This is a genomic window from Pseudomonas sp. AF03-9, from assembly GCF_020515815.1.
In the GTDB taxonomy this organism is placed as follows: Bacteria; Pseudomonadota; Gammaproteobacteria; order Pseudomonadales; family Pseudomonadaceae; genus Aquipseudomonas.
Genome location: NZ_JAHPJF010000023.1, coordinates 1 through 55,769, shown reverse-complemented (window position 1 = coordinate 55,769; position 55,769 = coordinate 1). Strand labels below are relative to the sequence as shown.

56 protein-coding genes (1 of these 56 running past the window's edge) are annotated in these 55,769 nt (G+C 62.0%); 33 read left to right on the top strand and 23 right to left on the bottom strand.

The genetic code is table 11. The features are described from left to right. The 5 genes from LIY36_RS24275 to moaE form a co-directional block, all read left to right on the top strand. Positions 1 to 857, top strand: partial view of a polysaccharide deacetylase family protein gene (locus tag LIY36_RS24275; RefSeq protein ID WP_226457451.1) — the 3' portion only. 268 nt of this gene lie to the left of the window's left edge; 857 of the gene's 1,125 nt are visible here — the last part of the coding sequence; its start codon lies off the left edge, out of view; it ends in the stop codon at positions 855 to 857. A gap of 339 nt (positions 858 to 1,196) precedes the next feature. Further along, positions 1,197 to 2,591, top strand: coding sequence for a PhoH family protein (locus tag LIY36_RS24270; RefSeq protein WP_192297545.1), 1,395 nt, complete (start codon positions 1,197 to 1,199; stop codon positions 2,589 to 2,591). Positions 2,592 to 2,759: 168 nt separating this feature from the next. Next, positions 2,760 to 3,233 carry a cyclic pyranopterin monophosphate synthase MoaC gene (gene moaC, locus LIY36_RS24265; RefSeq protein ID WP_017736740.1) on the top strand — a complete coding sequence of 158 codons (474 nt, stop codon included), beginning with the start codon at positions 2,760 to 2,762 and terminating at the stop codon, positions 3,231 to 3,233. After that, entirely contained in the window at positions 3,230 to 3,472 is a 243-nt protein-coding gene (locus tag LIY36_RS24260) for a MoaD/ThiS family protein (protein ID WP_192297542.1), read from the top strand. The genes moaC and LIY36_RS24260 overlap by 4 nt, the downstream gene beginning before the upstream one ends. A gap of 2 nt (positions 3,473 to 3,474) precedes the next feature. Then, the gene (gene moaE / locus LIY36_RS24255) at positions 3,475 to 3,927 is read left to right on the top strand and encodes a molybdopterin synthase catalytic subunit MoaE (RefSeq protein WP_226457450.1); all 453 of its coding nucleotides are present in this window, start codon (positions 3,475 to 3,477) and stop codon (positions 3,925 to 3,927) included. 127 nt (positions 3,928 to 4,054) lie between these two features. Here the strand turns inward: moaE and rhlB are convergent, their stop codons facing one another. After that, positions 4,055 to 5,506: an ATP-dependent RNA helicase RhlB gene (gene rhlB, locus LIY36_RS24250; protein ID WP_192297538.1), complete on the bottom strand. Its 1,452-nt coding sequence runs from the start codon at positions 5,504 to 5,506 to the stop codon at positions 4,055 to 4,057. A 102-nt stretch (positions 5,507 to 5,608) separates the two neighbouring features. Then, the gene (locus tag LIY36_RS24245) at positions 5,609 to 6,265 is read right to left on the bottom strand and encodes an alpha/beta hydrolase (RefSeq protein WP_226457449.1); all 657 of its coding nucleotides are present in this window, start codon (positions 6,263 to 6,265) and stop codon (positions 5,609 to 5,611) included. A 345-nt stretch (positions 6,266 to 6,610) separates the two neighbouring features. Between LIY36_RS24245 and LIY36_RS24240 the strand changes: the two genes are divergently transcribed. The 5 genes from LIY36_RS24240 to LIY36_RS24220 all read left to right on the top strand — a co-directional run bounded on the left by LIY36_RS24240 (position 6,611) and on the right by LIY36_RS24220 (position 12,286). Continuing rightward, a complete protein-coding gene (locus LIY36_RS24240; RefSeq protein ID WP_004371891.1) occupies positions 6,611 to 7,642 on the top strand; it encodes an amino acid ABC transporter substrate-binding protein in 1,032 nt (343 codons plus the stop codon). A gap of 72 nt (positions 7,643 to 7,714) precedes the next feature. Beyond that, positions 7,715 to 8,896: an amino acid ABC transporter permease gene (locus LIY36_RS24235; RefSeq protein WP_192297534.1), complete on the top strand. Its 1,182-nt coding sequence runs from the start codon at positions 7,715 to 7,717 to the stop codon at positions 8,894 to 8,896. A gap of 10 nt (positions 8,897 to 8,906) precedes the next feature. Beyond that, positions 8,907 to 10,004: an amino acid ABC transporter permease gene (locus LIY36_RS24230; protein WP_226457448.1), complete on the top strand. Its 1,098-nt coding sequence runs from the start codon at positions 8,907 to 8,909 to the stop codon at positions 10,002 to 10,004. 11 nt (positions 10,005 to 10,015) lie between these two features. Beyond that, a complete protein-coding gene (locus LIY36_RS24225) occupies positions 10,016 to 10,780 on the top strand; it encodes an amino acid ABC transporter ATP-binding protein (protein ID WP_003171943.1) in 765 nt (254 codons plus the stop codon). Between the two features lie 252 nt (positions 10,781 to 11,032). Continuing rightward, a complete protein-coding gene (locus LIY36_RS24220) occupies positions 11,033 to 12,286 on the top strand; it encodes a CynX/NimT family MFS transporter (protein ID WP_226457447.1) in 1,254 nt (417 codons plus the stop codon). Here the strand turns inward: LIY36_RS24220 and LIY36_RS24215 are convergent, their stop codons facing one another. From LIY36_RS24215 to LIY36_RS24175, 9 genes are all read right to left on the bottom strand, one after another. Then, positions 12,287 to 12,928, bottom strand: a complete 642-nt coding sequence (locus LIY36_RS24215; protein WP_226457446.1) for a DUF1120 domain-containing protein — start codon at positions 12,926 to 12,928, stop codon at positions 12,287 to 12,289. Positions 12,929 to 12,938: 10 nt separating this feature from the next. Further along, complete coding sequence (locus LIY36_RS24210) at positions 12,939 to 13,556, bottom strand: DUF1120 domain-containing protein (protein WP_226457445.1); 618 nt, start codon at positions 13,554 to 13,556, stop codon at positions 12,939 to 12,941. Between the two features lie 9 nt (positions 13,557 to 13,565). Beyond that, positions 13,566 to 14,693: a DUF1120 domain-containing protein gene (locus tag LIY36_RS24205; protein WP_226457444.1), complete on the bottom strand. Its 1,128-nt coding sequence runs from the start codon at positions 14,691 to 14,693 to the stop codon at positions 13,566 to 13,568. An 11-nt stretch (positions 14,694 to 14,704) separates the two neighbouring features. Then, positions 14,705 to 17,155: a fimbria/pilus outer membrane usher protein gene (locus LIY36_RS24200; protein ID WP_226457443.1), complete on the bottom strand. Its 2,451-nt coding sequence runs from the start codon at positions 17,153 to 17,155 to the stop codon at positions 14,705 to 14,707. A 92-nt stretch (positions 17,156 to 17,247) separates the two neighbouring features. Beyond that, on the bottom strand, positions 17,248 to 17,985 hold the full coding sequence (locus LIY36_RS24195) for a fimbria/pilus chaperone family protein (RefSeq protein ID WP_226457442.1): 738 nt from the start codon (positions 17,983 to 17,985) through the stop codon (positions 17,248 to 17,250). A gap of 2 nt (positions 17,986 to 17,987) precedes the next feature. Continuing rightward, the gene (locus tag LIY36_RS24190) at positions 17,988 to 18,617 is read right to left on the bottom strand and encodes a DUF1120 domain-containing protein (RefSeq protein WP_226457441.1); all 630 of its coding nucleotides are present in this window, start codon (positions 18,615 to 18,617) and stop codon (positions 17,988 to 17,990) included. 81 nt (positions 18,618 to 18,698) lie between these two features. Beyond that, a complete protein-coding gene (locus LIY36_RS24185) occupies positions 18,699 to 19,322 on the bottom strand; it encodes a DUF1120 domain-containing protein (protein WP_226457440.1) in 624 nt (207 codons plus the stop codon). Between the two features lie 33 nt (positions 19,323 to 19,355). Further along, complete coding sequence (locus LIY36_RS24180; RefSeq protein ID WP_226457439.1) at positions 19,356 to 19,979, bottom strand: DUF1120 domain-containing protein; 624 nt, start codon at positions 19,977 to 19,979, stop codon at positions 19,356 to 19,358. A gap of 37 nt (positions 19,980 to 20,016) precedes the next feature. After that, positions 20,017 to 20,658, bottom strand: a complete 642-nt coding sequence (locus tag LIY36_RS24175; protein WP_226457438.1) for a DUF1120 domain-containing protein — start codon at positions 20,656 to 20,658, stop codon at positions 20,017 to 20,019. Between the two features lie 490 nt (positions 20,659 to 21,148). Between LIY36_RS24175 and LIY36_RS24170 the strand changes: the two genes are divergently transcribed. From LIY36_RS24170 to dacB, 8 genes are all read left to right on the top strand, one after another. Beyond that, positions 21,149 to 21,892, top strand: a complete 744-nt coding sequence (locus LIY36_RS24170; protein WP_329959630.1) for a response regulator — start codon at positions 21,149 to 21,151, stop codon at positions 21,890 to 21,892. A 198-nt stretch (positions 21,893 to 22,090) separates the two neighbouring features. Then, the gene (locus tag LIY36_RS24165; protein WP_226457466.1) at positions 22,091 to 22,729 is read left to right on the top strand and encodes a response regulator transcription factor; all 639 of its coding nucleotides are present in this window, start codon (positions 22,091 to 22,093) and stop codon (positions 22,727 to 22,729) included. A 195-nt stretch (positions 22,730 to 22,924) separates the two neighbouring features. Continuing rightward, positions 22,925 to 23,563: a DUF1120 domain-containing protein gene (locus LIY36_RS24160; RefSeq protein ID WP_226457437.1), complete on the top strand. Its 639-nt coding sequence runs from the start codon at positions 22,925 to 22,927 to the stop codon at positions 23,561 to 23,563. Between the two features lie 100 nt (positions 23,564 to 23,663). Beyond that, positions 23,664 to 24,134: a nuclear transport factor 2 family protein gene (locus tag LIY36_RS24155; protein WP_226457436.1), complete on the top strand. Its 471-nt coding sequence runs from the start codon at positions 23,664 to 23,666 to the stop codon at positions 24,132 to 24,134. Positions 24,135 to 24,170: 36 nt separating this feature from the next. Next, positions 24,171 to 24,443 carry a GIY-YIG nuclease family protein gene (locus tag LIY36_RS24150; protein ID WP_226457435.1) on the top strand — a complete coding sequence of 91 codons (273 nt, stop codon included), beginning with the start codon at positions 24,171 to 24,173 and terminating at the stop codon, positions 24,441 to 24,443. A gap of 75 nt (positions 24,444 to 24,518) precedes the next feature. After that, entirely contained in the window at positions 24,519 to 25,454 is a 936-nt protein-coding gene (locus LIY36_RS24145; RefSeq protein ID WP_226457434.1) for a glutathione S-transferase family protein, read from the top strand. A 109-nt stretch (positions 25,455 to 25,563) separates the two neighbouring features. Then, the gene (locus tag LIY36_RS24140; RefSeq protein WP_226457433.1) at positions 25,564 to 27,984 is read left to right on the top strand and encodes a TonB-dependent siderophore receptor; all 2,421 of its coding nucleotides are present in this window, start codon (positions 25,564 to 25,566) and stop codon (positions 27,982 to 27,984) included. Between the two features lie 159 nt (positions 27,985 to 28,143). Further along, a complete protein-coding gene (gene dacB, locus LIY36_RS24135) occupies positions 28,144 to 29,574 on the top strand; it encodes a D-alanyl-D-alanine carboxypeptidase/D-alanyl-D-alanine endopeptidase (protein ID WP_226457432.1) in 1,431 nt (476 codons plus the stop codon). A gap of 1 nt (position 29,575) precedes the next feature. Here the strand turns inward: dacB and LIY36_RS24130 are convergent, their stop codons facing one another. Continuing rightward, positions 29,576 to 30,355: an IclR family transcriptional regulator gene (locus LIY36_RS24130; protein WP_192297498.1), complete on the bottom strand. Its 780-nt coding sequence runs from the start codon at positions 30,353 to 30,355 to the stop codon at positions 29,576 to 29,578. 120 nt (positions 30,356 to 30,475) lie between these two features. Here LIY36_RS24130 and hmgA point away from each other — a divergent pair, with 120 nt between their 5' ends. The 4 genes from hmgA (at position 30,476) to LIY36_RS24110 (ending at position 35,207) form a co-directional block, all read left to right on the top strand. Then, positions 30,476 to 31,759, top strand: a complete 1,284-nt coding sequence (gene hmgA / locus LIY36_RS24125; RefSeq protein ID WP_226457431.1) for a homogentisate 1,2-dioxygenase — start codon at positions 30,476 to 30,478, stop codon at positions 31,757 to 31,759. 3 nt (positions 31,760 to 31,762) lie between these two features. Then, positions 31,763 to 33,049 (top strand): fumarylacetoacetase, encoded by a 1,287-nt coding sequence (gene fahA / locus LIY36_RS24120; RefSeq protein WP_226457430.1) that lies wholly within the window; start codon positions 31,763 to 31,765, stop codon positions 33,047 to 33,049. Between the two features lie 12 nt (positions 33,050 to 33,061). After that, positions 33,062 to 33,697 (top strand): maleylacetoacetate isomerase, encoded by a 636-nt coding sequence (gene maiA / locus LIY36_RS24115; protein ID WP_192297493.1) that lies wholly within the window; start codon positions 33,062 to 33,064, stop codon positions 33,695 to 33,697. 139 nt (positions 33,698 to 33,836) lie between these two features. Next, positions 33,837 to 35,207: an MFS transporter gene (locus LIY36_RS24110; protein ID WP_226457429.1), complete on the top strand. Its 1,371-nt coding sequence runs from the start codon at positions 33,837 to 33,839 to the stop codon at positions 35,205 to 35,207. Positions 35,208 to 35,234: 27 nt separating this feature from the next. On the opposite strand, the gene LIY36_RS24105 is transcribed toward LIY36_RS24110, so the two are convergent. Beyond that, a complete protein-coding gene (locus tag LIY36_RS24105) occupies positions 35,235 to 36,038 on the bottom strand; it encodes a SirB1 family protein (RefSeq protein WP_226457428.1) in 804 nt (267 codons plus the stop codon). Positions 36,039 to 36,225: 187 nt separating this feature from the next. Between LIY36_RS24105 and LIY36_RS24100 the strand changes: the two genes are divergently transcribed. After that, positions 36,226 to 37,245 (top strand): Glu/Leu/Phe/Val dehydrogenase family protein, encoded by a 1,020-nt coding sequence (locus LIY36_RS24100; RefSeq protein ID WP_192297487.1) that lies wholly within the window; start codon positions 36,226 to 36,228, stop codon positions 37,243 to 37,245. Positions 37,246 to 37,299: 54 nt separating this feature from the next. On the opposite strand, the gene LIY36_RS24095 is transcribed toward LIY36_RS24100, so the two are convergent. After that, positions 37,300 to 37,560 carry a YebG family protein gene (locus tag LIY36_RS24095; RefSeq protein WP_003188807.1) on the bottom strand — a complete coding sequence of 87 codons (261 nt, stop codon included), beginning with the start codon at positions 37,558 to 37,560 and terminating at the stop codon, positions 37,300 to 37,302. Positions 37,561 to 37,808: 248 nt separating this feature from the next. On the opposite strand from LIY36_RS24095, the gene LIY36_RS24090 reads away from it, so the two are divergent. Continuing rightward, positions 37,809 to 38,297 carry a phosphate-starvation-inducible protein PsiE gene (locus LIY36_RS24090; protein WP_192297485.1) on the top strand — a complete coding sequence of 163 codons (489 nt, stop codon included), beginning with the start codon at positions 37,809 to 37,811 and terminating at the stop codon, positions 38,295 to 38,297. Here the strand turns inward: LIY36_RS24090 and LIY36_RS24085 are convergent. The 3 genes from LIY36_RS24085 to LIY36_RS24075 form a co-directional block, all read right to left on the bottom strand. Further along, positions 38,294 to 38,608, bottom strand: coding sequence for a DUF3509 domain-containing protein (locus LIY36_RS24085; protein WP_192297484.1), 315 nt, complete (start codon positions 38,606 to 38,608; stop codon positions 38,294 to 38,296). The genes LIY36_RS24090 and LIY36_RS24085 overlap by 4 nt on opposite strands. 260 nt (positions 38,609 to 38,868) lie before the next feature. Then, a complete protein-coding gene (locus LIY36_RS24080) occupies positions 38,869 to 40,155 on the bottom strand; it encodes a serine/threonine transporter (protein WP_226457427.1) in 1,287 nt (428 codons plus the stop codon). A 60-nt stretch (positions 40,156 to 40,215) separates the two neighbouring features. Beyond that, a complete protein-coding gene (locus LIY36_RS24075) occupies positions 40,216 to 41,592 on the bottom strand; it encodes an L-serine ammonia-lyase (protein ID WP_226457426.1) in 1,377 nt (458 codons plus the stop codon). Positions 41,593 to 41,728: 136 nt separating this feature from the next. Between LIY36_RS24075 and LIY36_RS24070 the strand changes: the two genes are divergently transcribed. Beyond that, complete coding sequence (locus tag LIY36_RS24070) at positions 41,729 to 42,676, top strand: LysR substrate-binding domain-containing protein (RefSeq protein WP_192297479.1); 948 nt, start codon at positions 41,729 to 41,731, stop codon at positions 42,674 to 42,676. Between the two features lie 212 nt (positions 42,677 to 42,888). Then, positions 42,889 to 43,299: an HPF/RaiA family ribosome-associated protein gene (locus tag LIY36_RS24065; RefSeq protein WP_012722380.1), complete on the top strand. Its 411-nt coding sequence runs from the start codon at positions 42,889 to 42,891 to the stop codon at positions 43,297 to 43,299. A 61-nt stretch (positions 43,300 to 43,360) separates the two neighbouring features. Here the strand turns inward: LIY36_RS24065 and LIY36_RS24060 are convergent, their stop codons facing one another. After that, positions 43,361 to 44,872, bottom strand: a complete 1,512-nt coding sequence (locus LIY36_RS24060; protein WP_226457425.1) for an MFS transporter — start codon at positions 44,870 to 44,872, stop codon at positions 43,361 to 43,363. Between the two features lie 106 nt (positions 44,873 to 44,978). Here LIY36_RS24060 and LIY36_RS24055 point away from each other — a divergent pair, with 106 nt between their 5' ends. Continuing rightward, positions 44,979 to 45,851, top strand: a complete 873-nt coding sequence (locus LIY36_RS24055) for a LysR family transcriptional regulator (RefSeq protein WP_226457424.1) — start codon at positions 44,979 to 44,981, stop codon at positions 45,849 to 45,851. Positions 45,852 to 45,862: 11 nt separating this feature from the next. Here LIY36_RS24055 and fecA read toward each other — a convergent pair whose 3' ends face one another. The 3 genes from fecA to LIY36_RS24040 all read right to left on the bottom strand — a co-directional run bounded on the left by fecA (position 45,863) and on the right by LIY36_RS24040 (position 49,717). After that, entirely contained in the window at positions 45,863 to 48,199 is a 2,337-nt protein-coding gene (gene fecA, locus LIY36_RS24050; protein ID WP_226457423.1) for a TonB-dependent Fe(3+) dicitrate receptor FecA, read from the bottom strand. A 91-nt stretch (positions 48,200 to 48,290) separates the two neighbouring features. Beyond that, positions 48,291 to 49,232 carry a FecR domain-containing protein gene (locus LIY36_RS24045; protein WP_192297471.1) on the bottom strand — a complete coding sequence of 314 codons (942 nt, stop codon included), beginning with the start codon at positions 49,230 to 49,232 and terminating at the stop codon, positions 48,291 to 48,293. After that, entirely contained in the window at positions 49,229 to 49,717 is a 489-nt protein-coding gene (locus LIY36_RS24040; RefSeq protein WP_226457422.1) for a sigma-70 family RNA polymerase sigma factor, read from the bottom strand. The genes LIY36_RS24045 and LIY36_RS24040 overlap by 4 nt, the downstream gene beginning before the upstream one ends. Positions 49,718 to 49,901: 184 nt before the next feature. Here LIY36_RS24040 and LIY36_RS24035 point away from each other — a divergent pair, with 184 nt between their 5' ends. Genes LIY36_RS24035 through LIY36_RS24015 form a run of 5 tightly spaced genes read left to right on the top strand, consistent with a single transcriptional unit; the run spans position 49,902 to position 53,664 of the window. After that, positions 49,902 to 50,204: a DUF3649 domain-containing protein gene (locus LIY36_RS24035; RefSeq protein ID WP_192297467.1), complete on the top strand. Its 303-nt coding sequence runs from the start codon at positions 49,902 to 49,904 to the stop codon at positions 50,202 to 50,204. Further along, positions 50,201 to 51,775 carry a PepSY-associated TM helix domain-containing protein gene (locus LIY36_RS24030; protein WP_226457421.1) on the top strand — a complete coding sequence of 525 codons (1,575 nt, stop codon included), beginning with the start codon at positions 50,201 to 50,203 and terminating at the stop codon, positions 51,773 to 51,775. The genes LIY36_RS24035 and LIY36_RS24030 overlap by 4 nt, the downstream gene beginning before the upstream one ends. Continuing rightward, complete coding sequence (locus tag LIY36_RS24025) at positions 51,776 to 52,102, top strand: DUF3325 domain-containing protein (RefSeq protein WP_192297463.1); 327 nt, start codon at positions 51,776 to 51,778, stop codon at positions 52,100 to 52,102. A gap of 9 nt (positions 52,103 to 52,111) precedes the next feature. Then, positions 52,112 to 52,690: an RNA polymerase sigma factor gene (locus LIY36_RS24020; RefSeq protein WP_192297461.1), complete on the top strand. Its 579-nt coding sequence runs from the start codon at positions 52,112 to 52,114 to the stop codon at positions 52,688 to 52,690. After that, the gene (locus tag LIY36_RS24015; protein ID WP_226457420.1) at positions 52,687 to 53,664 is read left to right on the top strand and encodes a FecR family protein; all 978 of its coding nucleotides are present in this window, start codon (positions 52,687 to 52,689) and stop codon (positions 53,662 to 53,664) included. The genes LIY36_RS24020 and LIY36_RS24015 overlap by 4 nt, the downstream gene beginning before the upstream one ends. Here the strand turns inward: LIY36_RS24015 and LIY36_RS24010 are convergent, their stop codons facing one another. Continuing rightward, entirely contained in the window at positions 53,665 to 54,015 is a 351-nt protein-coding gene (locus LIY36_RS24010; RefSeq protein ID WP_192297457.1) for a glutaredoxin family protein, read from the bottom strand. After that, positions 54,015 to 55,019: a nucleoid-associated protein YejK gene (yejK, locus tag LIY36_RS24005; protein ID WP_003171997.1), complete on the bottom strand. Its 1,005-nt coding sequence runs from the start codon at positions 55,017 to 55,019 to the stop codon at positions 54,015 to 54,017. The genes LIY36_RS24010 and yejK overlap by 1 nt, the downstream gene beginning before the upstream one ends. Before the next feature lie 395 nt (positions 55,020 to 55,414). Between yejK and LIY36_RS24000 the strand changes: the two genes are divergently transcribed. Beyond that, on the top strand, positions 55,415 to 55,696 hold the full coding sequence (locus LIY36_RS24000; protein WP_003188840.1) for an HU family DNA-binding protein: 282 nt from the start codon (positions 55,415 to 55,417) through the stop codon (positions 55,694 to 55,696). The last annotated feature ends 73 nt before the right edge of the window (positions 55,697 to 55,769 follow it).

Sequence of the window (55,769 nt, the reverse complement as noted above, 5' to 3'; positions counted from 1 at the left end):
AGCGCCTGTTGGAGAACTACCTGGTCGCCCAGAAAAGCTGCGAAGAGGACGCCTCGTTTTGCTACTTGGTAGAGAACATGGACGATCTGCGCGAGCAGGCGGGCAAGCTTGAGGTCAGTGAAAACTCCTTCTATATAGGCTGGGCGAACCCCAGCCACGTTTTCCACGAACGCTACTTGGACGAGCTGCTGCGCAAGGCTGCGCTGTTCCCGCAGATCAGCAGTGAAGTCGCGCGGTTTGGCGATCACGAGCGCAATGGCGATGAATTCAACGACCGCCTGTTTCTGCTGACCTTCGACGGCGGCCCCGCGCCCGTCAGCGGCAATACCGACTGGCTTACCGACTACCTGCGCAAGCAGAAGCTGAACGCCACCTTCTTCGTCCTTGGCAGCAGCCTGCAAACCCGCGTGGAGCGCAGTTCTGCCAGTGATGTGCAGACGTTGTACCAGGGCCAGTGCGTGGGCACCCAGGGCTGGCAGTACCGCTCCCACAGCCACTGGGTCGACTGGCAAAGCTCGATCACCCGCAGCGCGTCGCTGGCGCAGAACCTGATGCCGGAAAACTATGTGCCGCTGTTCCGTCCGCCGTACGGCCAGCGCCGCGCCGACAGCCAGGGTTTCTTCCAGTCCCAGGGCTTGCAGGTGGCGTTGTGGGACATCGATTCCCAGGACGAACCGGGCAAGCTCAAGGCCGAAGAGTCGGCGCAGCGTGTGCTGACGTTGATGTTGCTATGGCGCAAAGGGGTGATTGTGTTTCACGACACCCAGGACAAGGCGCGGGTCGCATTGCCGCAGTTGATGCAGGCGACGGCACAGAGTGGCTTGGGTTGGCAGGACTGCCGCGAGGCGTTTCGCTGAAGTGCCCGGCCCTGTTGGGTGCGGGGCATTTTCGGGGTGATTTTGTGCGACAAATCGATGCAGGCGGACTTCCGACTTTAACGGGGTGCATGGCACTCGGCTAGTGCTATTCGTCATCCTGAAAAATAAACTTCAAAAAAACGTCAAAGTGCTTTTTCCTGTCATAGGTTTTGCGGTATTACGAAGTCAGATCGCCGAAACCTGCAGCACAGGTGGCGTCTTTCAAGACTCCTCATGTGGGCATGCACTTGACGTCCCTCAGGTGCATTCGGTGGTCGAATCGAGGCGCAGCACCGCTTAGGTATTGCGTCGACTGGCTCCCACAAAAGGTGACCGAGTATGGATGATCACGGACGCACCCCTTCTTCCGACCAGCCAATCCTTTATGTGCTTGATACCAACGTATTGATCCACGATCCAAACGCACTGCTCAACTTTGAAGAACACCACGTCGCCATCCCGATGATCGTGCTTGAGGAACTCGACAAACTCAAAAGCGGGCACCACAGCGTTGCGGCCGAATGCCGCCAGGCCATTCGCCTGATCGACAAGACCTTGGGCGAGGCCTCTCCTGAGGACGTTGAAGTCGGCGTGCCGATCCAGCGCGGCAAGAGCGGGCCCAAGGGCTTGCTGTCGATCCTGATGAGCAAGGGCCGCGAACCCAACAGCCTGCTGCCGGAAAACCTCAACGACAACAAGATCATCAACCAATTGATCGACCTGCACGCGCGTGACAAGGACCTGCGCGTGGTGCTGGTGACCAAAGACATCAACATGCGCCTCAAGGCCCGTGCGTGTGGGATCGCGGCCGAGGACTACAGCACCGACCAACTGGTCGATGACGTATCGATGCTGTCCCGTGGTTATCACATGATGACCGGCTCGTTCTGGGACCGCGTCAGCAAGGTTGAAACCCGCCAGGACCATGGCCGCACCTGGCACCAGGTGCAACTGATCGACAACCTGCCGGCCGTGCATATCAATGAATTCATCGTCGACGAACAGGGCTTTGTGGGCTGGATCAAAGAGATCCAGGTCGACAAGCTGCTGATTCTCGACCTGCATCAGGAACCCCTGTTGCACCAGGAAGCCTGGGGCCTGAAACCGCGTGACATCTACCAGAGCCTGGCGCTGTACGCGCTGCTCGACCCGGACATCCACCTGGTCAACCTGACGGGCGCCGCCGGTTCCGGCAAAACCATTCTCGCCCTGGCCGCCGCCATCGAGCAGACCATGGTGACCAAGCGCTATCGCCGCATCATCGCCACCCGCAGCGTGCAGGGCCTGGATCAGGAAATCGGTTTCCTGCCCGGCACCGAAGCGGAAAAAATGGAGCCGTGGCTGGGGGCGATCACCGACAACCTCGAAGCCTTGCACATGGATGACGAAAACACCCATGGCAGCGTCGACTACATCCTCAGCAAAGTGCCGTTGCAGTTCAAATCCCTCAACTACATCCGGGGTCGCAGCTTCCAGCAAAGCCTGATCTTGATCGATGAATGCCAGAACCTCACGCCGCACCAGATGAAAACCATCATCACCCGTGCCGGCGCCGGTTCCAAAGTGGTGTGCCTGGGCAACCTGGCACAGATCGACACTCCTTACCTGTCCGCGACCAGCTCCGGGCTGACGTATCTGACGGAACGCTTCAAGGACTTCCCGAACGGCGTGCATATTGCGCTGCAGGGTGTTCCACGCTCGATCTTGGCTGAATACGCCGAGTCGCACCTCTAAACGCGGTCAAAATGTGGGAGCGGGCTTGCTCGCGAATACGGAGTGTCAGTCGCCGAATATATTGACTGACACACCGTATTCGCGAGCAAGTCCGCTCCCACACAAGCGCTCTCCACATATTGATCAGTGTTGGGTTTACAATCGCTGCTCCTGATCAGGAGTATCCCTGTGCTGACTCATCTCGATTCCCAAGGTCGCGCCCACATGGTCGACGTTACCGACAAGTCCGTGACTTTCCGTGAAGCGGTGGCCGAAGCCCGGGTGCGCATGCTGCCCGAGACCCTGCAAATGATTGTCGACGGCGCCCATCCCAAGGGCGACGTGTTTGCCGTGGCCCGCATCGCCGGGATCCAGGCGGCGAAAAAAACCAGTGATCTGATCCCGTTGTGCCACCCGCTGATGTTGACGGGCGTCAAGGTCGAACTGAGCGCCGACGGCGCAGACTCGGTGCACATCCTGGCGCGCTGCAAACTCTCCGGCCAGACCGGCGTGGAGATGGAAGCCCTCACCGCCGCCAGCGTCGCGGCCCTGACCATCTACGACATGTGCAAGGCCGTGGACCGGGGCATGACCATCGAAAGCATTCGCCTGCTGGAAAAGCTGGGCGGCAAGAGCGGGCATTTCAAGGCGGACCAGGCATGAGCATCAACGTATTGTTTTTTGCGCGTTACAGCGAAGTGATTGGCTTGGACTCGCTGGAAATGGAAGGCGAGTTCGCCACTGTCGACGCGGTGCGTTTGGCGTTGGCCGCCGATCCAGGTTTTGACGTGCTCAACGAAACCAGCCTGATGTGTGCGCGCAACGAGGAGCTGTGTGGCCTCGACGAGCCGTTGAAGGCTGGCGATGAGGTTGCGTTCTTTCCGCCGGTGACCGGAGGCTGACCATGGCCATTCGAGTGCAGGTCCAGGCGTTCGATCCGGGCGCCGAGGTCAACGCCATGCATGCGGCCAACGTGGGCGTAGGTGCGGTGGTGAGTTTTGTCGGCTACGTGCGCGACTTCAACGACGGCCTGGAGGTGGCGGGGATGTTCCTGGAGCACTACCCCGGCATGACCGAGAAAGCCCTGGCCAAGATTGCCGTGGAGGCCGAGCAGCGCTGGCCGTTGCTCAAGCTGGAAGTGCTGCACCGCGTCGGCGCGTTGGAGCCGGGAGAGCCGATTGTGTTCGTGGCAGCCGCGAGCGCTCATCGCCAGGCGGCGTTTGATGCCTGTGCGTTCGTGATGGATTACTTGAAGACGCGGGCGCCGTTCTGGAAGAAGGAAAATACCAGTGAGGGGCCGCGCTGGGTGGAAGGGCGCAGTAGCGACTACGCCGCCGCAGACCGCTGGAAATCTTAAGCCAAACACAAAACCCAATGTGGGAGCGGGCTTGCTCGCGAATGCGGAGTGTCAGTCGATACATGCATGACTGATACACCGCATTCGCGAGCAAGCCCGCTCCCACATTTTTTTACTGCATTTCAGCTTAAGCAGGGCGTTTGCGTTCTACCGGGCGCAGCAAATGCGTCGGCGGCGTCTCACAACTGATCTTGCGCCCCAGCAACGTCTCGATCGACGGCAACTGGTACGAATCATCTTCCCCGGCAAAGCTGATCGACACACCCGCAGCCCCGGCACGGCCAGTACGACCAATACGGTGCACATAGTCATCCGGCACTTCCGGCAGGGTGAAGTTGATCACGTGGCTGATGCCATCGATGTGAATCCCGCGGCCTGCCACGTCGGTGGCCACCAGCACGCGGATCTTGCCTTCGCGGAAACCTTCCAGGGTCTTGATGCGCTTGTGCTGTGGCACGTCACCGGACAGTTGCGCGGCGTTGACGCCATCACGCACCAGGCGCTCTTCGATGCGGCGCACTTCATCCTTGCGGTTGGCAAACACCATCACACGCTCCCAACCGTTGTCGTTGACCAGGTTGTAGAGCAGCTTGTACTTGTCGGCACCGGCCACGGCGTAGATGTGTTGCTCGACGTTTTCGCTGGCGACGTTTTCCGCTTCGATCTCGACGATGGACGGCTCGGTGGTCCACTGCTTGGCGAGGTTCATCACGTCTTCGGTGAAGGTCGCGGAGAACAGCAGGGTCTGGCGCTCGGATTTCGGCGGGGTCTGGCGAATGATCTGGCGTACTTGCGGGATAAAGCCCATGTCGAGCATGCGGTCGGCTTCGTCCAGCACCATCACTTCGACCATGTCCAGGTGCACGTCGCCGCGCTGGTTGAAGTCCAGCAGGCGGCCGGGGGTGGCAACCAGGATGTCGCAGTGACGGGCTTCGAGGTGCTTGAGCTGCTTGTCGAAGTCCATGCCACCGACGAACGTCATGACGTTGAGACCGGTGTACTTGGTCAGGTCGGCGGCGTCCTTGGCGATCTGCACCACCAGCTCGCGGGTCGGGGCGATGATCAGCGCGCGCGGTTCACCCATGTAGCGCTCTTTCGGCGGCGGCGTCTGCAGCAGCTGGGTGATGATCGAGATCAGGAACGCGGCGGTCTTGCCGGTGCCGGTCTGGGCGCGGCCGATGGCGTCTTTGCCCGCCAGGGTGAAGCCCAGCACCTGTGCCTGGATCGGCGTGCAGTACGGGAAACCCAGGTCCTGGATGGCGTGCATCAGTTCCGGGGCGAGTTTGAAGTCGTGGAAGCGGGTCTTGCCTTCCTGGGGTTCTACGACGAAGTCTTCGAGTTTCCAGGGAATGACCGGCGGCTTGGGCGCGCGTTCGCGGCGAGGCTTGGGGGCCGGTGCCGCTTCTTTAGCCGGTTCAGGCGTGGTCACCGTAGGCGTCGTCGGCTGGGCGACAGGCGCAGGCCGCTCTGGCTGTTTACCGTCATTGCGGCTGCCGGCAGTCGGGACAGGAGCACTGGGAACAGGCGCGAGCGGCTCGGCCTCGCTTTTGCCGAACATCTTCTTGAGTGCTTCGAGCACGGTGATCTCATTAATTGGTTAAGGAATGTACGCCGGCCAGTGTAATGCAAGAAACGGGCGCGGCGTAGTGCGTCTGTCATACGGCTACATAAACGCCGGGTTTCAACCCAGGCGGGCGGTCAGCCAGGTGCCGATGTCACGGATCTCTTCGGGTAACACTTCGTGGCCCATTGGGTATTCCTGCCATGTCACGGTGACACCACGGGTCTTCAAATGCTCGTAAGCGCTACGGCCCATGGCGTTCTGTACCACGTCGTCGTACTGGCCGTGCAGGCACAGGGCTGGAATACGTTGCTGGCTGGCGGACAATTCCAGCTCGTCGCTGAAGGTCGGCGCATACGTGGAGAGGGCGATCACACCACCCAAGGCTCCCTGCCATTTGGTAAACGCGGTGTGGAAAACCACTGCGCCGCCCTGGGAAAAACCGGCGAGGAAAATCCGCGAGGCGTCTATTCCGCTGCTTTTTTGCTCCTTGATCAAATCCGTGACCATCCGGGCCGACTCTTCCAGTTCTTCCAGGCTGATCGAACGGGCCGGGCTCATGGCCTTGATGTCGTACCAACTGGGCATCTCGTAGCCACCGTTGATAGTGACAGGGCGGGTCGGCGCCTGGGGCAAAACGAAACGGGTGGTCGGCAGGTTTTCTTGCAGTGCTTCGGCCACCGGCAGGAAGTCGTAGCGATCGGCACCCAGGCCATGCAACCAGATTACGCAGGCGTCTGCGGGCTTGGCGGGCTGAAGAATCAAGGGGTCGGTCATGTCTGCTCCATATATGTGCGCGCGCTCCGATTGGGTGCGACGGAACGGTGCGCGACAGGTTGATCTGTTAAGAGAATGTCGCAAGGTTGAATCTTTTTCTATTGACCGTGGGCTGAAACGACTCAGCGCGCAGTCTGGTACGGCGCTTGCTATGGAGAAGCCGATGTCAGGTCTCTCCCCTGGCGGTAACACTATCAGTGACAACCGCCTCTGGGATAGCAACTGGACTTACAGCGACAGCCTCATGCCGTTTGACCCCAAAAAAAGCCAACACGGGTCGATGTCGCCTCAAAAGGGTGCGGTGGGGTTCGAGCTCCGACACAACAAGAGCAACTGGAGGTTTGAATGAAGGTATTGAAATCCACCCTGGCCATCGTGACAGCGGCGGCCGTATTGGGTGTCAGTGGTTTCGCCCAAGCCGGCGCCACCCTGGATGCCGTGCAGAAGAAAGGCTTTGTGCAATGTGGCGTGAGTGACGGCCTGCCGGGTTTCTCGGTGCCGGATGCCAGCGGCAAGATCCTCGGGATCGACGCTGACGTGTGCCGCGCTGTTGCCGCTGCCGTGTTCGGCGATGCGACCAAGGTCAAATTCAGCCAGTTGAACGCCAAGGAGCGTTTCACCGCGCTTCAGTCCGGCGAAGTCGACATTCTGTCCCGCAACACCACCATGACCAGCTCCCGTGACGCCGGTATGGGCCTGAAATTCCCGGGCTTCATCACCTACTACGATGGCATCGGCTTCCTGGTAAACAACAAGCTGGGCGTGAAGAGCGCCAAGGAACTGGACGGTGCAACCATCTGCATCCAGGCCGGTACCACCACCGAGCTGAACGTTTCCGACTACTTCCGTGGCAACGGCCTGAAATACACCCCGATCACCTTCGACACCTCCGATGAAAGCGCCAAGTCGCTGGAATCCGGGCGTTGCGACGTGCTGACCTCGGACAAGTCCCAACTGTTCGCCCAGCGCAGCAAGCTGGCCTCGCCGAAGGACTACGTGGTTCTGCCGGAAACCATTTCCAAAGAACCGCTGGGCCCGGTCGTGCGTAACGGCGACGACGAGTGGCTGGCCATCGTGCGCTGGGTTGGCTACGCCATGCTCAACGCTGAAGAAGCCGGTATCACTTCGAAAAACGTTGAAGCTGAAGCCAAGTCCACCAAGAACCCGGACGTTGCGCGTCTGCTCGGTGCTGACGGCGAATACGGCAAAGACCTGAAAGTGAAGAAAGACTGGGTTGTACAGATCGTCAAGCAGGTCGGTAACTACGGTGAAGTGTTCGAGCGCAACCTGGGCAAGAGCACCCCGCTGGAAATCGACCGTGGCCTGAACGCGCTGTGGAACAACGGCGGCATTCAATACGCACCACCTGTGCGCTGATCGCTGATGGTTCTGTCACCCGGTGGGCCAACCGCCGGGTGATGTTCTGTTCCATTATTTCCGGGGCACTTCATGCAAAATCAAATCGGCGCACCAAAGCAGAAGCTCAGCTTCAGCGATCCCAAAGTGCGTGCGTGGCTCTTCCAGATCATCACGATTGTGGCGGTGGTCTCGCTGGGCTGGTACCTCTTCAACAATACCCAGACCAACCTTCAGCACCGGGGCATTACCTCGGGTTTCGACTTTCTTGAACGCAGTGCCGGCTTCGGCATCGCGCAGCACTTGATCGATTACACCGAATCGGACAGCTATGCCCGGGTCTTTGTGATCGGCCTGCTCAACACCTTGCTGGTCACCGTGATCGGCGTGATCCTGGCGACCCTGCTCGGTTTCATCATCGGCGTGGCGCGTCTGTCGCCGAACTGGATGATCAACAAGCTGGCGACCGTGTATGTGGAAGTGTTCCGCAACATCCCGCCACTGCTGCAAATCCTGTTCTGGTACTTCGCGGTGTTCCTGACCATGCCGGGGCCGCGCAACAGTCATAACTTCGGCGATACCTTCTTTGTCAGCAGCCGTGGCCTGAATATGCCGGCAGCGATTGCCGCCGACGGTTTCTGGCCGTTTGTGGTGAGCATCGTGGTTGCCATCGTGGCCATCGTGCTGATGACGCGTTGGGCCAACAAGCGCTTTGAAGCGACCGGCGAACCGTTCCACAAATTCTGGGCGGGCCTGGCGCTGTTCATCGTGATCCCGGCGTTGTGCGCGTTGATCTTCGGTGCGCCGCTGCACTGGGAAATGCCGAAGTTGCAGGGCTTCAACTTTGTCGGCGGCTGGGTCCTGATTCCCGAACTGCTGGCGTTGACCCTGGCGCTGACGGTCTACACCGCGGCGTTTATCGCCGAGATCGTGCGTTCGGGCATCAAGTCCGTCAGCCACGGCCAGACCGAAGCCGCGCGCTCCCTGGGCCTGCGCCCCGGGCCGACGCTGCGCAAAGTCATCATCCCGCAGGCCCTGCGGGTGATCATTCCGCCGCTGACCAGCCAATACCTGAACCTGGCGAAGAACTCGTCGCTGGCCGCCGGTATCGGTTACCCGGAAATGGTCTCGCTGTTTGCCGGCACGGTGCTCAACCAGACCGGCCAGGCCATCGAAGTCATTGCCATCACCATGAGCGTGTACCTGGCGATCAGCATCAGCATTTCCCTGCTGATGAACTGGTACAACAAGCGCATTGCGCTGATCGAGCGGTGAGGAAACCTGCATGAGTACGCATACTTTCAAACCTGATATGCAGCCGCCGAGCAAAGTCTTCGGCCCGGTGGCATGGATGCGCGCCAATCTGTTTTCCAGTTGGCTCAACACCCTGCTGACGTTGCTGGCGTTCTACCTGGTCTACCTGGTGGTGCCGCCGATCCTGCACTGGGCAATCCTCGACGCCAACTGGGTTGGCACCACCCGTGCCGATTGCACCAAGGAAGGCGCGTGCTGGGTGTTCATCCAGCAGCGCTTCGGGCAGTTCATGTACGGCTACTACCCCGGCGACCTGCGCTGGCGCGTGGACCTGACCGTGTGGCTGGCCATCGTCGGCGTGGCGCCGTTGTTCATCTCGCGCTTTGCGCGCAAGGCGGTCTATGGCCTGGGCTTCCTGGTGCTGTACCCGATCATTGCCTACTTCCTGTTGCACGGTGGCATCTTCGGCCTGACCAACGTGGCGACCAGCCAATGGGGCGGCCTGATGCTGACCCTGGTGATCGCCACCGTCGGGATCGCCGGCGCGTTGCCGCTGGGGATTGTGCTGGCGCTGGGGCGGCGTTCGAACATGCCGGCGATTCGTGTGGTCTGCGTGACCTTCATCGAGTTCTGGCGCGGCGTGCCGTTGATCACCGTGCTGTTCATGTCTTCGGTGATGCTGCCGTTGTTCCTGCCTGAAGGCATGGGCATCGACAAACTGCTGCGGGCGTTGATCGGGGTGATCCTGTTCCAGTCGGCCTACGTGGCCGAAGTGGTGCGCGGTGGCTTGCAGGCGATTCCCAAGGGCCAATACGAAGCGGCCGCGGCGATGGGCCTGGGTTACTGGCGCAGCATGGGCCTGGTGATTCTGCCGCAAGCCCTGAAACTGGTGATTCCCGGCATCGTCAACACGTTTATCGCGCTGTTCAAGGACACCAGCCTTGTGATCATCATCGGCCTGTTCGACCTGCTCAACAGCGTCAAGCAAGCCGCCGCCGACCCGAAATGGTTGGGCATGGCCACCGAAGGCTACGTGTTCGCAGCCCTGGTGTTCTGGATTTTCTGTTTTGGTATGTCGCGCTATTCCATTCATTTGGAACACAAGCTCGACACAGGCCACAAGCGTTAGGAGTTGATGTTATGAGCGAAGCGATCAAACAGCCTGTGAGCCCTGAAGGCATTATTCAGATGCAGGGCGTCAACAAGTGGTACGGCCAGTTCCACGTGTTGAAAGACATCAACCTCAACGTCAAGCAGGGCGAGCGTATTGTGCTTTGCGGCCCGTCGGGTTCGGGCAAGTCCACCACCATCCGCTGCCTCAACCGCCTGGAAGAACACCAGCAGGGCCGCATCGTGGTGGATGGCGTGGAGTTGACCAACGACCTCAAGCAGATCGAAGCGATCCGCCGCGAGGTCGGCATGGTGTTCCAGCACTTCAACCTGTTCCCGCACCTGACCATTTTGCAGAACTGCACCTTGGCGCCGATGTGGGTGCGCAAGATGCCCAAGCGCAAGGCCGAAGAAATCGCCATGCACTATCTGGAGCGCGTGCGCATCCCGGAGCAGGCCCACAAGTTTCCGGGCCAGTTGTCTGGCGGCCAGCAACAGCGCGTGGCGATTGCCCGTGCCTTGTGCATGAAGCCGAAAATCATGCTGTTCGACGAGCCGACCTCGGCACTCGACCCAGAGATGGTGAAGGAGGTGCTGGACACCATGATCGGCCTGGCGGAAGACGGCATGACCATGCTGTGCGTCACCCACGAAATGGGCTTTGCGCGCACCGTGGCCAACCGCGTGATCTTCATGGACAAGGGCGAGATCGTGGAACAGGCGGCGCCGAATGACTTCTTCGACAACCCGCAGAATGATCGGACCAAGTTGTTCTTGAGCCAGATTTTGCATTGATCGATGCTTGAATAAACAAACCCGGCCTGGTGCCGGGTTTGTTTTTTTGGGGCTAGGACGCGTTCAGCGTTTCAGCTTTGTCGTGTTTGGTGTCGCTGAACGTGCCGCGTTCGTAACGTGAGAACGCGTTGTGGCCGCCTCCCAACCGCTTTTAACTGTCTAAAAACCCTAGTGCGTTGCTCTTGTAGGTGTGTCCGAATAGGCTGTGGGGCTGTTCATCCAAACGACCATCCCTCTGCTGGCAGTGGATCCATGACCTCCGAAACCAAGCTTGAAGAACTGTTGATCGACGCCGAAGCGGACGATGCGGTGGTGCAGCACGCCCACCCGCAGGTGAGCCGCCCATGGCTGTTGCTGCTGGGGTTGATCCTGGTGGCGTTGAACCTGCGCCCGGCTTTGTCGAGCATGGCGCCGCTGCTCAGCGAGGTGTCCGCCAGCCTGGGGTTGTCAGCGGCCAAGGCTGGCTTGCTGACCACTTTGCCGGTGCTGTGCCTGGGGTTGTTCGCCCCCTTGGCACCGCTCCTGGCTCGGCGTTTCGGCGCAGAGCGCGTGGTGCTGGGCATTTTGCTGACGCTGGCCGCTGGCATTCTCCTGCGCAGTTCCTTCGGTGAAGTCGGGCTGTTCGCCGGCAGCCTGATGGCCGGTGCCAGCATCGGCATCATCGGTGTGTTGCTGCCCGGTATCGTCAAGCGAGATTTCGCCAAGCAGGCAGGGGCCATGACGGGTGTCTACACCATGGCCCTGTGCCTGGGCGCGGCGGTGGCGGCGGGGGCGACGGTGCCCCTGAGCCAGTATTTCGACGACAGTTGGAATATCGGCCTGGGATTCTGGATTGTACCTGCCGTGTTGGCGGCGTTGTTCTGGCTGCCTCAGGTCGGGCACAAACAGGGGAATCACCGGGTTGCCTACCGCGTGAAAGGGTTGCTGCGTGATCCGCTGGCCTGGCAAGTCACCTTGTACATGGGCCTGCAATCGTCCCTGGCGTACATCGTGTTTGGCTGGCTGCCGTCCATCCTGATCGGCCGCGGCCTGAGTGCCACCGAGGCGGGGTTGGCGCTGTCGGGTTCGATCATCGTGCAGTTGATCAGCTCCCTCGCCGCGCCTTGGCTGGCCACCCGTGGCAAGGACCAGCGCCTGGCCATCGTGGTGGTGATGCTGCTGACCCTCGGCGGTTTGTTCGGTTGCCTGTATGCGCCCATCGAAGGGCTGTGGGGCTGGGCGATTCTGCTTGGCCTGGGCCAAGGCGGCACCTTCAGCCTAGCGCTGACCTTGATCGTGCTGCGCTCACGGGACTCCCATGTGGCGGCCAACCTGTCGAGCATGGCCCAGGGGTTCGGCTACACCCTGGCGTCCCTGGGGCCGCTGGCGGTGGGCGTCCTGCATGACTGGACCGGTGGCTGGGGAGCCACCGGTTGGGTCTTCGCGGTGATCGGCGTCGGTGCGATCGTCACGGGGTGCGGGGCAGGTCGTGCCCAGTACGTCGGCGTCACCAGCGAGAAGGTCTGATTACAGGTACACCACTTCCAGCGTCGCGGAGCCGTCCATGGGGGTCTCGACGCTCAGGTCCAGGTTCTGCTTGGCATTGATCACGGCTTCCAGGGTCAAGGTACTCGTCAGGTTCCGGATGGCCGAAGGCCCGGCGGTGCTGCCCGCCACATCGGTAAAGCCCAGCAAGCTGCGTGAGCCGATGTCGATGGGGTTGGTATTGGACGTACGCCAGGCCACGCCGCCGGTGGTCGATTCGGTGCCATAGGCCACTGCCAAGTCATCGGCCACGGTTTGCTTGGGGTCGAATTTGACCGAGTACACGCCAATCTTGTTGCCCGCGCTGTCCAGGCCCAAGCCGTAGTAGATCTCGCTGTTGACGTGGGCCGTGCCGTCTCGGTTGTCGGCCATGCGCAGCGCATAGCGGCCGGGGGCATTGCAACTGACGGTCAGGGTCAAGGACTTGAGTGGCAGCCGGGTGCCCGTGGCCTGGTTGAGGTCCTGCTGGGAAATCTTGCCGAAGTCGATCAAGCCACCGCCGGACAGCACCGGGGTGCAGGCCATGGGCGTGATCAGGCCGCCGACGGTCAGTTCGGCGGTGGAGCCGGCATGGGCGGGCATGACATAGGTAAGCCCGGCCACTGCAATCAGCAACATTTTCATGGTTCAACTCCTATAGGTACTTCATGGTCAGGGTCATGGACCCGTCGATGGGAATCTCCTCGGCCAGGGGCAGCGTATTGGCCGGCGCGATGCTGGGCTCGATGTACAGGAATGCTGTCAGTAGCTTTATCGGTGCAGGCACCGGCACCGTCGGAGTCGGCGTGAATGCGGTCAGAAAGTGCGGTGACAGCAACTTCGCGGGTGCCCACGAAGTGGGGCCACTGGAGCCGATGGGGTGCATCTGGACGCCGTCGGCCACCACTGAGTAGACGCTCAATGTCATGGAGCCCAACCGGGTGACGCCATTGATCAACCCCAGGCCGAACTTGAAACTCTGATCGCCGGCATAACTGGAACCCAGACGATTGTCCCGGGGTTCCAGGGCCAATAGGGTGGAGGCTTCGCAGTTGATCGTCAGTTGCAGGCTGTGGGGCGGTAGAACGGTAGGTGCGTCGAGCGTTAGCTCGCGGGCGGCGATTTTGCCCAGGTCGTACAGGCCGCCATTGGGCAGGCTCGGTTCACAGGCACTGGGGGTGACCAGGCCGGTGATATTGAGGTCAATACCGGAAGCGGCCTGGGCTGTGTTGACCCAGGTAAAGACAGCGAGGGCGATCAGCAAGGGTTTCATGTCGCGTTCCTATAGATAGATGATTTCGAGGGTGCCTGAGCCGTCCAGCCGGACCTCATTGCCCAGGTCCAGCGAGCCCAGGGGGGCAATCACGGCCTCCAGGCTCAGCGTCGCATTGAGGTTCTGAATCGCGCTGGGGCCGCTGGTACTGCCGGAGGTGGCGCTGAAGCCTAGGTAGCGATTGGCACCGACTGCCGCGATGCGCGCGCTGGCACTGCTCCAGGGCAGGCCACCGCTGGCGGAATCGGTGGAAAAAACCGGGCCTAAGCTGTCGGCCGTGATCCGGCTCGGATCGAACAGCAGCCGGTAACGCCCGATTTTCTGCTGCCGGGCGTCCAGGCCCAGCCCGTAGGCGCTTTCATCGGCGATGCCGGTGGCGGAGCCCTGGCGGTTGTCCTGCATGCGTACGGCGAATGCCGTGGGCCCATCGCAGATGACACTGAGCGACAGCGCCCTTGGCGCCAGGACGGTGTCTTTGTCCATGCTCAGGTCGCTGACCGACAGCTTGCCCAGTTCCACATGGCCGCCATTGGACAAGGTGGGGGTACAGGCCGCAGGTGCAAAGTGTGCCAATAGCCGCAGCTCCCGTGAACGCCCGGCGGCGAGGGCCTCGAACAGCCCGGCGGTGTCCCAGGTCACGGCGTCGCGCACCTGTGTGGCCGCCTCGCTGGCCCAGGCGCTGGCGTCGATCTGCAACGACAGGTTGCGCCCTGTTACCACGACGCCACCCCGCATCGGCACGACGCCATGGTCCGGCGGCCAAGGCAGTTGCGCGCCGGTCGTGGAGGGCGCCTGGCCCGGGCCCGCAATCTGGCCAAGCTCCACCGCCTGACCATCCAGCACCGCATCGCTGACCCGCAAACCGTAAGTGCCGCGCTCGGTAAAGCGGAACCGTTCGGGCCCGGCGCCGGGCCCTCGATAGAACAGGCTCAGATCGCTGGGGTGCGGGCAGTTCAGCGTGAGACTGATCCGCCGCTCTCCCAGCCATCGCTCCGCCGCCGGGGTCACGGCCGTGGCGCGGTTCATCAGGCCGAAGTCCAGCTCTGCCTGGCTGAGGTTGAGTTGGCATTCGTCCGCCCCCCAGGCGCCGGCACTCGTCAACAGAGCCAGGGGATACAGCAGGTGTTTCAGGCCCATGACAGGACTCCTCATGACGGGCGGCACCGGGCCGGTGCGGTTTCGAAATACACCTCGGGGTCGGCGTCTTCCGGCAGTTGGAACTCCAGGCGGCAGCGGGGCTGTCCTGGCGGCTTGACCCAGAGCGGGCGCGGGTCCAGCACATCGGGCAGGAACACTTGGCTGCCTTCCTGCACCAGGGTGACGAACTCACCCTCGGCGGTACTGACGGTGGCGCCCCGTGGCAGCGGCTGGCCGCTGTCGGTGGTGACGTTGAGCAGTGCGCGGCGCGTGAGGGCCACACCAAATTGCACCTTGTCCACCGCTCCGCGGCCGGCGGAGATCATCGCCAGACCGTTGTGGATATCGGCGTTGCGCGGCAGCGAGCGGGTCTGCACTTCCACCGGACTGCGGCCATAGGCGTTGAGCTGCGGCACCACGGCCTGGCCTTGCCAATCGGTCCAGACTGGGCCACTAGGGGTGCTGACCTTGACCCCGGCCATCTCGCCCACCGACATCACGGCGAAGGTCTCGCGCACCGGGTAGGGCGAGAAGGTCACGCCGTCGCCATGCACCACCACGCCGCCACGGGCGCCGCCTTGGTAGCTGGAGCGCTCGTTGTCGGAGCGGGTGTAGTTGAAGTCCAACTGGCTGTACCACGGCAAGGCCGATACGCCGAGCGACGACTCCACTTCGCGGTCGCGACTGTCGCGTTCCACCCCCACCCGGTAGCTGAGTTGGTCGTTGAGTTGTTCGCTTACCCCGGCGCCCAGTCGATGTTCACCGCCAGTGTGGCGAGCCCAGGCACGTCCTCGACGGCTTTCGCCCAGCGGCACACTCAGGTTCAGGTAGACGCTGTTGTCGTTCTGCTGGCGCCCCCCCACTTGCCACTCAGCGCTCGCCGACACGGACACCCGGCCAAAACTGCGGCCCCAGGAGGCGAGCGCACGGCTGCTGCTCTCACCGTTGTACGACGCCGTGCGCGAGACGCCGGCACTGAACGCCCCCAGTGCCGGATGCGCCCAGGACGCGGTGAAACTTTGCTGGTCGCGGTAACGCGAACGCTGCTGGTCGCGGCTGTTGCCGACGTAGGTGGAGTCTTCCAGGTCGCGATAGCCCTGGGAGCGCCACGAGCCGCTGGTACTCAGCGACCAACTGTCGTTCAGGCGCTGAGACCAGGAAAGGTCGGTCTGTACCCCGCGATCACGCCCCTCACGGCTGGCCTCGGCGGCCTGGGTGGTGAACTGCAACTGGCTGTCCTGCCAGGGTAGCCAACCCAGGTTCACGCCAACGGCACGATACGCATCGGCCATCAGCCCGCCACCGCCCACGCTGACTTGCGGGTGCACCGTGCCGCTCCAGCCGGCACTGACCACCCAGGGCTCCTTGCCGTCGCTGTCGCCGATCTGGCGCACGCGGCCGGCGGCCACCGAATAGCCTGGTGCCGGCAAGCCCAGGCCGAGCATGCCGGCGGGCACGGTGAAGCGGCGCTCCTCGCCGGTGGTTTCCTTGACCGTGACTTCCACGTCGGCGCGGCTGTTCAAGCGTCGCACATCGGTCAGGGCGAATGGGCCGGCGGGTACCACGGTTGAGTGGATCAGTGCGCCGTTCTGGCGTACCTCCACCTGGGCCGGGCTGTTGGCGATACCGGTAATGGTTGCGCCTTGGTTCTGGTCCTGCAGCGCCGTTTCGGTCAGTACCTGGGCACCGGTGATCTGTGTGCCGGCCAGTACCGGGTTGTAGAGGCTGATCTGACCCGCTTGCAACACCGTCTGCTGCTCGGCGAAGGTGCGTTGGGCGTAGGCGTCCAGGTGCGTGGTGCGCGAGCGGCTGTCTTGCCAGGTTTTTACCTGGCGGCTGCGTACGATCCAATCACCGGCGTTGAAACCCACCTCGGTATTGGCCGAGCCGAAGCGGCTGGTGTTGTCGCCGAACTCGTTGTAGAGACCGGTCAGGTCGTAGTTGAGCAGGCCGGCGAAGCCGCCGGTCTGGTAGCCGGAGATGTCCTGTTGCGCAGGGCGCACGGCGTCGGTCGGTACCACCAGGGCCAGGCTCAGGCTGGCGGGGTCTTGCTCGATCACGGTCTGCGGGAAGCGTTCGGTAAAGCGATGGCAGGTCGGGGCGCCGTCGTCATCGGGCACGATCAGGTTTGCGGCATCCAGCAGTGTGCGGTTGAAACACAAGCCACCCTGTGGCTCGAAGGTTACATCCACCCGGCCACGGCGCTGGCCGTTGACCTTCAGGTTGACGGCGTGCCGGCCTGCGGCAAAGCGCGGTGCCTCCAGCAACAGGTTGGCCAGTTCCGGGTCGATGCCGCGTCTCGACAGGGTTTGGGGGTCGAAGGAGCCGGCGATCAGGTCGTCATGGGCCAGTGCCTCTCCCATGGGCAGTGCACTGCCCAACGCCAGGGCCAGCCCCGCCAGAATATAAGGTGCCGGGCGTGGTGAAACGCCAGGCACGGCGCCGCCGTCGCGGTCAGTCATTGCTGTGCTCACAAGGTCGTACTCAACAGTTGGCGGCCCGCTCACTCTGTGGTGAGTCAGGCCTGATGGTGGCGTTGGCAGGCCACTCTTTTTTATAGGGTGATCGGTGCTTCGTAGGGCGCCACGGCAAAGCCGTAGACCGTGGCCGGCTGCAACTGCACACGGTTCGCACCGCTGCCGCTGGCCGTCACCTTCAGGGTTTCACCCGGCAGCACGTATGTGCGCGGCAACAACGCCGAACCGCCACCGGGCAACAGCTTCAATTCCTGGGCCAGGCGTACCACGTAGGGCGTCGGGTTGCTGACGCTCAGTTGGTCGCGGCTCAGGCGCCACTCCAGGCCGGTCCAGGGTGTGCGGTTGGGCGCCAGGCCCTTGGGATGCAGAATCACGGGTAGGTTCTGGCGCACGGTGACGCCCACTCGCGCATGCCCGGCCTGCGCGGTGGAACGCCCCTGAGGCATGCCTTCGAAAATCACCCGCTTCAAGCGCTGGGTCGTCAGCGGCTCCGCTGATTGCAGGATGAACCGGATCAGTTGGCTCTTGGCCGGCTCGACCCTTGCCAGGGGGGGCGTGACAAACAGCAGCGAAGCCTTGTCCTCGGGGATGTCTTCCAGTGTCACGTGCAACAGGGCCAGTTTGTCGTCGGTGTTGGTGACCGTCACCGAGGCTTCGCCATCGGCCTCGTTGACGATCACCACCGAGGTGTCGGGCACCATGCCATCGGCCAGTACCAGTGCAGGCGCGCCGCATGCCAGGGCGAGTGAGGCGAGGTAAATGCCGGCGTAGCGCAGGTACGTGAACAGTCGGGTAAAAAAGGGTAGGGGATTCATGGCTACAGATACCTCAGGTCAAGCACGATGGACCCGTCCAGGGGCACCTCCTGCTTGAGGGTCAAATAGGCGGCGGCGTTGATGGACGTGTTGACTTGCAATGTGGCCGTCAGCAGCCGGTGCGGCTCCGGCACCAGCGTGCCGGGATGGGCAAAGCCCATGTAGTTGTTCGGGTAGGCGTTGGATTCCGGAAACCAGGTCAGGCCCTGGTTGCTGGACGCCAGCACCAGCACGCGCTCGCCATCGCCCATCACCTCGCGAAACACCAGGGACACAGTGCCCAGTCGTTCGGTCGGGGCGTGGATGTTGGTGCCTAGGCCGTAGTAGAAACCTGGGCCCAGGGATGAATCGGCGCGGTTGTCCATGCCGACCAGTACGAACAGCACCGGTTCGTTGCAACTGACCGCCAGTTCCAGGACCTGGGTCGGCAGGGCGCTGTACTCGTATTGGTTGAGGCTGCGTGCCGGTACCCTTCCATGGTCGACAATGCCGTTGGCCGATAATGTGGGGGCGCAGGCACTGGGCGTGATCAAGCCCGTGACGTTCAGTTCGGTACTGGACGCTGCCAGCACCGACGAGCCGACGCTGAGCAGATAAAACAGGGCAAGAAGGCGTGAAGAAACGTGCTTCATGGAGGAGGTTCACCGGTTGCCTGGTTCAGGGGGCAAGGCGCGACGACGACAGGAGGGGGCTGTCGTCGCGCGCTTCAGGGGTTACAGGTAGCGCACGGTGACGGTCACCGAGCCGTCGATGGCGGCTTCGTTGGTCAGGGTCAAGCCACTGGCCGGAGCGATCTTGGGTCCGACACGCATTTCCGAGGTCAGCACCTGGACCGGGATCGGTGCATCGGCGCTGGTGTTGGCGACCGAGATCAGGTTCTCGGGCATCAGGTAGCGCTCAGTGAACCAGGTGACACCGCCGTCCTCGGAACCAATGGCTTTGACTGCAACGCCATCAGCTATAGGCGAAAGCAGTCGCAGGGTCATGGCGCCGAGTTTTTCGGTGTCGTTGATCAAACCCAGGCCGAATTCCATCATGTCGTTGCCGTGGTTCGACCCGGCGCGGTTGTCGTCGGCGTCGAGGGCCATCAACGTCGCCGCGTCACAGGTGACGGTGAGCTGCAGGGATTGTTCGGCAAGTGGGGTCATCTGATCGATGTTCAGGTCCTTGGCCGAGATCTTGCCGTAGTCCACGGTCCCGCCGTTGGACAGTGCCGGCGTGCAGGCGCTTGGGGTGATCAGGCCCTTGACCGTCAGGTCGACACTGGACGCAGCAAACGCAGTGGCGCTACTGGCGGCCAGCAGGGCGACGGCGACGGATTTGAGTACGGTGTTCATGGTGAGGCTCCAGGTTGAGATGAAAAGAAGGCGTTACCAGTACTTGAGTTGCAGCGTGGCCTGACCATCGATGGGCACTTCGTCGAGCAGGGTCAGGTCGCTGGCGGGCACGATCACGGTGAATGCCCGCAAACGTGCGTTGAGGGTTTGCAGGGCCATCGGGGTGTAAGGGCCTGCAGGCGGGGCGAACGAGGTCAGGGCCGCATGCCCCAGGTACGAGGACGGACGCCAACTGGCGCCGTTGTCGCGGGACAGGATGGTTTGCACCGGCACGCTATCGGCCACCGGGTCGAACACGCCAAACGCCACGCTGCCGAGTTTCTGGTCGTCGTTGATGATGCCCAGCCCATGGTGTGCCGGGTTGATCGCCGAGCTGCCGGCGCGGTTGTCGACGGTGGTCAGGGTGAAAAACGTCGCCCCCTCACACTGCACCTGTAGCTGCATTTCCCCGGCTTGCAGGCTGGTCGGGAAGTCCGGGTGCAGATCCTTGGCCGTCAGCTTGCCGTGGTCGATCACGCCACCGCCGGACAGCACAGGCGTGCACGACGCCGGGGTGATGATCCCGGTGACGCTCAAGTCCTGGCTGCTGGCGGCAAACACGCCGGGTGAGCAGGCCGCCAGCAGAATGGCGAAGGCGACCGAGGGGGTTCTTTCCATGGGCACAAGTCCTTGTGAGTGGGCGGTTGGGGGAGAGTCAGAGGTACAACAGGTCCAGTGAAGCGCTGCCGTCCAGGGGCACTTCTTCCCTTAAGGGCAGATCTTTGCTGGGCGCGACGAAGGTGATGATCTGCAGGTCGGCCGTGACTGCGCGCAGCGCTTTGGGAAAGTAAGGGCCACCGACACCTGGGGTATCACTGAATGAGTTCCAGTAGGTGTGCCTCATCATGCCCCCCGCGAATTTCGACCAGCTCTGGCCTTGATCGAAGGAGTGGATCGGGAACACGTCGGAGTCCGCGACAGGGTTGAGCAAGTCAAGGGAGTAGCTGCCTAACTTCTGGGTACCGTTGACATAGCCCAGGCCGTAGTACCACGTGAGGTTAGGGAAGAGTGACGAGCCAAAACGGTTGTCCTTGGCGTTCAGGGCAAACAGAGTCGGGGCCTCACAGGCGATGCTCAGTTGAAGTGTGGCGGGGGCGAACTCGGTAGGGGTGTCGACCGACAGGTCCTTGGCGGGAATCTTCCCGTAGTCCACGGTGCCCCCTTGGGTCAAGTTGGGTACGCAGGCACTTGGCGTGATACTTCCCTTGACGGTCAGATCCACGTTGCTGGCGGCCAGTACGCAAGACGTACCGCCCAGCAGGACGGCAGCCACCAGCGTGGCGAGTGAAGCTTTCATTGAATGGGGCTCCTAGGCGTTTTTAAGGGACAGGGAGCTCTAGGCGGTGCGCTGAGGGAGTGGCAGTGTGGTTGTTTTAAGCCCCCTCGCGCCTTCTTGAGCCCGAGCGACGGCGACTTTAGCGGTGGGGCCTGCGAGGGTGAATGCAACTATTACGATAGTGCTCGCCGGTGTTGCTGGCGCGTTGGAAGGCCTCTTTGTGTCTGTAGGAAATTCTGCGTTGTCGTAGTTGTTGTATCGCCATCATCTACCCGCTCGGATACTTTCTGCGCACTTAAATAATGGCTATTCACTCATTTGAATGGCTGTAAAGGCCCTTGCGCGAAAAAATCGAGTGAGGTCGACCGACAGGTCGGCAATCGTCGTCCCTTGCTGGGCTGACGCGCTGATCGTTTTGCACGAGGTAGCTATGCAGGATCCGACTGCTGGCTGTAGTCCGCAATGCTTTCCCCCGTCAGTGTCCCCGCCTGTCCATTGGCAGAAGGTGCGGGTGTTACTGGCAGACGATCACCGGGCCTATCGTTTGTTGATCGGCTCTTTCTTGAGCACGCTGGGTGTGGCGCACCAAACCGTCGGTGACGGGCAAGCGGCCCTTGATGCATTGGCCGCACGACCTTTTCATCTGCTGATCAGTGACTGCCGTATGCCTGGGATGGATGGCTATGCCCTGACACGGGAGCTGCGCCGTCGTGAGAACCGGGCTGGAACCGCACGTCTGCCAGTGATCGCCATGACGGCCGGCCTGGATGCCGAGCAGATGCGCCGTTGCGTTGACTGCGGCATGGATGACTGGATGCTCAAACCCGTCACCCTTGAGCAATTGCGTGAAGCGCTGCTGTATTGGTTGCCCGACCCCGAGTCCCGTGTACACCCAACAAGGCATGCGGCCAATTTGGCACGTATGCATGGCTGGTTGCCGACGCGCGCCAGCCTTATTGCCAGTTTTGGCTTTTGGGAGGTGGTGGAGCCCTTGTTGTTCTGCTTGCTCCAGGAAGCGCACGATGACCTCACCGCGCTTGGGCAGGCGCGCGAAGCCTTGGACGTCAAGCTGACCGTCGAGCATCTGCACCGGCTGGTGGGCGGGGTAGCTTTTTTAGGCGATACCGGTCTGGAGCAACGTGCAATCCGCTTGATCGAGCGGGTCCGGCGCAGTGGTATCGCGGCCAATAAACCCCTGCTGGAACGGTTCGAGCAAGAAATCGAACGGTATCTGTCTTACTTGGCCAATCTGTAGCGTCCTACATAAATAAGAAGGAGGTTTCCTTTCTGTCGTGTAGGTTGTTTCTGTACTCCAATTCTTTTTATGCTGTAGGCATAAGTTTTCGCCGCATAAATAAAGGGCGCACCGGAAATCGGATTGTTTCCAAGTGTTGTTGTAACAAGCGTGTCGAGGTATTTTGAAAAAACTCAAATTGCCATCATGGATAGCACGATGTTTCGGATAATGATTGCCGACGATCACCCCATTGTTCGTGTTGGTCAAAAAGTGGTCATCGAGGCCAGCGGCGTGTTCAAGGTCGTTGGGGAAGCCAATGGTCCCGACCAGCTCCTGGCATTGATGGCGACTACGCCATGCGATGTGATTGTGACCGACTTTGCCATGCCCGGTGACCAACAGGCAGACGGTTTTGGCTTGCTGGGACTGCTACAGCGCCAGCATCCGACGCTGCCGGTGATTCTGGTGACCATGTTCGCCAACGTGGCCACGCTCAGGGCTGCTTTCAGCCACGGAGCCCGCGCCATTGTGGCCAAGAGCGCCTCCGCGAGCGAGCTGCCGTTGGCCCTGAAAGCAGTGATCCACGGGCGCACATTTGTCAGTGAGTGCTTGCGTACCCAATTGGATATGGCGGGTGCCAGCAGTGATCAGCCGCCCCAGTTATCCGGCAAAGAGCGTGAGGTTGTACGCATGTTGGCCAGTGGCATGACCGTCAGCCAGATTGCCGCGCAAGTCAATCGCAGCATATCGACGATCAGCAAGCAGAAAAGTACGGCGATGTTACGCCTGTGCATTTCCACCGATGTGGATTTGTACGCCTATGCTCGAGAGAGTGGCATGGTGCCAAAGAGTTGATCGCGTTCTTGATCGCGCAAGTGTTAGTTGTATTCAGATAGGTTGGAAGTTTGCCGTATTCGTAATACTTGTATTTGGGAAGTTTGGTGTCGGGATTAGAGTGGGTGGGTGTTATTGCTATATAGGGCGATGACACTAATCCTCTAGTCCGACAAATTAACCTGTTTTGCAGGTTGTTAGTGTGAGCAACTTTATATGAAACAGTCTTTGAGTCTAATGGCTGCGGCCATCGTGCTGTCTGCCATTTCCCCTGTGTATGCCGCGTCTAGCGTGGACTTGAGCGTCTCCGGGACCATCACTCCGTCGGCCTGTACCCCAACGCTCTCAGCGGGTGGGGTTGTGGACCATGGGAAAATATCGGTTCAGGACCTGGGTAACGCGCCGACCCCGCTCCCGGAAGCGGTCCTGCAATTGGCGATCAATTGTGAAGCCGCGACATTGGTTGCTATCAAGGGCACAGACAACCGTGCAGGCACTTCCGCAGAATCTGACATCGGGCTGCCCAACTACGGCTTGGGACTGACCTCCGGCAACAAGAAAATCGGCTGGTACCGACTGAAAATGCTGAACGCACTCGCTGACGATATTCCCCGCGCAGTCATCGAGTCCATCGATGGTCAAACCTGGATGGATGCGCCAGACGGCACGATCTGGCAGCCGAGCTGGATGCGTTCCCTGACGGGCGCAGCGGGGGTTGGTGCGGTTCCACTGCCCATGCAAATGTTTACGACGGATGTGGTGGTTGCAACGACCATCACTGACAAGCGGGAACTTCCTGTCGCCGAAGAAATCCTGATCGATGGCAGCGCCACCTTGGACATCGTCTACCTGTAACACTCCGTGCATCACTCATTCGGTTGGCGAATGCCCATGGCTTTCCCCAGCATCGCGGATTATCGTGCAGCTCACCTGCCGATAATCAAGGAGCCTGCCCATGAGTGAAGCCCACACCGCCCTGATCACCCACTTCTATGCGGCATTCCAACGCCTGGACGCCGAAGCCATGGCCGCTTGCTACACCGATGACGTGGTGTTCAGCGACCCGGCCTTCGGCGAACTGCACGGGCGCGATGCCGGTGACATGTGGCGCATGCTCACCACCCGTGCCAAGGACTTTTCCCTGACCTTTGACAATGTGCGTAGCGACGAACGCAGTGGCGGCGCGCATTGGGTGGCGACCTACCTGTTCAGCGCCACCGGCAACACGGTGGTCAACGATATCCAGGCACGCTTTGTGTTTCGCGACGGCAAGATCTGCGAACACCACGACAGCTTCGACCTGTGGCGCTGGTCGCGTCAGGCGTTGGGCACCAAGGGCTTGTTGCTGGGCTGGACACCGTTGGTGAAAAACGCAGTGCGTGCCCAGGCATTGCGCGGTTTGAAGGCATTCCAGGCCAGTCGTTGATAAGCTTGGCGCCTCTTTGCCTTGCCGAATCCATCTGTGAACACGCCTGAACCCAAACCCTGGTTTGTCTACCTGGTACGCGCCGCCAACGGCTCGCTGTATTGCGGCATCAGCAATGACCCGCTGCGCCGTTTTGCCATGCACCAGAGCGGCAAGGGCGCACGCTTTTTCCTGTCCAGCCCGGCCATGGCACTGGTGTACACCGAGCAATGTGCAAGCAAGGCCGAGGCGCTGCGTCAGGAGCGGTTGATCAAGAAGCTGAAGAAAAGCGCCAAGGAATGCCTGGCGGCCAGTGGCTCATTGATTTGACTGATGGGTTCCCATCGCCCCCAACCAGGATTTTGCAGGCTAAGCTAGCGGCTCACTTCTGGAGCGGAGTCCGGCATGTCTGAGCTTATTCTTCACCACTACCCCCAATCCCCCTTCGCCGAAAAAGCCCGTCTGTTGTTGGGCTTCAAAGGCTTGTCTTGGCATTCGGTGCTGATCCCGCCAGTCATGCCCAAGCCGGATTTCACCGCGCTCACCGGTGGCTATCGCAAGACTCCGGTGCTGCAAGTGGGCGCCGATATCTACTGTGACACCGCCTTGATCGCCCGCCGCCTGGAGCAGGAAAAAGCCGCCCCCGCGCTGTTTCCCCAACGCTTGGAACTGGTCACCCAAGGCTTCGCCGCCTGGGCCGATTCGGTGGTGTTTTCCCATGCCGTGGCGCTGGTGTTCCAACCTGAGTCCCTGGCGGTCAAGTTCGCCAAGGTGCCGCCGCAGATGCTCCAAGTGCTGGTAGCCGACCGCGGCAAACTGTTCAGCGGCGGCACAGCGGCACGTGTGCAATTGGACCAGGCCCTGCACCAATGGCCGGCGATTGTCAGTCGCATCGATCAGCAATTGAAGCACCAAGCCGGGGATTTCCTGTTCGGCGAGCCCTCCATTGCCGACTTCGCCCTGGCCCACCCGTTGTGGTTCCTCAAAGGCTCCTCGGTGACATCGCCGCTGGTGGACGCTTACCCGCCTGTTGCCGCCTGGCTGGACCGCGTGTTGGGCTTCGGCCATGGCACCTCCAACCAGATGAGCGCCGAGCAGGCCCTGGAGGTTTGCCGCAACGCCACGCCAGCCCCTCTGCCGGATGAAGTGTTCGAAGACTTGAACGGTTTCACCCCAGGCCAGCAGGTGAGCATCAGTGCCACCGACTACGGCACCGATCCGGTTGCTGGTGAGTTGCTGTTTACCGGGCGCGAAGAACTGATCCTGCGCCGCAGCGACGAACGTGCTGGCACCGTGCATGTGCATTTCCCGCGCATGGGTTTTCGCATTCAGGCGCAATAAACAAAATATTTTGCAAAGTAAGGTGAGGTAAACCGGCGGCCCATACGTGTAGTGCTTGAAACTGCGATCAATTCGCATTAACAGCGTTTTCTACACGGGTTCTCACAGCATGAAGTTGACGGCGGGCGGTTGGGTTAAACAGTGGCTGGGAGCCTCGGTATTGGCGGTCTCGGGGTTGGCGTTGCTGCCCCTGGCCGTGGCGCAGGCGCAGGAACAACAAAGCACCCAGTTCACCTTTGCCCTGGCAGCCAAACCGCTGCCCCAGGCCCTGAGCGATTTCAGCCGGGTCACCGGGATCAGCGTGATCTACACCGATGAAGCGCCCTACGGTCTCAGCGCCCCGGCGGTCAACGGGCAGATGAGCGCGACCCTGGCCCTGCAACGCCTGCTCGGCAACTCCGGTTTCACCTTCCGCCAGATCGACGCCCGCACCCTGGCCCTGGAACCCGCGCCGACCGAAGGCGCAGTCAACCTCGGCGCCACCACCATCAGCGGCGTCGGCCAGCAGACCCAGGACAGCACCAGCTACCAGCCGCCGCCCACCAGCTCGGTGATGCGCTCGCGCGGCCTGCTGCTGGAAACCCCGCAAACCGTCAACGTCGTCCCCGCCCAAGTGCTACGCGACCAGACCCCACGCAACCTGGATGACGCCCTCGGCAATATCAGCGGCATCACCCAGGCCAACACGCTGGCCAGCACCCAGGACGCGGTGATGCTGCGCGGTTTTGGCGATAACCGTAACGGCTCGATCATGCGCGACGGCATGCCCGTGGTGCAGGGTCGGGCGCTGAACGCCACCGCCGAGCGCGTCGAAGTGCTCAAGGGCCCGGCGTCGTTGCTGTACGGCATCCAGGACCCGGGCGGCGTGGTCAATATCGTCAGCAAAAAACCGGAACTGGTGCAGTCCACCGCCCTGACCGTGCGCGGCTCGACCTTCGGCGACGGCAAGAATGGCAGCGGCGGCAGCCTCGACACCACCGGCCCGATTGGCGACAGCGGCCTGGCCTATCGGCTGATCGTCGACCATGAAGACGAAGACTACTGGCGCAACTTCGGCACCCACCGCGAGACGCTGGTGGCGCCGTCCCTGGCCTGGTACGGCGACAACACCAAGTTGCTGTTCGCCTACGAGCACCGCGAGTTTCTCTCGCCGTTCGACCGCGGCACCGCCATCGACAAGTCCAACCACCCGCTGGACATCCCGTCCACCCGCCGGCTGGATGAGCCCTTCAACAATATGGAAGGCCGTTCCGACCTGTACCGCTTTGAAGCCGACCACGACCTCAACGACGACTGGAAGGCCCACTTCGGCTACAGCTGGAACCGCGAAACCTACGACGCCAGCCAGGTACGCGTCAGCGCCGTGGCTACCAACGGCGCACTGACGCGCAGGATGGACGGCACCAAAGGCGCGATCACCACCGACCGCTTCACCACCGCCAGCCTGGAAGGCAAGGTCAACGTGTTTGGCCTGCAGAACGACCTGGTGTTCGGCATGGATGACGAATACCGCAAGATCTACCGCGCCGACCTGATCCGCCAGAACTCGCGTGGCTCGTTCAACTACTACAACCCGGTCTACGGCAATGAAGTCGCGGGCACTAACGTCAGCGCCGCCGACAGCGCCCAGACCGACCTGCTGCGCAGCGACTCGCTGTTCTTCCAGGACGCGATCCACCTCACCGACCAGTGGATCTTCGTCGCCGGTGCGCGCTACCAGATGTACGACCAGTACGCCGGCAAAGGCGTGCCGTTCAAGGCCAACACCAACGGCAATGGCCAGGCCTGGGTGCCGCGTGCGGGCCTGGTGTATCGCTACACCGATGAGTTGTCGTTCTATGGCAGCTACACCGAGTCGTTCAAGCCCAACTCCACCATCGCCGCCCTGGCCGATGGCAGCACCTTGACCGGGGACCTGACGCCAGAGCGATCCAAGTCGTGGGAACTGGGGGCCAAGCTCGACATTCCTGGGCGCATCACTGCCAGTGCGGCGCTGTTCAATATCGACAAGCGCAACGTGCTGGTGTCGTCGGAAGTGGCGGGGAGCACCATTTATAGCCTGGCTGGCCAGGTGCGCTCCCGCGGCCTGGAACTGGACGCCAGCGGCCAGTTGACCGACCAATGGAGCCTGATCGGCAGCTACGCCTATACCGACGCCAGGGACACCAAGGACAAAGATCCGACCCTGGAAGGCAACCGCCTGCAAAACGTCGCCAAGCACACCGGCTCGCTGTCGGTGGCCTACGACTTCGGCAGCATTTTCGGTGGCGACCAGTTGCGCGTGGGCACAGGTGCACGCTATGTCGGCGAGCGCGCGGGTGACGCGGCCAACGACTTCACCTTGCCGGGCTACACCGTGGCGGACGCGTTTGCCACCTACGACACCAAGATCGACGGGCAGAAGGTCAAGTTCCAGCTCAACGTGAAGAACCTGTTCGACCGCACCTACTACAGCTCGGCGGCCAGCCGCCTGTTTGTGTCGATTGGCGATGCGCGGCAGGTGTCGGTGTCCAGCACGTTGGCGTTCTAAACCTGGCCCCTGTGGCAAAGGCGCTTTGCGCAGCAGTCCTCGTCTTTCCAAGCAAAGAGCCGGGGCCGCTGCGCGACCTGACGGCAGCAGGCTCCCTCGCCACAAGGGAAGCGAGCTGGTAGCGTGGCCGCACTGATTTTTCGCGGAAACACCTTACTGATGCCATTTGGAAAGTTGATCTACACCAGCGCACTTCTGTTGTTACTCAGCGGTTGCGCCAGCGTTTCGCAAACCACCTCCCTCGACCAACTCCTGGCCGACCCGGCGCTGCACGGCGCCACGGTGTCGCTGACGGTGCGTGATGCCCGCAGTGGCAACATGCTCTATCAGCACAACCCACGCACGCGTCTGGTGCCGGCCTCCAACCTCAAGTTGTTGACCACGGCGGCGGCGATGGATGTGCTGGGCCCGCAATACCGTTTTGCCACGCAACTGTTGAGCAATGGCACCCGGCAGGGCGAGCGCCTGGGCGGCAATCTCTACCTGCGCGGCCTGGGCGACCCGACCCTGCAATGGGCCGACTATCAGGCCCTGGCCGCGCAATTGGCCAGCCAGGGCATCCGCCAGGTGCAGGGCGACCTGGTGTTCGACGACAGCTGGTTTGATGCCGAGCGCTTGGGGGTCGACTGGTCCCACGATGACGAAAGCACCTACTACGGCGCGCAGATTTCGGCGCTGACCGTGTCACCCAATGCGGATTTTGATGCAGGCACCGTGCTGGTCACGGCCAAGGCGCCGGTGCGGGTCGGCCAGCCGGTGGGCGTGGAGATCTTCCCTCCCACCGACTACCTGCAACTGAGCAATCGCGCGGTCAGCGGGCCAGGCAACAGCTATGGCATCAACCGTCGCCACGGCACCAACCTGCTGCAGCTCAGCGGTGCGCTGGCGCCGGGTAAACAGAGCAAGCAACTGCTCAGTGTCTGGGAACCGACGCAATTGGTCGCCAACCTGTTCGAGCAGGCGCTGGCGCAGCAGGGCATCACCGTGCTCGGCCGTCGCGTGATGGGCGGCGCAAGCCCGGCCACGGCGAACGTGTTGGCCGAGCACCAGTCGGCGCCGTTGCAAGAATTGATTACGCCGCTGCTCAAGCTGTCGAACAACAATATGTCCGAAGCCTTGCTCAAGGCCATGGGGCGCAAAGCGTCGAATAGCGGGACAGCGTCGGCAGGCGTGGTGGCGGTGGCGGGCTTCATGCAGCGCCAGGGGCTGGATACGACGATGTTGAGGCAGGTTGACGGCTCGGGCCTGTCGCGGCTGAACCTGGTGTCTTCGCAAACCCTCACCGACCTGTTGCTGGTCGCAAGCAAACAGCCCTGGTTCGACGCCTGGTACAACGCGCTGCCGATTGCCGGCAACCGCGATCGCATGACCGGCGGCAGCCTGCGCTGGCGCCTGCGCAAGACCCCGGCGGCAGATAACCTGCACGCCAAGACTGGCTCCATGGTCGGAGTCTCTTCGTTGGGTGGCTACATCACCGACGCCCACGGGCGCCGCTGGGTGTTCTCGATGATCAGCAACAACTACCTGGCCAGTGGCGCGCAGATCAAAGCCCTGGAAAACCGCGTCGCGCTGACCCTGGCCAACTGGTGACTCAGGGCTGATAACCCATGCGCCAACTCACGGCCCGGGTCGCGGCCAGCAAGTGCTGCGCCGCCGGGCCGTCTTCATCGGCGTGGAACAGCGAGGTGGGACCGACCACGGTCATCACCGCCGCCACTTGCCCGACGGCGTTGAACACCGGCGCCGACAGTGCATCCACACCCGGCATCAGCAAGCCATGCACAAAGTGCAGGCCACGGGCGCGGATCTGTTCGCACGTGGTCGCGTAGGCCTGATCGTCGGCCAGGGCGTGGGCGATACCGGCCTGGATCTCCCGTTCACGCAACTCCACGGTTTCCCGCGAGGGCAGGAAGGCGCTGAATACCAAGCCGGTGGACGAACTGAGCAGCGGCAACACCGAGCCCAATTGCGTCACCACCGTCACCGCACGCACTGCCGGTTCGATATGCACCACGGTCGCGCCCTGGTTGCCCCATACCGCCAGGAAGCAGGTTTCATTCAGCTCATCGCGCAGTTCCGCCAGGGGCAGGGCGCCGACTTTCAACACGTCCATGCTGCCCAGCGCCGCCAGGCCCACGCGCAACGCTTCGCGGCCGAGACCGTAATGGTTGGTGGCGGTGTTCTGTTCGGCAAACCCCGAGGCGATCAACGCCTGAAGATAACGATGCACCTTGCTGGCCGGCATTTGCACATGCTCGGCCAGGCGCGACAGCGACGTGGCCGGCGACAGTTCGGCCAGGGCCTTGAGGATGTCGGTGCCCACTTCGGCCGAGCGGACTTTCTGTTTGCCTGTGTCGCGGGGCTTTTCCATGGGGGAGCGGGAATCCGAGAGATGAATGGGCGTCTTTATAGCTTGACGGTCGATAGTGATCAAATTACGTTATGCGTAACTGGATTACGATAAAAACAACTTCCGTACAGAGGATGATCCATGAACCTCGAATACCTCTCGGGCTTCGGCAATGAATTCGCCAGCGAAGCCCTGCCCGGCGCATTGCCGGTCGGCCAGAACTCCCCGCAAAAAGCGCCCTACGGGCTGTACACCGAACTCTTCTCCGGTACGGCCTTCACCATGGTGCGCAGCGAAGCCCGGCGTACCTGGCTGTACCGCATCCAGCCGTCGGCCAATCACCCGGCGTTCGCCAAGTTGGAGCGCCAGCTCGCCGGCGGACCGCTGGGCGCGGTGACGCCAAACCGGTTGCGTTGGAACCCGTTGGATATTCCCGCTGAACCGACGGACTTTATCGACGGCCTTGTCGGCATGGTCGCCAACTCCGGGTCGGAAAAACCCGCAGGCATCAGCATTTACAACTATTGCGCCAACCGCTCGATGGAACGGGTGTTCTTCAATGCCGATGGCGAACTGCTGATCGTCCCCGAGCAGGGCCGCCTGCGCATCGCCACCGAGCTGGGCGTGCTGGACGTTGAGCCGCTGGAGATTGCCGTACTGCCACGCGGCCTGAAATTCCGCGTCGAACTGCTGGATGCCCAAGCCCGCGGCTACGTCGCCGAGAACCATGGCGCCCCCCTGCGCTTGCCGGACCTCGGCCCCATCGGCAGCAATGGCCTGGCTAACCCGCGTGACTTCCTCACGCCGGTCGCGCATTACGAGAACCTGCAGCAACCGACCACCCTGGTGCAGAAATTCCTCGGCGAACTGTGGGGCTGTGAGCTCGACCACTCGCCGCTCAATGTGGTCGCCTGGCACGGCAACAATGTGCCGTACAAATACGACCTGCGCCGTTTCAACACCATCGGCACCGTCAGCTTCGATCACCCCGACCCGTCGATCTTCACCGTGTTGACCTCGCCCACCAGCGTGCACGGCCTGGCCAACCTCGACTTCGTGATCTTCCCGCCGCGCTGGATGGTGGCCGAGAACACCTTCCGGCCGCCGTGGTTCCATCGCAACCTGATGAACGAATACATGGGCCTGATCCAGGGGGCCTACGACGCCAAGGCCGAAGGCTTCCTGCCCGGCGGCGCGTCGTTGCACAGCTGCATGAGCGCCCACGGCCCGGACGGCGAAACCTGCACCAAGGCGATCAACGTCGAGCTGGCGCCGCACAAGATCGATAACACCATGGCCTTCATGTTCGAGACCAGCCAAGTGCTGCGCCCGACCCAATTCGCCCTGGACTGCCCGCAACTGCAACCCTCTTATGACGCGTGCTGGGCCTCGCTGCCCGTCACCTTCAACCCGAACCGGAGATAACCCATGACTCAGCCCACCACGACCCGCAGCTGGGTAGCCTCCGCCAACGGTCACGCCGATTTCCCATTGCAAAACCTGCCCCTGGGCATCTTCAGCCACAACGGCTCGGCGCCGCGCAGTGGCGTGGCGATAGGCGACGCGATCCTGGACCTGCACGCGGCCATCGACGCGTTCGAAGGCGAAGCCCGGCGTGCCGTCGAAGCCACGGCCGGTGGCCAGTTGAACGACTTTTTCGCACTGGGTCGTGGCCCGCGCGTGGCCCTGCGCGAGCGCCTGCTGGAACTGCTCGCCGAAGGCAGCCCGCTGCAAGCGCGAGAGGCCCAGGTGCTGCATCGCGCCGCCGATTGCCAGATGCACCTGCCAGCGAAAATCAGCGATTACACCGACTTCTACGTCGGCATCGAGCACGCGCAGAACGTTGGCAAACTGTTCCGTCCGGATAACCCATTGCTGCCCAACTACAAGTACGTGCCGATTGGCTACCACGGTCGCGCCTCGACCGTTCGCCCGTCCGGTACGGACGTGCGCCGCCCCAAAGGCCAGACGCTGCCGGCCGGCCAGACCGAACCGAGCTTCGGCCCCTGCGCACGCCTGGACTACGAGCTGGAGCTGGGCATCTGGATCGGCCAGGGCAATGCCATGGGCGACTCGATTGCGATTGGCGACGCGGCTGAGCATATCGCCGGTTTCTGCCTGCTCAACGACTGGTCGGCGCGGGACATCCAGGCCTGGGAATACCAGCCGCTGGGGCCATTCCTGTCGAAAAGCTTCATCACCACCGTCTCGCCGTGGGTCGTCACCGCCGAAGCCCTGGCGCCGTTCCGCAAGGCACAACCGGCGCGTCCTGAAGGCGACCCGCAACCGCTGCCGTACCTGCTGGATAAACGCGACCAGGCGGCGGGTGCGCTGGACATCGAACTGGAAGTGCTGCTGACCACCGCCGCCATGCGCGAGCAGAACCTGCCGGCCCAGCGCCTGGCCCTGAGCAACAGCTTGCATATGTACTGGACCGTCGCCCAGTTGGTGGCGCATCACAGCGTCAACGGTTGCCAATTGCAGCCCGGTGACCTGTTTGGTTCGGGCACCTTGTCCGGGCCGCAGGAAGGCCAGTTTGGCAGCCTGCTGGAAATGACCGAGGGCGGTAAAAAAGTGGTCGAGTTGCCTTCCGGCGAAGTGCGCAAGTTTCTTGAAGACGGTGACGAAATCATCCTGCGCGCCCGCTGCAACCGCGAAGGGTTTGCCTCCATCGGCTTCGGCGAGTGCCGTGGCACGGTGGTCGCCGCACATTAAGAGGGCAGGGCGATGGAACTCTATACCTACTACCGCTCCACCGCGTCGTACCGGGTGCGCATCGCCCTGGCGCTCAAGGGCCTGGATTTTCGTGCGGTGCCGGTCAACCTGCTGGTGCCGGCCGGTGGCGCGAACCGCCAGCCCGAGTACCTGGCGATCAACCCGCAGGGCCGCGTGCCTGCCCTGCGCACCGATGACGGCGAGTTGTTGATCCAGTCACCGGCGATCATCGAGTACCTCGACGAACGTTATCCACAGGCGCCGCTGCTTTCCAAGGACCTGGCAACCCGTGCCCACGAACGCGCGGTGGCGTCGATCATTGGCTGCGATATTCATCCGTTGCACAATTCCAGCACCCAGAACCTGTTGCGTCAGTGGGGGCATGACGAAGCGCAACTGCTGGAATGGATCGGCCATTGGATCAGCCAGGGCCTGGGCGCGGTGGAACAGTTGATTGGCGACACAGGGTTTTGCTTTGGGGAGCAGCCAGGCATGGCGGATGCGTTTCTGATTCCGCAGCTATATGCGGCGGAGCGCTTCAAGGTGCCGTTGGCGGCGTATCCGCGTATCGGCCGGGTAGCGGCGTTGGCCGCGCAGCATCCGGCCTTTATTCAGGCGCACCCCGCCAATCAACCTGACACCCCCTAAATACACATGTGGCAGCTGGCTTGCCTGCGATAGCGGAGCACCCGTGCCAGATGAGTTGCCTGACGCACCGCCATCGCAGGCAAGCCAGCTCCCACAGTTTGATCAGCGTCATCCTTATAAAAATAATAGGTACCTTGCGATGCACAATCAGATTGCCAGCTTTCGCGCGGCACTCGACGCCCGTCCGGTGTCGCGCTATCAGTGGTTGATTCTTCTGTTGCTGGCGCTGTTGCTGGTGACCGATGGCTACGACGCCCAGGTCCTGGGTTACGTGGTGCCAGCGCTGGCCAAGGATTGGGGGCTGGAAAAAGCGGCCTTCGGCCCGGTGTTCAGCGCCAACCTGCTGGGGCTGACGTTGGGATCGCTGCTGGTCACGCCGCTGGCGGACCGCTTTGGCGTGCGCCGCATCCTGCTCGGCTGCGTGCTGATCTACGCCAGCCTCACGCTGCTGATGGTGTTCGCCCACTCACTGACCAGCTTGATGGCGGCACGCTTTATCTGCGGCATCGGCATGGGCGGCGCCATGCCGAGCGCCATGGCGTTGATGTCGGATTACTCGCCACCGCGCCTGCGCACCTTGATGGTGACGTTGGCTGCGTGCGGCTTTTCGTTCGGCGGTGCGGCGGGTGGTTTTGTGGCCGCCGGGTTTATCGACGGCTTCGGCTGGCAGGCGGTGTTTCTTGCCGGTGGCGTGACGCCGTTGCTGCTGTTCCCGTTCCTCGTGTGGTTGCTGCCGGAGTCGCTGCCGCGCTTGCTGCGGGATGCGCCGCCGTATGCGCGTTTGCACGACGTCAGCACGCACATGGTGCCCGGCTGGCAAGCGCCGCTGGCGGCTGCGGCAGACAGCCCGCAGGCGCAGGGTGGCCAACTGACGGTAGTGGAGCTGTTCCGCAACGGCTATGCGCGCCCGACGCTGCTGATCTGGGCAACGTTTTTTGTCAGCCTGATCCTGTTGTATTTCATGATCAGTTGGTTGCCGTCGCTGCTGCTGGAAAGTGGGCTGGCCCTCAAGCAAGCCAACCTGGTGACCTCGATGTTCCTGTTTGCCGGCACCCTTGGCGCCATCGGCATGGCCTGGTTCGCCGACCGCCTGAAAAGCAAAGTGCGCCTGTTGTCCGGGGTATTGGCGGCGGCCGCGCTGTGCACGATCCTGCTGGGCTTGAATCACGACAATCCGCGCTACCTGGTGGCGTGCGTGTTTGCCGCCGGGTTCTGCATTATCGGCGGGCAACTGACGCTTAACGCTTTCGCCAGCAACTTCTACCCGGCCCACGTGCGCGCCACTGGCACGGGGTGGGCGTTGGGTGTGGGTCGGTTTGGCTCGATCCTGGGGCCGCTGTTCGGCAGCCTGTTGTTGGCGATGCATATCCCGGTGCAGCAGATTTTCTTCTTCTGTGCGATTCCGGCGGTGATGGCGGCGCTCTTGATCATCCAAGTGAGATCACCGGGCTCAAGTGGGCCTGTGAGTCCGTTGCATGGCGACATTCTAAAAGCGCCGGCCAATCACTGATGCGCCGCAGGTTCCACAATTTGATGCTCAGTGCACCACTGAGTTAGGCGGCAAATGGCCCAATCGCTCGGTCAAGCGCAGGCGTTGGATCGGGTCCTCACTGAGCATCAACGCGTGCTCCAGATCAAAACGCTCGGCGTTCGGGCAATCCAGGCGCTGATACAAACTGGCCCGCGCCAGGTAATCGGCGGCGCTGGCATTGCCCAGTTCCAGTACACGTTCGGCATCCACCAGGGCGGCCAGCGGCGCGTCATTGGCCAGGTGCAGTTGGCGCAGGTTGCGTGACAGGCGTTGCAGGATCGAACGTGGGTCGGCGCTGTGCAGGTGGTCGGCCTGCAACTTGAGGTTGGGGCCGTATTGGCGTTGCAGCAGTTCGCGGCAATCGTTGGGGTACAGGCGCCGGCCGCCGCAGGGGTCCAGCAGGTGATCGGCGCCGGGTACCCGCAGCAGGAAGTGTCCGGGGAAATTCACGCCGACCATCGGGATGTGCAGGCGTCGCGCCAGCTCCAGCGCGATCAACCCCATGGCCAGTGGCTGCCCGCGTTTGCGTTGCAAGACTTTGTCCAGCAAGGCCGCGGCGGGGCGTAGCGGGGTGAAGTCGTCCTGGGCGAAGCCCAGGTCGTTCAAGCGGCGCAGCAGCGGCTGGCCCAGTTCATCCGCCGGCAGCATGGGCATGCCTACGCTGACTTGCTGTTGCAACAACGTCAGCTCTTGCAGGATCACCAACGGCTGCACCGTGGGGTCGTGCTCGGCGGCAATCCACAGCGCCGCTTCAAACAGCGCAGGGGGGGAGCGTTCCAGGCAGGCGAAAAAGGCTTTGCGGGGATTCATTGCATTCTCCGGCGGATGTCCCCGTTTTAGCCTTGCTGGGAATTTTCGTCCAGTAGCTTGAGAAATATCCCACTTGCTTATGTCGCGCGACCTGCAAAACCGGGCGGCTTATTCCAGCGTATTCCGGCAGTTTTCCACCGCAAGCCTATACTTGGGCCACTACCAGAAGTGATTCGGGAGCTTGACGATGTTTGCTCTCATGCACAGCACCCGCCTTGAATCGCTGCACTTGAGCGTCGACCCGGTTACCGGGCTGAAGGCGGTCATCGCCATCCACAACAGCCGTCTCGGGCCCGCCCTGGGTGGCTGTCGCTACCTCTCCTACCCCGACGACGAAAGTGCCGTGGCGGATGCCGCGCGCCTGGCCCAGGGCATGAGCTACAAGGCCGCCCTGGCTGGCTTGCCGGTGGGCGGCGGCACGGCGGTGATTGTCCGCCCAGTGCACGTGGAAAGCCGCGCCGCGTTGTTCGAAGCCTTTGGCCGCTGCCTCGAAAAACTCGACGGGCGCTTCATCACCGCCATCGACAGTGGCACCTCGGTGGCCGACATGGACTGCATCGCCCAGCACACCCGTTTCGTCACCAGCACCACGGCGGCGGGCGACCCTTCGTCCCATACTGCCATGGGCGTATTCACCGGTATCCGCGCCACCGCCATGGCGCGCCTGGGCAGTGACAACCTCGAAGGCCTGCGGGTGGCCGTGCAGGGCCTGGGCAACGTCGGTTACGCGCTGGCCGAGCAACTGCACGCCGCGGGTGCCGAGCTGCTGGTGAGCGACATCGACCATGGCAAGGTGCAGTTGGCCATGGAGCAATTGGGCGCGCACCCCATCGCCAACGATGCATTGCTCAGCACCCCCTGCGACATCCTGGCCCCCTGCGGCCTGGGCGCCGTATTCAACCGCCAGAGCGTCGGCCAACTGCGCTGCGCCGCCGTCGCCGGTTCCGCCAGCGCGCAACTGACCCACCTGGACAACGCCGATCAGCTGGAAGCACGGGGCATCCTCTACGCCCCCGACTACGTGATCAACTCCGGCGGCCTGATCTACGTCGCCCTCAAGCACCGTGGCGCCGAACTGCCCACCATCACCGCGCACCTGTCGAACATTGGCACCCGCCTGACGGAAATCTACGCCCACGCCCAAGCCGAAAAACGCTCCCCCGCCAGGGTGGCGGACGAACTGGCCGAACGCCTGCTGTACCGCTAGCCAGATATTAAAAAGGCCCTGAATCAATGATTCAGGGCCTGTTCAATTCGGGCTTTATTCCGCCGCCGGGTTCAGCAACTCGGACAGTGCATCCGGTTGGCTCTTGAACGCCTTGGCAAACACATCGCGGTTCTTCGCCATGTAGATCCCGGCTTCCTCAACCTGCTGCTCGCTCAACGACGGCACGGCTTTTTGCAACACTTCTGCGAGCAACTCAGCGAGTTCAAGCATCTTGTCATGACGGTCAGCTTCGGCTTTATCCATGAACAAACGCTCCAGATCTCGGCTGCTGCGGTATACCACTTCGACGGCCATTCACCACCTCACATGCCTTCACGATAGTTGTCTTTTGCGACTACTGTATTTATATACAGCGAAAAGGGTAAGCCAAACCGTGGGGTTTGGGTAGCAGTTTTTTAATGTAGCCCGTAAATACAGGTTGAGCGTGCCTCATGTCACCCCGCCATCATCTTATACACGCCGCTGGCCTTTTTTCTGCATGCAGAACAACCGTCACGTCCAACCCGCATTATCCGGTCGAACCGACCTAAGGAAGCATCATCGTGAAAATCAACTGGGCCGAAAGGCTGCGCCAGAACGTGCATGGGCTGGCGGAATCCCTGGGTAATCTGTTTGTGGAGTCGTTTCACTACCTGGCGCTGTTCGCCATTGGTGCGGTGACGGCCTGGGCGGCGGTGATGGAATTTCTGGGGATGCTGGAGAACGGGCATATCAAGATCGATGACATCTTGCTGCTGTTCATCTACCTGGAATTGGGCGCGATGGTCGGGATTTACTTCAAGACCAACCACATGCCCGTGCGCTTCCTGATCTACGTGGCGATCACCGCACTGACGCGCCTGTTGATCTCCAACGTGTCCCACCACAACCCGCCAGACGTAGGCATCATCTACCTGTGCGGTGGGATTCTGCTGTTGGCCTTCTCGATTCTGGTGGTGCGCTACGCCTCGTCGGCGTTCCCTTCGGTGAAAGTCGAAGGCCCGCGTCGCAAGGGCGAGGCGAGCCTGGAGACCGAGAAGGGTGAGCTTTAAAGCCCGACGCTGAAGGGCAGGGCGCGGCTGGGTGGTCGCTGCAACAGTTTGTGATCGCCATCCGTCATCACCGCCAGGATCTCCATGGCGCTGTGGCCCTGCTCGATGGCGATGCCGAATTGGATGCTTTGCACCAGGCGTTTAAGGCGCTGTGGATCGTTGCGTTGTTCGGCGCTGATCATGCGCTTGGCCACCACGCCCGACTCATTCGAGAGGGTGAGCATGATGCTGCCATCCAGTCGCTGGATGCTGAGGTTGACGCGGTATTCGGGGGTGAAGGTGTCGGTGATGATCTGAAAAGGATTGTCCATGGTGCGTACCGCCTGATAAGAACATGCAGTCATTGACGACCGGTGTCGGGATTAGTTCGCATCTCCTGACCACCGGCCATTTCCCTTGTGATCTGTACAGCAAGCGCCGTGCCGTACAGCGATCCCCCTGGCAATGAGACCTCCATGTGGGAGCGCGAATGCGGGGGATCAACCCGGTATTCATTGGCTGATCCACCGCATTGGCGAGCAAGCCCGCTACCACATGGAGTCAGTGTTGTTCTTCAGGTGTGTGCGTTGTTTCAGGGCAGTACCGAGAAAACGATCGCAGACAGCGCAATCAGGCCGAGTACGACCACAAACACATTCGACACCTGGCCCGAATACTGGCGCAGCGATGGCACGCGGCGAATCGCATACATCGGCATCAGGAACAGCAGGCACGCGATGATCGGCCCGCCCATGGTTTCGATCATGCCCAGGATGCTCGGGTTGAAGGTGGCCACGGCCCAGCAGGTCAGCACCATGAACAGCGCGGTGCTGCGTTCCAGCCATTTGGCCGACATCGAACGGTTACGCCCGCGCAATGATTTGACGATCAAACCTTGAAAACCTTCGCTGGCGCCGATGTAGTGGCCGAGGAACGATTTGGTGATGGCCACCAGCGCGATCAACGGCGCGGCATAGGCGATCACCGGGGTCTGGAAGTGGTTGGCCAGGTACGACAGGATCGAGATGTTCTGCGCCTTGGCGGCCGCCAGGTCGGCCGGCGACAGGGCCAGCACGCAGCTGAAGCAGAAGAACATCACCGTCAGCACCATCATGCCGTGGGCGGTGGCGAGGATGCCGCTGCTTTTGCGCTCGGCCTGCGGGCCATACACGCGTTTCTGGTCGACGGCGAACGCGGAGATGATCGGCGAGTGGTTGAAGGAAAACACCATCACCGGAATCGCCAGCCACAGGGTCTTGAAGAACAGCGGCAGGGGCATGCCCTCACTGGCTGAGGCGAAGAATGCGCCGTTCCAGTTGGGGATCAGGCTGAATGCCAGCAACAACAGGGCGGCGACGAACGGATACACCAGCACGCTCATGGCCTTGACGATCACGCCCTGGCCGCAACGCACAATCGCCATCAGGCCGAGGATCAGCACCAGCGACAGGATCGCCCGGGGCGGCGGGGCCATGTGCAGTTGGTGTTCCATGAAGCTGCTCAGCGTGTTGGTCAGCGCCACGCTGTACACCAGCAGGATCGGGAAGATCGCAAAGAAATACAGCAGGGTGATCAGCTTGCCCGCGCCGACGCCGAAATGTTCTTCGACCACTTCGGTGATGTCGCCGGATTTGCCCGACAGCACAAAGTGCGTCAGCCCACGGTGGGCGAAGAAAGTCATCGGGAAAGCCAGCAACGCCAGCACGATCAGCGGCCAGAAGCCGCCCACGCCGGCGTTGATCGGCAGGAACAGCGTGCCGGCACCGATGGCGGTGCCGTAGAGGCCGAGCATCCAGGTGGTGTCGTGTTTGGTCCAGCCTTTGCTCACGGTTGTTTCAATTACAGGATTTTCGGCAGCAGGTGTACGTACATCGGTCATCGTTATTGCCTCGTTATTATTTTTGCGCGGGCTCACGTTGGGACGGTCAGGGAATGCTCCTCAGCATTCCACCCAGCTCACGGCCAGGCCGCCCCGTGAAGTTTCTTTGTATTTGTCATGCATATCGGCGCCGGTATCGCGCATGGTGCGGATCACCCGGTCGAGGGAAATGAAGTGTTTGCCGTCGCCGCGCAGGGCCATCTGCGTGGCGTTGATCGCCTTGACGGCGGCAATCGCATTGCGCTCGATGCACGGCACCTGGACCAGCCCGCCGACGGGGTCGCAGGTCAGGCCAAGGTTGTGTTCCAGGCCGATCTCGGCAGCGTTTTCCAGCTGTTCGGGCGTGGCGCCGAGGACATCGGCCAAGCCGGCCGCGGCCATGGCGCAGGCTGAACCGACTTCGCCCTGGCAGCCGACTTCGGCGCCGGAGATCGAGGCGTTTTTCTTGCACAAAATGCCGACAGCGGCGGCCGCCAGGAAGAAATTCACCACGTCGTCGTCGGACGCATCGGCATTGAACTTCATGTAGTAATGCAGCACCGCCGGGATGATCCCCGCCGCGCCATTGGTCGGCGCGGTGACCATGCGCCCGCCGGCGGCGTTTTCTTCGTTGACGGCGAGGGCGAACAGGTTGACCCATTCCATCGCCGATAAGGTCGACGTGATCACATTCGGTTTGCCGATTTCCAACAGGCTGCGGTGCAATTTCGCCGCTCGGCGCGGAACATCCAGGCCGCCTGGCAAGATGCCTTCATCGCGCAGCCCTTGTTCCACGCATTCGCGCATCACCGACCAGATATGCAGCAGGCCGCTGCGGATCTGCTCATCGCTGCGCCATGCGCGTTCGTTGGCCATCATCAGCTCGGAAACCCGCAGGCCGTGCTTGTTGCACAGTGCCAGCAGTTCGACGGCGCTGGAAAAGTCGTAGGGCAATTGCACATCGCTGGTCGGCGCAAGGCCCGATTCGGCCTCAGCCGCTTCGATAATGAAACCGCCGCCCACCGAGTAGTAGGTTTGTTCGCTCAACAGGCCGTTGTCGCCATAGGCGTGCAGGGACATGGCGTTGGGGTGGTAGGGCAGGCTTTCGTCCAGCAGCAGGAGATCACTTTGCCAGTTGAAGGCAATTTCCTGTTGGCCTGCGAGCAGCAGTCGACCGGACTCGCGCAGGTGCTGGATACGTGCATTGATCGACGTGGGATCGACGCGATCGGGCCACTCGCCCATCAAGCCCATCACACAGGCGCGGTCGGTGGCATGGCCGATACCTGTGGCGGACAGTGAGCCGTACAGGCGCACTTCGACGCGGCGGGTGTCGCTCAGCAGATGGTGGTCGAGCAGTGCCTGGGCGAAGGTCGCCGCCGCACGCATCGGGCCAACGGTGTGGGAGCTGGACGGGCCGATGCCCACCTTGAATAGATCAAAAACACTGATAGCCATGCTAAAGCCTTACAAGCAATGGAAGGTAATCGCTGCCATTTTTTGTCGGCCGAGCGGAGTTGGCGCGATAATGAGCCTCTGGATCAGCACTGACCAACGAATTATCCTAAGACACCCTTTAGCAGGACTAAACCCTATGACCCGTCCCCTCCATGGCCAGACTTATGTCTGGCTGCACGTGTTTTCCTGCGCGGCACGACACTTGTCGTTCACCCGTTGCGCCGAAGAACTGCACATCACACCGGGGGCGGTGAGCCAGCAGATTCGCCAGCTGGAGGAGCGTTTGGGGTTTCGGCTGTTCCATCGCCGTGCACGCGGGGTAGAGCTCAGCGCCGAGGGGCAACGGCTGGCGGCGACGGTGGGGGAGGCCTACGGCAGCATCGATGCGGAATTGCAGCGGCTGGACGCAGGAATGATCAGCGGCACCTTGCGCCTGCGGTCGATCCCGTCGTTCTTGGGCAAATGGCTGACCCCGCGTCTGCCGCGCTTGCAGCAACGGTTCCCGGACATTCAGCTGCGCATGGTCGCCGAAGACAGCAGCATCGCCTTGCATGAGGGCGACTTCGACCTGGCTATCGACCTGAACGACGGCAGCTACCCCGGCCTGTTATCCACAGCCCTGCTGGATGAGCAGATTTTCCCGGTGTGCGCGCCAAGCCTGCTGCGCGGGCGCCCGCCGTTGCATGGCCCGGCCGACCTGGTGCATTTCCCGCTGCTGCACGACATCACCGCCTGGCGTGGGAGTTATGAATACGCCGAGTGGGAGTTTTACCTGAATGCCATCGGTTATCACGAAGCCGATGTGCGCCGCGGCCACACGTTCAACCGCAACCACCTGACCATCGAAGCCGCCATCGCCGGCATGGGCGTGGCCATCGCACGCCGCACCTTGCTCAACGATGAGCTGGAACGCGGCACCTTGATCGTGCCGTTCGGCCTGGCGGTGCCCAACCATAAACGTTACGTGCTGCTGTATGCGCCGGGCGCGCTGAACCATCCGGGCGTGCGGGCGGTGCATGACTGGCTGGTGGAGGAGGCAGGGATTTTTCGCGGATTGCACCCGTTGGGCGAGGGGCAATTGTGAGGGGCGCAGGGTGGAATAAGTTGTAACTAACTCCCCACCCTAACAGCGTTTTTGCTTGTAGTCAGGGTTAATTTGTAATGTGGGATTTATCTTTGCAAAGGGGTTGAATTGTTTCGCTGACTGCTCAATTGTGTAGTCAGGAGGTCATGGTTTCACCGCATCGGTGTTGCAGTTGTGACCTCCCGCGAGCTAGCTGAAATAAGGGAAGAACTATGCAAATCCAAGTCAATAGCGATAACCATATTGAAAGCAGCATCCGACTGGAGGAGTGGGTACGTACTACCATTGAGAGCACGCTCGAACGATACGAAGAAGACCTGACCCGCGTTGAGGTCTACCTGCGCGATGAGAACGGCGACAAGCCCGGTCCCCATGATTTGAGCTGCCGTCTGGAAGCACGGCCAAAGGGCCATCAGCCGCTCTCGGTACTGCACAAGGCCGATACCCTGGAACAGGCTATCGACGGTGCGGCGACCAAGCTGGACCACGCGTTGGAACATCTGTTTGGCCGACTGCAAGGCAAGCCACGCGCTGCCGGTAAAAGTTTGTCGGATACCAAAGTCAATGAAGATGAGCTTGAACAGGAGTTTCTGGAAAAAGAACGTGCCGTATTTAACAGCTGATAGCTGACAGTTCTTTCATCCCCCCCATAAAACGGGCCTGCAAATGCAGGCCCGTTTTCGTTTACCCCAGACGTCGGAAAAAATACCGGCTCAACACTGCCAGCCCGGCGGCGCCCGCCCCTGCGAAGAGCATCGCCCAGCCAGCGCCGTGACGCAGCGCCGCCTGGGCGTCGGTGGCCGCAAGTACGCTTGAGGCGGTGAGCTTGCCCGCTGCAATGTTCTGGCTTATGGCCGGCCACTGCGTCAGCGTACTGGCGGGCAAGAGTGCGGCCAGTTGATCGCTGATCCCCAGTAGCAACACCAACCCCATCAACGCAATGTTGAGCGCCAGGGTAATCAACCGCGCACTGAGGTCGATGCCCGAGGCCATTCCCGCGCGGTCTGCCGACACGGAGCCGGTGGTGGTGTTGGTGGTCGGCGAGTTGGTCAGCGCCAGGCCCACGCCGGCCATCACGCAACTGATCAGCACCAGCACGATGCTGGGTCGTGCGGCAAGGTTGACGGCGGCCATGCTCAAGAAGCCTACGCCCATCAGGCCCAGCCCCAGGGGGATGATGCGTTCGGCGCCGTAGCGCAGGGCCAGGCGTTCGGCCAGTGGCGGCACCAGCAAGGTCGGCAAGGTGTAGGCGAGCAGGGCGCCGCCGGTGGTCAGGGTGTCGTAGCCCAGGCCAGCCTGGAAGTAGAGCGGCAGGTAAATCATGAACGGCCAGAAGCTGAAGTTCATGCCGATGGAACCCATCAGCGCACCGTTGAAGCGGCGGATGCGAAACACCGAGAAATCAAACATCGGGTGGGCGCTGCGCCTCTCGATAAATATGAACAGCATCAGGCCGACCAACGCCAGGCCCGCCCAACCGAGCATGGCCGGTGTGCCGAAACCGTATTCGCTGCCCTGGGTGATGAAGTACACCAGCGAAAACACCGACAACGTCAGGGTCAACATGCCGGCGATATCGAGGCGGTTTCCGGCCGGGTCGCGGGATTCTTGCACGCTGATGTGCAGCAATCCTAGCGTCAGCAAGGTCAGCGGCACGTGTACGAGAAACACCCAGCGCCAGTCCGCCACCGCCAGGATCAACGCCCCGACCATCGGCCCGAAGCCCAACCCCACACCCGCGATCACGCCCCATACCGCAAAGGCCCGTGCCCGCGCCGCTGGCTCGCGGAACTGGTGCGACAGAATCGCGAACTGACAGATCATCATCGCCCCGGCGCCCACGCCCTGTACGAAACGTGCCGCGATCAGCGTGGAGGCGTCGTCAGCCAGGCCACACGCCAGCGAGGCCAGGCCAAACAGCCACAGGCACAGCACCAACATGCGCCGCCGACCAAAGCGATCGGCCAGGGTACCGGCTGCCATCAACACGCTGGTGCAGGCCAGGGTGTAGGCGTTCATGATCCATTGGGCGTCCTGGAAGCCGGTGCCCAATTGTTGTTCGAGGGTGGGCAGGATGATCGGCACGCTGGAAATCTCCAGGCCGAACATCAGGGCCACCAGGCAGACGGCGGTTAAAGCGAGGCCGTTCCTGGCGGTGTGGGTTGGTTGAGTGGCCGATAACGTGGCGGCGGGCATGGAATTCTCCTGGGAAGAGTGAAGTGATGCTATTTTCAGGGGAATTCAGTTCGTTATTCGTGATAAGTTTTCCGTCAATACGGGAATCAGGAGCGACAATTCAAGCATGTCTATCCCACGTTTTGATGGCGTTGAGCTCTTTCTGCAAGTGGTGGAAAGCGGCAACCTGACCGAGGCGGCCGAACGCCTGAACCTCACGCGCTCGGCCGTCGGCAAAGGTCTGGCGCGGCTGGAAGCCCGCTTGGGCACACGCTTGTTGCAGCGTTCTACCCGGCGTCAGCATCTGACCGAGGATGGGCAGGCGTACTACGAGCATTGCCTACGTGCAGTGGCGGAACTCGAGGCGGCCGAATCGGTGCTGGAAAGCGGGCGCCAGCAGCCGCGCGGACGCTTGAGGGCAAGCGTGCCACTGGCATTCGGGCATCACTATGCGGCGCCTGCGTTGTGGGGGCTGATGGATGTTTACCCGGAGTTGGAGATCGAGATCAGTTTTGCCGACCGCATGATCGATCTGGTGCAGGAAGGCTTTGACCTCGCCGTGCGGATCGGCCCGCTGCCCGACACCGACCGCCTGAGTGCGCGCCGGCTGGGCGAACAATCGGTAGGCCTGGCGGCGTCACCGGCGTACCTGCAGCGCGTAGGACGAATTGAATCTATCGATGATCTGGCAGGCCATCGCGGCATCGCCTACAGAACCAACACCCCGCATCGTTCGAGAGTGGTTTCGCCGTTGGTGCTGGACGACCTCCAGGCCGTGGCCGATGCCGCCATCGCGGGCGTTGGCCTGGCCTGGTTGCCGAGTTGGTTGATCGCGCATTACGTACTGCGCGGGAGGCTGGAGGCGGTGTTGCCGGGCTACCGTGAACAGCCTTCGCCGATCCACGTGATTTGGCCGACCGCACCGCACATGCCGGCCAAGACCCGGTGCGCCATCGACGCACTGGTCGCGGCGACCCCGAGCTGCCTGGCGGGCAGTTAAAGTGGCGAGGGTTAGAAGGCGATGGAAGTCTGCACGTACACCGTGCGCGGTTCACCGACGTACTTGCCCTTGTTGTTGTCGTCGAACGAGCGGGTGAAATACTGCTTGTTGAAGATGTTTTTCACACCGACCGCGACGTTCAAGTCTGACAGTTGCGGGCCAAAGTCGTACGCGGCACGGCTGCTGAACAGCATGTAGCCAGGGATACGTCCGGTATTGCCTTCAGCATTTTCCTGCTCGGTATTGGCGTTGTCGGCGAACTGGCTGCTCTGGTAGCTGCTGTCCACATTGAGTTTCCAGCGACCTTCGGTGTAACCCACGCCCAGGGTGCCTTTGTGCTTGGACGAGAAGGGTACGCGGTTGCCTTTGTTCGGGCCGTCTTCGCGGATGGTCGCGTCGACGTAGGCGTAGCTGGCGTACACATCAAAACCGGCCAGCGCCGGGCTCAGACCGTCGAGGGCATAGTTGAAGCTGGATTCGATGCCTTGGTGGCGGGTTTGGCCGCGTGCGATCACCGAGTCATCGGTCTGGTTGCTTTCGTACTGGTTGTCGAAGTTGATCAGGAACGCGCCGAGTTCCGCCCGCAAGGTGCCGTCGTCGTAGCGCGTGCCGATTTCCCAGGTGCGGGCTTTTTCCGGTTTGACTTCGCCTTTGGGCACGCGCTTGGCCATCTGGCTGTACTGCACGCTGCCGAACGAGCCTTCGGTGTTGGCGTAGAGGTTCCAGCTGTCGGTCAGGTGATAGAGCACGTTCAACGCTGGCAGCGCGGTGTTGTAGCTGCCTTTGTTGTCGAGGTTGTTGATGTGGTCGACCTGCCGGGATTTGATCATTTCGTAGCGCACGCCCGGGGTGATGGTCCACTTGCCAATATCAATCCGGTCGTCGATGAAGAACGCGTTGGCTTCGGTACTGCCACGGGTGTCGCGGTCGTTCTTGCTGCTGGTGCTCGGAATTTGCTGGTTGGCCGCAATCGGCGTGGTGTAGCGCATCTCGTGGCCGGCTTCGTTGATATAGCGATAGCCCACGCCGACTTCGTGGCTGGTGTTACCGAGGTCGAAGCCTTGGGCGAAGCGGGTTTCCAGGCCGCGCACCCAGTATTCGCGGGGCGACAGGGACAGGAAGCGGGTCTGGTCCAGGTAGCCGTTGCGCAGGGTGGTGGTGAAGAAGGTGTTCACGGTGAATTCGCGGCGGTCTTCCTGGTAGCGGTAACCGGCGTTGAACATCGTACGGCGCCCCCAGAATTTGTCGTAGGGACGGGTCGACTGATACGGGTCGGCCTTGTAGTCCTTGACGTTCAAGCCACCGGGCATATCCGCCTGGCCTTCGTAGTACTGCGCCATGGCGTTGAAGCTGTTGGCCTCGTCGAGCTGGTATTTGCCCTTGAGGATCAGGTCATCGATGCGCGTGTTGCTGTTTTCACGCCAGTCGCCGCCACGGGTGCCGGAGTACAGGAGCGCACCGCCCAGGCCGTTGTCGGCGGTGCCGCCGGCCAGCAGGTTGGCGGTGGTCTTGAAACCGTCATGGCTCGAAGACGGGCTGGTTTCGGTCTGGAAACCGCCTTTGACAGTCGGTGTGTCCGGGATTGCGCGGGTCACAAAGTTGACCACCCCGCCGACGTTCTGCGGGCCGTAGCGCACGGCGCCGCCGCCGCGGACCACGTCCACCGCGTCCATGTTGCCCATGCTGATCGGCGCGAATGACAGTTGCGGTTGGCCATACGGTGCGAAGGGCACCGGGATGCCGTCCATCAGCACCGTGGAGCGCGACGCCAGGCGCGGATTGAGGCCGCGAATGCCGAAGTTCAGCGCCATGTCGTGGCTGCCGGTGCCATTGTTTTCCGGGGCGTTGACGCCGGGGATGCGATTGAGCACATCGCGGGCCTGGGTTGCGCCCTGGCGTTCGAATTCATCGCGGCGGATCACGTCACGGGCGCCGGGATGTTCGAAGACATTGGTTTGCGCCGCATCGCCGAGCCAGTCGCCGACCACGCTGGAGGTGCCCAGTTCGAGGGTTGCCGGTGCATTGGCCGACTGCAGGCTGTAGGCATTGTCGCCCTCGGCGCGGGCTTGCAGGCCGGTGCCTTCGAGCAATTTTTGCAGGCCATCGGCGGCGCTGTAGTTGCCGCTCAAACCACGGCTCTGCATGCCGGCCGTGACCTCGGAGCCGAAGGAAATCAGCACGCCGGCCTCGCGACCGAATTGATTCAACGCGGCTTCCAGCGACGCTGGTGCGATGTGGTAAGGCTTGGCGTCGGCGGCCATTGCAGCAGGTAGTACGGTCAGGCTCAGGCTGGCGCCGAGTAGGAGTTGGCCCAAGGTGCGGGCAAGAAGCGTCGGTTGCTGGGGCATGAAGTGCGGTCCTGAGAAGGAAGGATCAAGGTGGCTTTCCTTCTCTGTCACGCGAGGTGTGGAAAACGGCTCACAACAATTGCAGATAATTTCAGGCTCGCGCCTCGACGGTCACCCAATAGCGGGTAAAGCGCCGCACCTTGACCGGCAGGCTGACGGTCAACAGGTCGAGAATGCGTTCACTGTCGTCCAGCGGGTAGCTGCCGGAGATCAGCAGGTTGGCGACCTGGGGGGCGCAATTGAGTTGGCCACGGCGATAACGGCTGAGTTCGCCGAGGAAATCTTCCAGGCGCATGTGGGCTGCGACCAGCATGCCATCGGCCCACGCGCCGCTGTTGGCGTCGGTGGCGCGCGGGGTGTCCCAGCCTTTGCGGGTGAAGTTGACCTGGTGTGCGGTGTCGACCGTCAGCGGCAGGCCGCTGTAGGTATTGGGCATCACGTCGACGTGGCCGTCGAGGACCGCCAGTTGGGTGTGGTCGTTGAACTGGCGCACATTCAGGCGCGCCGCCTGGCTGCTGAGCAGGCCCTGGCCGGTCAGCACGTTGAGCGGCCGGTTGCCTTTGGCGCCGGTCAGCAGGATCTCGCCTTCGAGCAGGCGGATCAGCCGCTGCTGGCCATCGAAATGCACATCCACCGCGCTGCCGGTATTGAGCTGCAACTGGCTGCCGTCGGCCAGTTGCACCTTGCGCCGTTGACCGACGGGGCTGCGGTAGTCGGCCGTGAGCGGCGGCAGGATATGTTGCTGGCGCAGGCTCCAGGCGGCGGCCGAACCAGCGCCGAGGATCAGCAGCAGCTTGAGGGCCTGGCGGCGGCTGGTGGAGGTTGGCGCGTTCAACGCCGCATGGGCCAGGGGCGATGGCATGCCACGCAGGCGCTGGTTGACGCGTTGCATATGGTCCCAGGCGCGCTGGTGTTCACTGTGGGCATTCAGCCATTGCTGCCAGGCCGCTTGTTGGCGCGGGTTGAGGGCGCCTTGCTGCATTTCCATCAGCCAATGCACGGCCTGTTCGGCAACTTGGGTCGAGAAATTCATAGGGCAAAGTAGCAGTGCATGGCGGCTTTATTCAGGTGGCGTTTGACGGTGGCGATGGAGATGCCCAGCTCGGCGCCGATTTGCGCGTAGGTCAGGCCATCGAGTTGGGCCAGCAGGAAGGCGCGTTTGACTGGCGTGGGCAAGCCGTCGAGCAACTGGTCCAGCTCGACCAGGGTTTGCAGGATGATTGCGCGTTCCTCTTCCGACGGTGCCACGTGTTCGGGCAACTGGGCCAGGGCGTCGAGGTAGGCGCGCTCCAGGTCCTGGCGGCGGTAGAAATTGCACAGCACGCGCTTGGCCACGGTGGTGAGGAAGGCGCGGGGTTCGATCAATGTTGGCGTTTCACGGGCGCTGAGCACGCGGATGAATGTGTCTTGCGCCAGGTCGGCGGCACTTTCCGGGCAGCCGAGCTTGCGTCGCAACCAGCCGGTGAGCCAGTGGTGATGGTCGGTGTACAAAACTTCGACGGTGTTGGACGGCTGCAACGCGATCACCCTTCGCTACGAGCATGCGGGCATTTGGCATGCTTTAGAGAACAAGAATTGTTCGCATTGTAGGTGGGCCGCTACGGTTCGGCAATCCGCCAGTACCGGCGTTTCATCCGTTCTTTTTTGCTTATGAGAATATTTATCATTAATATTGCGCACTGATGAACCTGGCGTCTCCCGCATGAAAAGCAAAACCTCACTTGCGCTACCCTACCGTCTGGCCGTCACATCGCGGGTGCTCGCGGCTGTCGTCGGCGGCTACCTGATGGCCTCCCTGGCCGCCATCTGCCTGGCATTGTGGATGCCCACGTCCCGCGCCGACGCGGTGATCACCGGGATGATGAGTTCGTTTGTGTTCTATCTGCTGGCGGTGCTCTGGTGCTTTGCATGCCGCACGGCCTGGCGCGCCTGGTTTGGCGTGATGTTGCCGAGTGCGGCGTTTGCCACCCTGGCGGGTGTGGGGTTGTGGATGGCGCGTCCATGAAAGAGGGTTTTCGCCAGGCCATGGCCTGGTTGCACACCTGGAGCGGGCTGATCTTTGGCTGGCTGCTGTTTGCGATTTTCCTGACGGGCACCTTGTCGTATTTCAAGGACGAGATCAGCCACTGGATGCAGCCCGAAGTGCAGGCTTATCCACTGGACAACGCGCGCAGCCTGGGCGTCGCGCAAACCTATTTGCAGCAGGTGGCGCCAACGGCCGCGCGCTGGTTTATCAACCTGCCGGATGACCGCGACCCCGCCTTGACGGTGATGTGGCAAGACAAACTCGACCCTGGCCGTCGCGGCAATTTCATCCAGAAAACCCTCGACCCGGTTACCGGCCAAGATGTGCAGGCCCGCGAAAGCATGGGCGGCGAGTTCTTCTATCGTTTCCATTTCCAGCTGCAAATGCCCCATCCCTGGGGCCGCTGGCTGTCCACCATCGCTGCGATGGTGATGTTTGTCGCGCTGATCACCGGGATCATCACCCACAAGAAAATCTTCAAGGACTTCTTCACCTTCCGCCCGCGCAAAGGCCAGCGTTCCTGGCTCGACGGGCATAACGCGGTCGGTGTGCTGGTGCTGCCGTTCCACCTGATGATCACCTACAGCAGCCTGGTGATTTTCATGAGCATGGTGATGCCGGCGCCGATCCTCGCCTCCTATGCGGGTGATACCCGCGCCTTTTTCAACGACGTGTTCCCCGCCACCAACAACGCGCCGGCGCAGGGGCAACCGGGCAAATTGCTGCCGCTGTTGCCGATGTACGAACAGGCGCGGGCGCAATGGGACGGTGGCCATGTGGGGCGCCTGGGGGTGAACAACCCCAGCGACGTGAACGCTTCGGTCAATGTGTTTCGGGCCAGTTCCGACAACGTGGTGCATGAGTTCGACAGCATCGTGTCGTTCAGCGGCACCAGCGGCGAACTGCTGCGCACCAGTGCCGGGCAATCGCTGCCGGCGATCATCGGCGGCAGTTTCTACGGCCTGCACATGGGCCAGTTCGCCGGGCCGGTGTTGCGTTGGTTGTACTTTATCTGCGGGCTGGCGGGCACGGCGATGATCGGCACCGGGCTGGTGATCTGGCTGGGCAAGCGCCAACTCAAGCACGCCAAGAGCGGCGTGATGCCGTTTGAACTGCGCCTGGTGGAGGTGCTCAACATCGCCAGCATGTCCGGGTTGATGATCGCCATTGCGGCGTTCTTCTGGGCCAACCGCCTGCTGCCGGTGGGCTTTGCCGAGCGCTCTGCCTGGGAAGTACAGACCTTCTTCATGGCCTGGGGTGTGAGCCTGCTGCACGCGGTCCTGCGCCGTGGCCGCCAGGGCTGGGTTGAACAACTGAGTGTCGGCGCGCTGCTGTTTGTCGCGATCCCGCTGCTCAATGCGCTGACCACTTCGCACCACCTGGGCGTGTCGCTGGCGACGGGTGATTGGGCCATGGCCGGTTTCGACCTGACGTGCCTGGCCAGCGGCGTATTCCTCGCCTGGGCCGCGTGGAAGATGCAGCACCGTGCTGCGCCCCAGCCCAGGGGCGAGCGGGCGCGTTCGTTGACCCTCAAGCAGGAGGCAAACTGAATGCTGCTCGCACTCTTGATGTGCTACGCCGGATTCACTGCGCTATGCCTGTCCACCGACCGTCACCATGGCGAATTGCTGCACAGCAAGCCGTCGCCCCAACGGCGCGTGGGGTTGCGGGCGGCGGGCTGGTTGCTGCTGGCACTGTCGATCTGGCCGGCCGTGGCGCTCGGTGGTTGGAGCCGGGGCCTGGTGGAGTGGTGCGCGGTGTTGATGCTCAGTGCGCTGTTGCTGGTGCTGTTGTTGCCGTATCGGCCACGGTTGGCCTTGATCTTGGCGGGCGTCGGCCTGCTGGCCAGCCCCGTCGCGGCCTTCGCCATCCTCTGAGCCACGCCCATGATGATCAGCACCCCACCGGAGTCCCAGGACAGCCAGCGCGCTGAATCAGCAGGCGGGCGTGCGCATTTCCTGCAGGTGTTTCTCTCGCAGCGTTCACAGATGGAAGCCTTGGTCAGCCGACGTGTCGGTTGCCGTGCCACGGCTGCCGACCTGGTGCAGGATTTATTCCTACGCTTCTGGCGCCGCCCGCTGGTGCAGGTCGAGGAACTCAGCACCTACCTGCTGCGCTGCGCTGGCAACATCGCCATTGACCACCTGCGCAGCGAAAGCGCGCGGGTGCGCAGCAGCGAAGGCTGGCTGCCCGAGCAACAGGATAATCAGGGTTGCGAACCCCAAGCGGCCTTGGAGGCGGGCAATGATCTGCGCCATGTCGAAGCTGCCCTGCGCAGCTTGCCGGAGCGCACGCGGCAGATTTTCCTGCTCAACCGCATTCATGGCCGCAAGTACGCGGAAATCGCCAAGGCCATGGGTCTGTCCCAAAGTGCCGTGGAAAAACATATGATGCGTGCCCTCGAAGCCTGCAAAGCCAGCCTTCGTGAGCCATCACCCCCACGCACGCCAGGGACAGCACCGTGAACCGCACCCCCACGCCCGACCAGGAACACGCCGCGCTGGCCTGGCTGAGCCTGCTGCACGACCAACCGAGCAGCGGCGACCAGGCCACGTTCAGCCAATGGTTGCGTGCCGATCCGGCCCACATCGAGGCGTACTCCCAGGCCCAGGTACTGTGGGAATTGAGTGAAGTGCCTGCGCGAAAATTGGCGGACGAGGATGCATTGGCCTTGCAGGGTTACCTCAAGGCGATGCACACCTCGAAGCGCTCGCGGGTTGTACGCGGGGCAGGCGCGTTGGCGATGGCCGCGTGCCTGCTGCTGATGGTGTCCATGGGCGCAGGCTGGCAGCCATCGCGCTGGGTCGATGACTTTGGCGCCGACTATGTGACGGCGCCAGGCGAAGTCAAAACCGTCACCCTGGCGGATAAATCCCAAGTCACCCTTGATGCCGACAGCGCGATTGCCGTGGATTTCAGCCATGGCGAACGGCACATCCAGTTGCGTCGTGGTGCGGGGTTTTTCAGCGTGACCCACACTGGCGAGTCCTTTGTGGTGGAGGCGGGCAGCGGTGAAGCGCGGGTGCTCGGTACGCAATTCGAAGTGCGCCTGCAACCGGCGGGGGCGCAGGTGACGGTGTTGTCGGGGCGGGTAGGGGTGACGCCGTCCAGGCAGGGCCAACAGCAAGTCCTTACAGCCGGCCAGCAAGTGGCCTACACGCAAGGTGTGGCCGATGCCATGCACCCGGTGGACAGCGAATCGCGCCTGGCCTGGCGCGACGGCTGGCTCAACTACTACAAGGCGCCGCTGGCCGATGTGGTCAAGGATCTGGAGCGCTACTACCCGGGCCGCATCCTGTTGCTCAACGATGAGATGGGCAGCAAGCGCGTCAGTGGCAGTTTCCCGAGCAAGGATCCGCAGGCGGTGTTGAATGCGTTGCAGGCCGTGCTCGGGTTCGAGCAGCACAACCTGCTGGGTCGCGTGATCGTGGTGCGCTGATTATTTCAGCGCCGCCATGATCTTCTCCGGGCTGAACTCACGGATCAGCGTGCCGTTGACGTCTACAAACGGAATCCCGCCGCCGCCCAGCGCCTCGTAGGCCTTGCGCGCCTGGGCGTCCTTTTCGATGTCGAACGCCTGGTAGGGCAGGCCTTTCTGGTCCAGGAAGCGGCGGATCTGCTTGCAGTAGCCGCACCATTCGGTGGAATAGAGCACCACCCGCGCCGAGGCCCGGGTTTGTTCCGGCGCCACCTGGGACGGATTGAACACCCGCTCGATCTTGCCCCAGTTCTGGAACACCACCACCACCAGCAATACCAGCAGGACTTTCTTGAACACCCCGCCGAGCATCAGTTGCGGCGCTTGAGCTGGTCGGTCAGTTGGGTCGGCAAACCCTTGATGATCAGCGTGCCAGCCGCCTCGTCGTACTCGATCTTGTCGCCCAGCAAGTGCGCTTCAAAACTGATCGACAAGCCTTCGGCGCGGCCGGTAAAGCGGCGGAACTGGTTGAGGGTGCGCTTATCCGCCGGAATTTCCGGCGACAGACCGTAGTCCTTGTTGCGGATATGGTCGTAGAACGCCTTAGGCCGATCTTCATCGATCAAGCCCGAGAGTTCTTCCAGGCCCATCGGCTCGCCGAGCTTGGCCTGGCTGCTGGCGTAGTCCACCAGGGTCTTGGTTTTTTCGCGGGCGGATTCGTCCGGCAGGTCTTCGCTTTCAACGAAGTCACTGAATGCCTTGAGCAGGGTACGGGTTTCGCCCGGGCCGTCGACGCCTTCCTGGCAGCCGATAAAGTCGCGGAAGTACTCCGAGACCTTCTTGCCGTTCTTGCCCTTGATAAACGAGATGTACTGCTTGGACTGCTTGTTGTTCTGCCACTCGGAAACGTTGATACGCGCCGCCAGGTGCAACTGGCCGAGGTCCAGGTGACGCGACGGGGTCACGTCCAACTCGTCGGTCACTGCCACGCCTTCGCTGTGGTGCAGCAGGGCGATGGCCAGGTAATCGGTCATGCCTTGTTGGTAGTGGGCAAACAGCACGTGGCCGCCGGTGGAGAGGTTGGACTCTTCCATCAGCTTTTGCAGGTGCTCGACGGCGGTGCGGCTAAAGGTAGTGAAATCCTGGCCACCGTCGAAATACTCCTTCAACCAACCACTGAACGGGTGCGCGCCGGACTCGGCATGGAAGAAACCCCAGGCCTTGCCTTGTTTGGCGTTATAGCTCTCGTTGAGGTCGGCAAGCATGTTCTCGATGGCGGCCGATTCGGACAGCTCCGAATCGCGGGCGTGGAGAACTGCGGGCGTGCCGTCGGGTTTTTTGTCGATCAGGTGGACGATGCAATGACGGATCGGCATGGGCTTCTCGGCTGGTTGAAGGGGAGCGGTTGGCCTCCCCGAAAAGTCGCCCAGTGTACCGCACCCATTGGTCAAGACGCGCTTTCAAGGCGGTTTTGCCGCTCTCCGACATGGCATATGCCATTTTTTCACGGTTTAGAGCGATAAAGCTGACCAAATGGGTAGGTAGAAGCGGATATTTCCCCGTCTCTGTGCTAGTTTTGCCCCGTCTTACGCCAAGTCTCGGCGTTAAGCGTGCATTCAGCATCTGTCAGGTCGAACCAATCCCCGTTTCAAGCATCTATAACCCCGATCTTCGCGGTTATAGCCTGGGGTGCCAGACCTAGACGGTCGGGCTCGACGGCTGACACTGCACTCTGCAATCCATATGAATTTGATAGGGAAGGAACACCACAATGGCTATTACTAAAGACCAACTGATCGCTGACCTGGCTGAAGCAGTAGACGCACCGAAAACCACCGTGCGCGCTCTGCTGGACCAACTGAGCCAAGTTGTTGCTGACCAGCTGGAAAACGGCGGCGAAATCACTCTGCCAGGCGTTGGCAAACTGAAAGTGACCGAGCGTCCTGCCCGTACTGGCCGTAACCCTTCGACTGGCGCTGCCATCGAAATCGCTGCCAAGAAAGTTATCAAGCTGGTTGTGGCCAAAGGCCTGACCGACGCTGTTAACAAGTAAGACGCAGCAAAAAAAACCGTGCTCCGGAGCGATCCGGGCACGGTTTTTTGTTGCCTGCGATTTGTAGAGGCCC

Bases quoted from the DNA above. Each gene is read 5' to 3' on its own strand.
- LIY36_RS24270 (WP_192297545.1), top strand. From the start codon at position 1,197: ATGGATGATCACGGACGCACCCCTTCTTCCGACCAGCCAATCCTTTAT.
- LIY36_RS24260 (WP_192297542.1), top strand. From the start codon at position 3,230: ATGAGCATCAACGTATTGTTTTTTGCGCGTTACAGCGAAGTGATTGGC.
- moaE (WP_226457450.1), top strand. From the start codon at position 3,475: ATGGCCATTCGAGTGCAGGTCCAGGCGTTCGATCCGGGCGCCGAGGTC.
- LIY36_RS24245 (WP_226457449.1), bottom strand. From the start codon at position 6,265: ATGACCGACCCCTTGATTCTTCAGCCCGCCAAGCCCGCAGACGCCTGC.
- LIY36_RS24240 (WP_004371891.1), top strand. From the start codon at position 6,611: ATGAAGGTATTGAAATCCACCCTGGCCATCGTGACAGCGGCGGCCGTA.
- LIY36_RS24235 (WP_192297534.1), top strand. From the start codon at position 7,715: ATGCAAAATCAAATCGGCGCACCAAAGCAGAAGCTCAGCTTCAGCGAT.
- LIY36_RS24230 (WP_226457448.1), top strand. From the start codon at position 8,907: ATGAGTACGCATACTTTCAAACCTGATATGCAGCCGCCGAGCAAAGTC.
- LIY36_RS24225 (WP_003171943.1), top strand. From the start codon at position 10,016: ATGAGCGAAGCGATCAAACAGCCTGTGAGCCCTGAAGGCATTATTCAG.
- LIY36_RS24220 (WP_226457447.1), top strand. From the start codon at position 11,033: ATGACCTCCGAAACCAAGCTTGAAGAACTGTTGATCGACGCCGAAGCG.
- LIY36_RS24215 (WP_226457446.1), bottom strand. From the start codon at position 12,928: ATGAAAATGTTGCTGATTGCAGTGGCCGGGCTTACCTATGTCATGCCC.
- LIY36_RS24210 (WP_226457445.1), bottom strand. From the start codon at position 13,556: ATGAAACCCTTGCTGATCGCCCTCGCTGTCTTTACCTGGGTCAACACA.
- LIY36_RS24205 (WP_226457444.1), bottom strand. From the start codon at position 14,693: ATGGGCCTGAAACACCTGCTGTATCCCCTGGCTCTGTTGACGAGTGCC.
- LIY36_RS24200 (WP_226457443.1), bottom strand. From the start codon at position 17,155: ATGACTGACCGCGACGGCGGCGCCGTGCCTGGCGTTTCACCACGCCCG.
- LIY36_RS24195 (WP_226457442.1), bottom strand. From the start codon at position 17,985: ATGAATCCCCTACCCTTTTTTACCCGACTGTTCACGTACCTGCGCTAC.
- LIY36_RS24190 (WP_226457441.1), bottom strand. From the start codon at position 18,617: ATGAAGCACGTTTCTTCACGCCTTCTTGCCCTGTTTTATCTGCTCAGC.
- LIY36_RS24185 (WP_226457440.1), bottom strand. From the start codon at position 19,322: ATGAACACCGTACTCAAATCCGTCGCCGTCGCCCTGCTGGCCGCCAGT.
- LIY36_RS24180 (WP_226457439.1), bottom strand. From the start codon at position 19,979: ATGGAAAGAACCCCCTCGGTCGCCTTCGCCATTCTGCTGGCGGCCTGC.
- LIY36_RS24175 (WP_226457438.1), bottom strand. From the start codon at position 20,658: ATGAAAGCTTCACTCGCCACGCTGGTGGCTGCCGTCCTGCTGGGCGGT.
- LIY36_RS24165 (WP_226457466.1), top strand. From the start codon at position 22,091: ATGTTTCGGATAATGATTGCCGACGATCACCCCATTGTTCGTGTTGGT.
- LIY36_RS24160 (WP_226457437.1), top strand. From the start codon at position 22,925: ATGAAACAGTCTTTGAGTCTAATGGCTGCGGCCATCGTGCTGTCTGCC.
- LIY36_RS24155 (WP_226457436.1), top strand. From the start codon at position 23,664: ATGAGTGAAGCCCACACCGCCCTGATCACCCACTTCTATGCGGCATTC.
- LIY36_RS24145 (WP_226457434.1), top strand. From the start codon at position 24,519: ATGTCTGAGCTTATTCTTCACCACTACCCCCAATCCCCCTTCGCCGAA.
- LIY36_RS24140 (WP_226457433.1), top strand. From the start codon at position 25,564: ATGAAGTTGACGGCGGGCGGTTGGGTTAAACAGTGGCTGGGAGCCTCG.
- dacB (WP_226457432.1), top strand. From the start codon at position 28,144: ATGCCATTTGGAAAGTTGATCTACACCAGCGCACTTCTGTTGTTACTC.
- LIY36_RS24130 (WP_192297498.1), bottom strand. From the start codon at position 30,355: ATGGAAAAGCCCCGCGACACAGGCAAACAGAAAGTCCGCTCGGCCGAA.
- hmgA (WP_226457431.1), top strand. From the start codon at position 30,476: ATGAACCTCGAATACCTCTCGGGCTTCGGCAATGAATTCGCCAGCGAA.
- fahA (WP_226457430.1), top strand. From the start codon at position 31,763: ATGACTCAGCCCACCACGACCCGCAGCTGGGTAGCCTCCGCCAACGGT.
- maiA (WP_192297493.1), top strand. From the start codon at position 33,062: ATGGAACTCTATACCTACTACCGCTCCACCGCGTCGTACCGGGTGCGC.
- LIY36_RS24110 (WP_226457429.1), top strand. From the start codon at position 33,837: ATGCACAATCAGATTGCCAGCTTTCGCGCGGCACTCGACGCCCGTCCG.
- LIY36_RS24105 (WP_226457428.1), bottom strand. From the start codon at position 36,038: ATGAATCCCCGCAAAGCCTTTTTCGCCTGCCTGGAACGCTCCCCCCCT.
- LIY36_RS24100 (WP_192297487.1), top strand. From the start codon at position 36,226: ATGTTTGCTCTCATGCACAGCACCCGCCTTGAATCGCTGCACTTGAGC.
- LIY36_RS24095 (WP_003188807.1), bottom strand. From the start codon at position 37,560: ATGGCCGTCGAAGTGGTATACCGCAGCAGCCGAGATCTGGAGCGTTTG.
- LIY36_RS24085 (WP_192297484.1), bottom strand. From the start codon at position 38,608: ATGGACAATCCTTTTCAGATCATCACCGACACCTTCACCCCCGAATAC.
- LIY36_RS24080 (WP_226457427.1), bottom strand. From the start codon at position 40,155: ATGACCGATGTACGTACACCTGCTGCCGAAAATCCTGTAATTGAAACA.
- LIY36_RS24075 (WP_226457426.1), bottom strand. From the start codon at position 41,592: ATGGCTATCAGTGTTTTTGATCTATTCAAGGTGGGCATCGGCCCGTCC.
- LIY36_RS24070 (WP_192297479.1), top strand. From the start codon at position 41,729: ATGACCCGTCCCCTCCATGGCCAGACTTATGTCTGGCTGCACGTGTTT.
- LIY36_RS24065 (WP_012722380.1), top strand. From the start codon at position 42,889: ATGCAAATCCAAGTCAATAGCGATAACCATATTGAAAGCAGCATCCGA.
- LIY36_RS24060 (WP_226457425.1), bottom strand. From the start codon at position 44,872: ATGCCCGCCGCCACGTTATCGGCCACTCAACCAACCCACACCGCCAGG.
- LIY36_RS24055 (WP_226457424.1), top strand. From the start codon at position 44,979: ATGTCTATCCCACGTTTTGATGGCGTTGAGCTCTTTCTGCAAGTGGTG.
- fecA (WP_226457423.1), bottom strand. From the start codon at position 48,199: ATGCCCCAGCAACCGACGCTTCTTGCCCGCACCTTGGGCCAACTCCTA.
- LIY36_RS24045 (WP_192297471.1), bottom strand. From the start codon at position 49,232: ATGAATTTCTCGACCCAAGTTGCCGAACAGGCCGTGCATTGGCTGATG.
- LIY36_RS24035 (WP_192297467.1), top strand. From the start codon at position 49,902: ATGAAAAGCAAAACCTCACTTGCGCTACCCTACCGTCTGGCCGTCACA.
- LIY36_RS24030 (WP_226457421.1), top strand. From the start codon at position 50,201: ATGAAAGAGGGTTTTCGCCAGGCCATGGCCTGGTTGCACACCTGGAGC.
- LIY36_RS24025 (WP_192297463.1), top strand. From the start codon at position 51,776: ATGCTGCTCGCACTCTTGATGTGCTACGCCGGATTCACTGCGCTATGC.
- LIY36_RS24020 (WP_192297461.1), top strand. From the start codon at position 52,112: ATGATGATCAGCACCCCACCGGAGTCCCAGGACAGCCAGCGCGCTGAA.
- LIY36_RS24010 (WP_192297457.1), bottom strand. From the start codon at position 54,015: ATGCTCGGCGGGGTGTTCAAGAAAGTCCTGCTGGTATTGCTGGTGGTG.
- yejK (WP_003171997.1), bottom strand. From the start codon at position 55,019: ATGCCGATCCGTCATTGCATCGTCCACCTGATCGACAAAAAACCCGAC.
- LIY36_RS24000 (WP_003188840.1), top strand. From the start codon at position 55,415: ATGGCTATTACTAAAGACCAACTGATCGCTGACCTGGCTGAAGCAGTA.